The sequence below is a fragment of the Methylicorpusculum sp. genome (assembly GCF_030651835.1).
GTDB lineage: Bacteria > Pseudomonadota > Gammaproteobacteria > Methylococcales > Methylomonadaceae > Methylicorpusculum.
Genome location: NZ_JAUSBX010000158.1, coordinates 1 through 57,671 on the forward strand (window position 1 = coordinate 1; position 57,671 = coordinate 57,671).

47 protein-coding genes and 3 pseudogenes (1 of these 50 running past the window's edge) are annotated in these 57,671 nt (G+C 46.9%); 17 read left to right on the top strand and 33 right to left on the bottom strand.

What is annotated here, in order from left to right; translation table 11 throughout:
• Positions 1 to 508 precede the first annotated feature (508 nt).
• Positions 509 to 685: a CsbD family protein gene (locus tag Q7V32_RS20440; protein WP_304898810.1), complete on the top strand. Its 177-nt coding sequence runs from the start codon at positions 509 to 511 to the stop codon at positions 683 to 685.
• 190 nt (positions 686 to 875) lie between these two features.
• On the opposite strand, the gene Q7V32_RS20445 is transcribed toward Q7V32_RS20440, so the two are convergent.
• From Q7V32_RS20445 to Q7V32_RS20465, 5 genes are all read right to left on the bottom strand, one after another.
• A complete protein-coding gene (locus Q7V32_RS20445; protein WP_304898811.1) occupies positions 876 to 2,357 on the bottom strand; it encodes a phosphatidylserine/phosphatidylglycerophosphate/cardiolipin synthase family protein in 1,482 nt (493 codons plus the stop codon).
• Between the two features lie 725 nt (positions 2,358 to 3,082).
• Complete coding sequence (locus tag Q7V32_RS20450; protein ID WP_304898812.1) at positions 3,083 to 3,520, bottom strand: phage holin family protein; 438 nt, start codon at positions 3,518 to 3,520, stop codon at positions 3,083 to 3,085.
• 13 nt (positions 3,521 to 3,533) lie between these two features.
• On the bottom strand, positions 3,534 to 3,764 hold the full coding sequence (locus tag Q7V32_RS20455) for a YqjD family protein (RefSeq protein WP_304898813.1): 231 nt from the start codon (positions 3,762 to 3,764) through the stop codon (positions 3,534 to 3,536).
• 74 nt (positions 3,765 to 3,838) lie between these two features.
• Entirely contained in the window at positions 3,839 to 4,069 is a 231-nt protein-coding gene (locus tag Q7V32_RS20460) for a YqjD family protein (RefSeq protein WP_304898814.1), read from the bottom strand.
• Positions 4,070 to 4,212: 143 nt separating this feature from the next.
• Positions 4,213 to 4,743, bottom strand: coding sequence for a hemerythrin domain-containing protein (locus tag Q7V32_RS20465; protein WP_304898815.1), 531 nt, complete (start codon positions 4,741 to 4,743; stop codon positions 4,213 to 4,215).
• A gap of 899 nt (positions 4,744 to 5,642) precedes the next feature.
• On the opposite strand from Q7V32_RS20465, the gene Q7V32_RS20470 reads away from it, so the two are divergent.
• The 6 genes from Q7V32_RS20470 to Q7V32_RS20495 all read left to right on the top strand — a co-directional run bounded on the left by Q7V32_RS20470 (position 5,643) and on the right by Q7V32_RS20495 (position 8,227).
• The gene (locus Q7V32_RS20470; protein ID WP_304898816.1) at positions 5,643 to 5,903 is read left to right on the top strand and encodes a DUF883 C-terminal domain-containing protein; all 261 of its coding nucleotides are present in this window, start codon (positions 5,643 to 5,645) and stop codon (positions 5,901 to 5,903) included.
• A 165-nt stretch (positions 5,904 to 6,068) separates the two neighbouring features.
• Positions 6,069 to 6,482 carry a BON domain-containing protein gene (locus Q7V32_RS20475; RefSeq protein WP_304898817.1) on the top strand — a complete coding sequence of 138 codons (414 nt, stop codon included), beginning with the start codon at positions 6,069 to 6,071 and terminating at the stop codon, positions 6,480 to 6,482.
• Between the two features lie 17 nt (positions 6,483 to 6,499).
• Positions 6,500 to 7,015, top strand: coding sequence for a hypothetical protein (locus Q7V32_RS20480; protein ID WP_304898818.1), 516 nt, complete (start codon positions 6,500 to 6,502; stop codon positions 7,013 to 7,015).
• A 54-nt stretch (positions 7,016 to 7,069) separates the two neighbouring features.
• The gene (locus tag Q7V32_RS20485; RefSeq protein ID WP_304898819.1) at positions 7,070 to 7,513 is read left to right on the top strand and encodes a DUF2383 domain-containing protein; all 444 of its coding nucleotides are present in this window, start codon (positions 7,070 to 7,072) and stop codon (positions 7,511 to 7,513) included.
• 33 nt (positions 7,514 to 7,546) lie between these two features.
• Positions 7,547 to 7,675: a hypothetical protein gene (locus tag Q7V32_RS20490; RefSeq protein ID WP_304898820.1), complete on the top strand. Its 129-nt coding sequence runs from the start codon at positions 7,547 to 7,549 to the stop codon at positions 7,673 to 7,675.
• Positions 7,676 to 7,822: 147 nt separating this feature from the next.
• Positions 7,823 to 8,227, top strand: coding sequence for a hypothetical protein (locus tag Q7V32_RS20495; RefSeq protein WP_304898821.1), 405 nt, complete (start codon positions 7,823 to 7,825; stop codon positions 8,225 to 8,227).
• Positions 8,228 to 9,438: 1,211 nt separating this feature from the next.
• Here the strand turns inward: Q7V32_RS20495 and Q7V32_RS20500 are convergent.
• The 8 genes and pseudogenes from Q7V32_RS20500 to Q7V32_RS20535 form a co-directional block, all read right to left on the bottom strand.
• The gene (locus tag Q7V32_RS20500) at positions 9,439 to 11,301 is read right to left on the bottom strand and encodes an AsmA family protein (RefSeq protein WP_304898822.1); all 1,863 of its coding nucleotides are present in this window, start codon (positions 11,299 to 11,301) and stop codon (positions 9,439 to 9,441) included.
• Positions 11,302 to 11,845: 544 nt separating this feature from the next.
• On the bottom strand, positions 11,846 to 12,652 hold the full coding sequence (locus Q7V32_RS20505; protein ID WP_304898823.1) for a Crp/Fnr family transcriptional regulator: 807 nt from the start codon (positions 12,650 to 12,652) through the stop codon (positions 11,846 to 11,848).
• A 277-nt stretch (positions 12,653 to 12,929) separates the two neighbouring features.
• Positions 12,930 to 13,136 (bottom strand): annotated as a pseudogene (locus tag Q7V32_RS20510) (ISAs1 family transposase); the annotation flags it as partial.
• Positions 13,137 to 13,583: 447 nt separating this feature from the next.
• Positions 13,584 to 15,962 (bottom strand): EAL domain-containing protein, encoded by a 2,379-nt coding sequence (locus tag Q7V32_RS20515; RefSeq protein ID WP_370691489.1) that lies wholly within the window; start codon positions 15,960 to 15,962, stop codon positions 13,584 to 13,586.
• 44 nt (positions 15,963 to 16,006) lie between these two features.
• Positions 16,007 to 16,450: a PAS domain-containing protein gene (locus tag Q7V32_RS20520; protein WP_304898825.1), complete on the bottom strand. Its 444-nt coding sequence runs from the start codon at positions 16,448 to 16,450 to the stop codon at positions 16,007 to 16,009.
• A 254-nt stretch (positions 16,451 to 16,704) separates the two neighbouring features.
• Positions 16,705 to 18,042 carry a GGDEF domain-containing protein gene (locus Q7V32_RS20525; RefSeq protein ID WP_304898826.1) on the bottom strand — a complete coding sequence of 446 codons (1,338 nt, stop codon included), beginning with the start codon at positions 18,040 to 18,042 and terminating at the stop codon, positions 16,705 to 16,707.
• A 175-nt stretch (positions 18,043 to 18,217) separates the two neighbouring features.
• Entirely contained in the window at positions 18,218 to 18,421 is a 204-nt protein-coding gene (locus Q7V32_RS20530; protein ID WP_304898827.1) for a hypothetical protein, read from the bottom strand.
• A gap of 777 nt (positions 18,422 to 19,198) precedes the next feature.
• Positions 19,199 to 19,470: pseudogene (locus Q7V32_RS20535) on the bottom strand (PIN domain nuclease); the annotation flags it as partial.
• 307 nt (positions 19,471 to 19,777) lie between these two features.
• Here Q7V32_RS20535 and Q7V32_RS20540 point away from each other — a divergent pair.
• From Q7V32_RS20540 to Q7V32_RS20565, 6 genes and pseudogenes are all read left to right on the top strand, one after another.
• A pseudogene (locus Q7V32_RS20540) lies at positions 19,778 to 20,021 on the top strand (transposase domain-containing protein); the annotation flags it as partial.
• Positions 20,022 to 20,080: 59 nt separating this feature from the next.
• Positions 20,081 to 20,254 (top strand): hypothetical protein, encoded by a 174-nt coding sequence (locus tag Q7V32_RS20545; protein WP_304898858.1) that lies wholly within the window; start codon positions 20,081 to 20,083, stop codon positions 20,252 to 20,254.
• Positions 20,255 to 20,831: 577 nt separating this feature from the next.
• Positions 20,832 to 21,950, top strand: coding sequence for a hypothetical protein (locus tag Q7V32_RS20550; RefSeq protein WP_304898829.1), 1,119 nt, complete (start codon positions 20,832 to 20,834; stop codon positions 21,948 to 21,950).
• A gap of 11 nt (positions 21,951 to 21,961) precedes the next feature.
• Positions 21,962 to 23,815 (top strand): cytochrome c, encoded by a 1,854-nt coding sequence (locus tag Q7V32_RS20555; protein ID WP_304898830.1) that lies wholly within the window; start codon positions 21,962 to 21,964, stop codon positions 23,813 to 23,815.
• A gap of 85 nt (positions 23,816 to 23,900) precedes the next feature.
• Positions 23,901 to 25,724, top strand: coding sequence for a cytochrome C (locus tag Q7V32_RS20560; RefSeq protein WP_304898831.1), 1,824 nt, complete (start codon positions 23,901 to 23,903; stop codon positions 25,722 to 25,724).
• Between the two features lie 309 nt (positions 25,725 to 26,033).
• Positions 26,034 to 27,425 carry a glycoside hydrolase family 30 beta sandwich domain-containing protein gene (locus tag Q7V32_RS20565; RefSeq protein WP_304898832.1) on the top strand — a complete coding sequence of 464 codons (1,392 nt, stop codon included), beginning with the start codon at positions 26,034 to 26,036 and terminating at the stop codon, positions 27,423 to 27,425.
• 3 nt (positions 27,426 to 27,428) lie between these two features.
• Here Q7V32_RS20565 and Q7V32_RS20570 read toward each other — a convergent pair whose 3' ends face one another.
• Positions 27,429 to 30,602: a hypothetical protein gene (locus Q7V32_RS20570; protein WP_304898833.1), complete on the bottom strand. Its 3,174-nt coding sequence runs from the start codon at positions 30,600 to 30,602 to the stop codon at positions 27,429 to 27,431.
• Positions 30,603 to 30,927: 325 nt separating this feature from the next.
• Positions 30,928 to 32,028, bottom strand: a complete 1,101-nt coding sequence (locus Q7V32_RS20575; protein WP_304898834.1) for a L,D-transpeptidase family protein — start codon at positions 32,026 to 32,028, stop codon at positions 30,928 to 30,930.
• A gap of 633 nt (positions 32,029 to 32,661) precedes the next feature.
• On the opposite strand from Q7V32_RS20575, the gene Q7V32_RS20580 reads away from it, so the two are divergent.
• The 3 genes from Q7V32_RS20580 (at position 32,662) to ppdK (ending at position 37,877) form a co-directional block, all read left to right on the top strand.
• Positions 32,662 to 33,603 (top strand): alpha/beta hydrolase, encoded by a 942-nt coding sequence (locus tag Q7V32_RS20580; RefSeq protein WP_304898835.1) that lies wholly within the window; start codon positions 32,662 to 32,664, stop codon positions 33,601 to 33,603.
• Positions 33,604 to 33,828: 225 nt separating this feature from the next.
• Positions 33,829 to 34,761 (top strand): histone deacetylase family protein, encoded by a 933-nt coding sequence (locus Q7V32_RS20585; protein WP_304898836.1) that lies wholly within the window; start codon positions 33,829 to 33,831, stop codon positions 34,759 to 34,761.
• Between the two features lie 368 nt (positions 34,762 to 35,129).
• Positions 35,130 to 37,877, top strand: a complete 2,748-nt coding sequence (gene ppdK, locus Q7V32_RS20590) for a pyruvate, phosphate dikinase (RefSeq protein WP_304898837.1) — start codon at positions 35,130 to 35,132, stop codon at positions 37,875 to 37,877.
• A 163-nt stretch (positions 37,878 to 38,040) separates the two neighbouring features.
• On the opposite strand, the gene ureG is transcribed toward ppdK, so the two are convergent.
• From ureG to Q7V32_RS20665, 15 genes are all read right to left on the bottom strand, one after another.
• Positions 38,041 to 38,652, bottom strand: a complete 612-nt coding sequence (gene ureG, locus Q7V32_RS20595; RefSeq protein ID WP_304898838.1) for an urease accessory protein UreG — start codon at positions 38,650 to 38,652, stop codon at positions 38,041 to 38,043.
• A gap of 87 nt (positions 38,653 to 38,739) precedes the next feature.
• Entirely contained in the window at positions 38,740 to 39,420 is a 681-nt protein-coding gene (locus Q7V32_RS20600) for an urease accessory protein UreF (protein ID WP_304898839.1), read from the bottom strand.
• Positions 39,404 to 39,835 carry an urease accessory protein UreE gene (ureE, locus tag Q7V32_RS20605; RefSeq protein WP_304898840.1) on the bottom strand — a complete coding sequence of 144 codons (432 nt, stop codon included), beginning with the start codon at positions 39,833 to 39,835 and terminating at the stop codon, positions 39,404 to 39,406. Before ureE ends, Q7V32_RS20600 begins: the two co-directional genes overlap by 17 nt.
• A 664-nt stretch (positions 39,836 to 40,499) precedes the next feature.
• Positions 40,500 to 41,489: a HEPN-associated N-terminal domain-containing protein gene (locus tag Q7V32_RS20610; RefSeq protein ID WP_304898841.1), complete on the bottom strand. Its 990-nt coding sequence runs from the start codon at positions 41,487 to 41,489 to the stop codon at positions 40,500 to 40,502.
• A gap of 737 nt (positions 41,490 to 42,226) precedes the next feature.
• Entirely contained in the window at positions 42,227 to 43,930 is a 1,704-nt protein-coding gene (gene ureC, locus Q7V32_RS20615; RefSeq protein ID WP_304898842.1) for an urease subunit alpha, read from the bottom strand.
• On the bottom strand, positions 43,923 to 44,243 hold the full coding sequence (locus Q7V32_RS20620; RefSeq protein WP_304898843.1) for an urease subunit beta: 321 nt from the start codon (positions 44,241 to 44,243) through the stop codon (positions 43,923 to 43,925). The genes ureC and Q7V32_RS20620 overlap by 8 nt, the downstream gene beginning before the upstream one ends.
• 12 nt (positions 44,244 to 44,255) lie before the next feature.
• A complete protein-coding gene (gene ureA / locus Q7V32_RS20625; RefSeq protein ID WP_159652768.1) occupies positions 44,256 to 44,558 on the bottom strand; it encodes an urease subunit gamma in 303 nt (100 codons plus the stop codon).
• A gap of 107 nt (positions 44,559 to 44,665) precedes the next feature.
• Positions 44,666 to 45,529 carry an urease accessory protein UreD gene (locus Q7V32_RS20630; RefSeq protein WP_304898844.1) on the bottom strand — a complete coding sequence of 288 codons (864 nt, stop codon included), beginning with the start codon at positions 45,527 to 45,529 and terminating at the stop codon, positions 44,666 to 44,668.
• Positions 45,522 to 46,109 carry a HupE/UreJ family protein gene (locus Q7V32_RS20635; RefSeq protein WP_304898845.1) on the bottom strand — a complete coding sequence of 196 codons (588 nt, stop codon included), beginning with the start codon at positions 46,107 to 46,109 and terminating at the stop codon, positions 45,522 to 45,524. The genes Q7V32_RS20630 and Q7V32_RS20635 overlap by 8 nt, the downstream gene beginning before the upstream one ends.
• A 534-nt stretch (positions 46,110 to 46,643) precedes the next feature.
• Positions 46,644 to 47,426 (bottom strand): ABC transporter ATP-binding protein, encoded by a 783-nt coding sequence (locus Q7V32_RS20640; RefSeq protein WP_304898846.1) that lies wholly within the window; start codon positions 47,424 to 47,426, stop codon positions 46,644 to 46,646.
• Entirely contained in the window at positions 47,426 to 48,247 is an 822-nt protein-coding gene (gene urtD / locus Q7V32_RS20645) for an urea ABC transporter ATP-binding protein UrtD (protein ID WP_304898847.1), read from the bottom strand. Before urtD ends, Q7V32_RS20640 begins: the two co-directional genes overlap by 1 nt.
• Positions 48,244 to 49,332, bottom strand: coding sequence for an urea ABC transporter permease subunit UrtC (urtC, locus tag Q7V32_RS20650; protein WP_304898848.1), 1,089 nt, complete (start codon positions 49,330 to 49,332; stop codon positions 48,244 to 48,246). The genes urtD and urtC overlap by 4 nt, the downstream gene beginning before the upstream one ends.
• Complete coding sequence (urtB, locus tag Q7V32_RS20655) at positions 49,329 to 50,984, bottom strand: urea ABC transporter permease subunit UrtB (RefSeq protein ID WP_304898849.1); 1,656 nt, start codon at positions 50,982 to 50,984, stop codon at positions 49,329 to 49,331. Before urtB ends, urtC begins: the two co-directional genes overlap by 4 nt.
• 162 nt (positions 50,985 to 51,146) lie before the next feature.
• Positions 51,147 to 52,406 carry an urea ABC transporter substrate-binding protein gene (urtA, locus tag Q7V32_RS20660; protein ID WP_304898857.1) on the bottom strand — a complete coding sequence of 420 codons (1,260 nt, stop codon included), beginning with the start codon at positions 52,404 to 52,406 and terminating at the stop codon, positions 51,147 to 51,149.
• Positions 52,407 to 52,503: 97 nt separating this feature from the next.
• Entirely contained in the window at positions 52,504 to 53,739 is a 1,236-nt protein-coding gene (locus Q7V32_RS20665; RefSeq protein ID WP_304898850.1) for a hypothetical protein, read from the bottom strand.
• 317 nt (positions 53,740 to 54,056) lie between these two features.
• Here Q7V32_RS20665 and rlmN point away from each other — a divergent pair, with 317 nt between their 5' ends.
• Entirely contained in the window at positions 54,057 to 55,127 is a 1,071-nt protein-coding gene (gene rlmN / locus Q7V32_RS20670) for a 23S rRNA (adenine(2503)-C(2))-methyltransferase RlmN (protein ID WP_304898851.1), read from the top strand.
• 204 nt (positions 55,128 to 55,331) lie between these two features.
• On the opposite strand, the gene nifS is transcribed toward rlmN, so the two are convergent.
• The 3 genes in view from nifS to Q7V32_RS20685 are tightly spaced (at most 19 nt apart) and all read right to left on the bottom strand, a layout consistent with a single transcriptional unit that may run on beyond the window.
• Positions 55,332 to 56,540, bottom strand: coding sequence for a cysteine desulfurase NifS (gene nifS / locus Q7V32_RS20675; RefSeq protein ID WP_304898852.1), 1,209 nt, complete (start codon positions 56,538 to 56,540; stop codon positions 55,332 to 55,334).
• Positions 56,533 to 57,441, bottom strand: coding sequence for a Fe-S cluster assembly protein NifU (gene nifU, locus Q7V32_RS20680; RefSeq protein WP_304898853.1), 909 nt, complete (start codon positions 57,439 to 57,441; stop codon positions 56,533 to 56,535). Before nifU ends, nifS begins: the two co-directional genes overlap by 8 nt.
• A 19-nt stretch (positions 57,442 to 57,460) precedes the next feature.
• Positions 57,461 to 57,671 carry the 3' portion of an iron-sulfur cluster assembly accessory protein gene (locus Q7V32_RS20685; protein WP_304898854.1) on the bottom strand. It continues 146 nt past the right edge of the window, so the window shows 211 of its 357 coding nt (coding positions 147-357); its start codon lies beyond the right edge, outside the window — the gene reads right to left on this strand; its stop codon occupies positions 57,461 to 57,463.

Consider the following 57,671-nt stretch of genomic DNA (forward strand, 5'->3'; position numbering starts at 1 on the left):
GGTTCGGCTAAGGGTATCAATGCTTTTGATTGGCCATCACCCAATGGGTGAGTCATGATCTCTTGCATAAGCGCCTCATTCTCAATTGATATCAATTACTTGAGATAGTTTAGCAAGTTTTAACTGCTCTTTTTAGGTTTATCTCTCCTTCCCCAAAGAAGTGGTTTGAAAAAGTCTGCACAGATAAGGATCTACCTGATAATAAAGCTGTTTCAGCTCTAACTCTTTAACTGTATTCGAGCGCGTCATTCCGGGGATTGCCGGAATCCAAGTCACCTGGATAGCTCGAAGCTTACCATCCATGGCACTGGATGCCCGTTTCCAGACGAGCATGACGGGCTTATGGATTTAGCGGAAACATCTTGCTAATCAGGAGAATCTATGTTTGTTGCCACACCGAACGCTTTCAGTTTAAGGTGTAGAACGGGTATTAAGCGCTGGGGTACATTACTCCAGGCTTTGGTCACGACTATATGGTCATGGCTAAATTAATTATCAGGTGACACTCATGAACAAAGATCAAGCAAAAGGCCGAGTCGAAGAAGCCAAAGGTAAAGTCAAGGAAACCATCGGCAAGATGCTGGATGACAAGGGTATGGAAGTAGAGGGAAATGTCCAAAAGAACGTCGGCAAGGGCCGCGCGGGATGGGGTGATCTTAAGGACGATCTGAAGAAAAACAAATAAACGCGTACTGCTGAACCGCAGCAATTTGCATTTTGATGATAAAAAAGGGTAGGCTTAACCCTAACCAAGGTTAAGCACGAGGAATACATGGCCCAACCGAGTGCCAATTAATCCCTCGCATCTCACGATAACAAACCCTCCTACTAAAAAGTCCTCGGCGACAGCTCTGGATATTTTCCCTTGATCACCCTTATAACTGTGAACTAAAGAGTCCTGCGAGGCCGTCCATTACCTTGTCGCTCCACAGCCGATCCTCCCATTCCTCCAGTGTTATCCTGCGCGAATTGTGCAAATCGTGTTCGAATATGCGCACCTGGATGCGCGCAAAGTCGGCGTCGTAGATATTTAGGTTGGCTTCATCATTAACGCTGAACGAGCGGCTGTCGAAGTTGGTCGATCCTACCGATGTCCAAAGTTCGTCCACGACCATCACCTTGCAATGGAACATCGTCGGCTGGTACTCGTAGATCTCGATACCTGCGCGCAATAGCGGACCCCACTCGAAACGCGAAGCACGCCGGAGTAGTTTCCGGTCAATGTAAGGGCCGGGGACGAGCATCTGTATGCGAACCCCGCGCTTTCTTGCCGCGATAAACGTATTGACCGCAACGTTATCAGGAACAAAATACGACATCGAGAGCTGCACCGAGGTTTTTGCCGCGGCGATCGACAACAGATACATCAGCTGGGCGCTTTCGGCGCCGCCGCCAGGAGAACTCGTGAAGACCTGCGCGATGTGCGTGCCGGCCGGTTCGATCGGAGGAAAATAGGCGGCACCGTGCAATACGTGCCCGCTGACTTCGATCCAGTTGTCGAGGAACGCAGCTTGCATTTGCGCGACCACAGGGCCTTCAATACGAAAATGCGTATCCCGCCAATGCTGTGGATCCTGCGCATTTCCGGTCCACGGTATGGCGATTCCAACGCCACCGTTGAAACCGATTTTACCGTCAACCACCAGGAGTTTACGATGAGTTCTGTGGTTCATCCTGGCAAGCGTATACCAGCGCAGCGGATTATAGCGGAGCACTTCTATCCCAGCCTCCTCCATCTGCGTGACATAGGTTTCGTCGATATCGCCGCTGCCGAGCCAATCGAGCATGACATGCACGCGAACGCCGGCCCGTGCCCGCTCACTTAGTGCTTCGGCAAACTCCTGGCCGATGGTGCCGGACCAATAAATGAAAGTCTCGAAAGTAATCGTTTTCTGCGCGCCGCGGATGGCTTTCAGCATCGCAGGAAAGATTTCGTTACCGTTTACTAGCGCTTGGACACGATTGCCCTCAATAATCGATGGCCCTAAAAGACTTCCCATTGACCTCAGGAACTGGGAGTCGGCCACCGAGTAGAGCGTTTCAATGTGACGGTCTATCGGTTTGTTGCCGAGACTTAAATTTGCGACCAACAGCACACCGAGTGCTGTTATCAGGATCGTGGCAATAATGCTAACCATGGTTATGCTCATCGCCGTAAAATCACGTAAAGTTTGCCCTCTGGCCGTCGGTATGCGGATCGACGCATCACTGATGGCCTGAAAGCGAAGCTGCGGGTAACCTGACAGGCTTGCGGGCCGGATCACCTGTTGCGCCTGGACACGCTCGGCTGATGACTCTTCTCGGCTCTCGCGCTTGAGTTCCTTCTGCGTTTCTTTGACCGCAAAGGAGGTATCCAAGAATGTCGCACTCAAAAAAACACTGTTCAGTAGGATTTAATTTTTTCATACTCTGCTCCGATTCCTTGACACGATATCGGTAAGATTACCAATTTTCTCGGTACGTTGCGGTGCTCATAAAGCCAAGCAAACTCTAAGCGAAAGATCAGACGCGGTCGGTACGTTAACGCGCATACTATTCATGCCGGTCTGGAAACGGGCATCCAATAATATGGAGGGGTAAGCTTCGAGCTATCTATGTGACCGGGATTCGCTTACGCAGTCAAACGGCTCTGGCAATCCCTTCGGGAATGACGCCCTCGAATACAGTTAAAGAGTTAGAACTGAAACATCTTTATAATCAGGTCACCGGTTGATGGGCAGATATCATTTTAACCTCGTTCCCGGTTCCTGAATGGCGATCGTAAGGTTGGGCGGGATGGTGTGGAGTGCTTAATGTCAGCCAATACTGGCTCAATTTTGTTAACCATTGACAACCATTGATGGACTGAGTTGGCTTGTAAAAATTCTAGGTTATAACGCAAGAATCCATGGGGAAAATACTCAAATCCTTATCGGCTTAGTGTGCTTAATTTGTTAATTTCTATATAGATTTTTCGAACCAGCGTAGCGGTGTTTAACACCTACCCTTTGTTGACGATGCAATTGCGTTCGCTCCGCGGCCCTGATTTAAGCCCTCAGAGAAGGGGGATTGTTGCGCTTTAGAAGGGAGGCATTGATCATGCCTATCCCATATCCCGTTGCCCAGAGGGCGTGGTCTGAAAACTGTGGAGGGTCGCGGGAAAGTGAAGATAGCGACGTTTACGGCGTATCACGCTACCCAGTATAAGAACCAGCAGCAAATTGGAAGTGACGGCAAGCAGGAGGGCGCTACTCGTTGCCAATACTTCATGCTTGACGAATTCAAGCACGGCCGCGGCCATGAGACCTAGCCAAGCACCCATCAGAAACACACCCACCATCACTCCCGCCACAACCCTATCCACGAAGCTCTTGCGTGCCCACTGCAACTCCAACGCAGCAAGCCGAAAACGATCGTGGATTAGACCGCCCAGCTCACGCAATAGCGATAGAGATTCTTCCTGCCTATCGGAACTTGTCCCCGGATCGCAGCGCGTTTCGCAGTGAGCCGGCGGGCCCTGCTTTAAAGCATCGGGTTTCATCCGGTTTGACGGTCTAACGGCCGCTTAGCACGCGGCTCAGCAGAAAGCCGGCCGCCACGGCGATACCTACCGACGTGATGGGGTTGTCGCGCACATAGACGCGGCAGTCCTCCAGCAATTGCTGCTCGGCATCTATCAGTTGCTCGCCTTTTTTACCCAGCGCTTCTGCGGCCTGATTCGTTGCGTGGGCGACCTTATCAATAGTCTCATCCGCAGAATTAGCTGCTTTGTCTATTATTTCCATGATGGATTCCTCTCTCATTAATTTAAGCCGCAGATCATTCGCGGCGTTGGGGTTCATACTGTTTGACATTCGGTCTAAGTTCGGCTCAACACGCGGCTCAACAGAAAGCCGGCCGCTACCGCGATACTTACCGACGTCATGGGGTTCTCACGGATATAGCCGCGGCACTCTTTCATCCATTGCTGCTCGGTTTTTTTCAACTGTTCGCCTTTTTCGCCCAACGATTGTTTAGCCTGGCTGGCCGCATCGGTGACCTTATCGACCATCTCATGGGCGGAATTTGTCGCTTTGTCGGTGATTTCCATCGTAATTTCCTCTTCTCTTTAAGTGATATTTTATTCTTGACTGACTTTGGAGCTCGTGTGCCCGTGCCACCGCGCGGGTAGGACCGGCACTGAGCTTCACTCAGCCGCAGGGCGGCCTGATCAGATTGCCTGGTGGGTAACACTCAACGCGATAGGGCTTTTCTGGCCTTCACCGGTTTTTCCGCTTCGCCTCTCTCCGCCTGCAACTCGTGCATGCGTTGGCTCAATGCTGCGCCTAGCGCGGCAATATCGACCTTGGCTTTTTTAGCCTTGGGAAACATTTTTTGTTCTTCTTCATTAACATGATGATCAATCATTTCACCGAGCACGATAACCGTGGCTACGTAGTGGTCGTGTTCGGGTGCCATGGCCTCGAGTTGCGCAATGAGGTTCTTGGCCCCGGCATGCTCCACGTCAGCTTCGTTCATCAAATCGTCGTCCTTAATGGCGTCGCGAACTGCCGGATAAAAGAGTTCTTCCTCGGCTTGAGCATGAATGTTCAGCGCCATGCATATCTGCTGAACTACTGCGGCTTTTGCCTTATCGCTGCCCTCGTCCTTGGCGAGTTTGGCAAACTCCGCAAAGAGTTTTTTTACCTTCTTGTGGTCTTCAGTGAGTAACGTGATAGCGTCGTCTTCGTGCTGCATGGCAGGTTTATGTGCGGTCTTGGTCATAACTTTATCCTCAAAAATTTTAAAGGTCAGACTTGGGGATTCCAAGTCACGCGGCTCTTTACGGATGCGGAATGCAGTGGGCCGTCAACTTCGCAGGACCCGCTTAGAAGCGATTTCCTTGGGCGATGGTTCGTCTCACTTAGAGCCACAATAAATTCGTCAGTCCGCTTAGTCAGTTCGCAACCAAACATAGAGGAGGATTTTTTTCCGGCTCTGAAACCCTGCGAATCGGTGACAGCAGCAGACTCCGTAGTTATGAAATGATCATCAAGCTCGGTTGCCATCGGAGCCTACATCACCCCATTCCGGCCAAGACGTAGGGCGAATGTAGATAAGAAGGGTGGCATTTTACGTCGAGCTATACCATCGAGCGCCAAGCGCTAACTTCTCGTTGGGCTTGGCAATGAGTCTTTAAGTTACTTGGTCATGAACGCAGGTAGTGGGAGATTTTCCGAAGGAAGATTGAACTAAAGAAGAAATTTGGAAGATCAAAATAATTTTCACAAAACCAGCGTCGGGCTGGCTAAAAATAGTTTTTCTCCAGTGTTTGACAACGTACAGAATCAAGGACGCATTTTCATTAGACTTTTATTCAACGTGCAGAAGCGTGTTATTTGACAGCCTCTTTGAAGGTTATCAACGCCACCAATTAACCAATTGTCACAAGTTATTTTAGCGGAGATGCGATATGGGTAAATATTTTATAGGCTGGCTCGTGGGCGTGCCTGTGATTGTTTTGGTCATTATTTATTTGCTGTTCAATCACTAACAGTCCGTCCACCTGAAGCCATTTAAAAGATGGTAAATGTCAGTTTGTCCTCTTGGGTGAGCAGGATTTTGAAAGCAACAGACTTTAAAACTTAACTCATCCCTTTTCATTTTTTTTCAAGGAATTCCTTATGAAAGCAACAGAGAAGACCACAACAGTCGATGAGACCGTTGACCGACTTAGATCAGGCGTTCACTCAGCCGTTGACAAAGTAGCCAATGCAACCACTCAGGCGGCAGAAGTGCTAAGTCAAAAAGGTGAGCAATTGAAAAATGTGGAGCAGCAATTTTTAGAAAATTGCCGGGGTTACATTGATAAAAACCCAGCAGCTTCATTAGGTATAGCCGTCGGAGCCGGTTTTCTGTTAAGCCGTCTGATAAGCAGTCGCTAGACCATCGCCGGGTTGTCTACGATAACCTGTTTTACCGAGCATCAGCGGATTATTGATGCCGTTTGTAGTTAGGTAAAGTGGGTGTTCATTCGGTGAATCAAAAGGATAAAGCCGAGGCCATTCACTTATTTCGAAAGAGAAACACTCAAAAGCGAGGAAATTACAATGTCTACACGATTACCGTTAGTACTCTTCACTTTAACCGGCAGCCTACTCCTGATGAGCGGTTCCGTTCAAGCCGAACAGGGTGCCGTCCTCTATTTGGCGAACGGCTCCAGTTCGGAACTGGAAAACACCGAGCGTAATGTTCGCGACAGAGATGATGCGACTTTAACCCCGGTAGATCAAAAGGAAACCGAAGGCGATATCACTATCACCGCGGCCATCCGGCAAGCCGTGGTTAGAAATGAGTCGCTATCCGTCAATGCGCAAAATACAAAAATCATCACCCGTAATGGCGTGGTGACTTTGCGTGGGCCTGTTGAAAGTGAAGCCGAAAAAATCAAACTGCATGCTATCGCCAAGCAAACACCCGGCGTCGTGCAGGTAGATAATCAACTTGAAATTAAAGCGCCGTAAAGGCTCAGGAGAACGACATGAGTAAAGCAGTATTTTGTATCGCCCAAAACACCGGTCAGGCAGAGAGCATCGTTAATGACCTGAATGCCGCGGGTTTTTCCCACAGTGATATATCAGTTTTGTTTTCGGACAAATCCTCTACCCAGGATTTTGCCCATGAAAAGAACACCAAAGCGCCCGAAGGGGCTGCTCTGGGAGGGACAGTGGGCTTTGGCACCGGCGGTGTACTCGGCTTGTTAGCCGGGATTGGCGCTTTGGCAATTCCCGGTGTAGGCCCCTTTATCGCCGCAGGACCCATTATGGGCGCCCTGAGCGGAGCCGCAGTAGGCGCTGCCACCGGCAGTTTGGCGGGTGGCTTAATCGGGCTGGGAATCCCCGAGTATGAAGCGAAACGCTACGAAGGAAAAGTCGCGGGCGGCAATGCCTTGATTTCGGTCCATACGACCAGCAGCGAAGCGGTGGATAAAGCGAAAAAAATCTTCGAGCTGGCTCATGCCGAGGATATTTCTTCGACAGGGGAAGCGTCAGTTTAAGCATCGATGATGCACTGGCACGTCATCAAAAACTAATCACCAAGGATTTATATCATGCACAACATTGAAACACTCAACAAATTTCTGAAAGATGAATTATCGGCAACAGAAACCTATCAACAGGCACAGGAAACACTTCGAGAAGATGCAGGACTTGGCGAAGCGGAGGTTCTAAAGCCCATTTATGAGGATCATAAAGAGGCAGTTGCCAGTTTACAAGCACTCATCAGTCGACTGGGAGGAACCCCCTGTGAGGATTCAGGAGCTTGGGGAACGTGGGCAAAAATAGTCCAGGGCAGCGCTAATCTGCTGGGAAAAGAAACGGCCCTAAAGGCTTTGGTGAGTGGAGAAAAAAGCGGCGCAGAAGCTTATGAGGAAGCGTTGGAGGAGAGTGAGCTGTCTTCAGATATTCACACTTTGATTGAAACGAAGCTGCTGCCTGCTCAACAAGCGCATATTAGAACTTTGGATCGGCTTTTGGGCGCGGAAACGGATTAGGTTTTCAGTTTTAATCATTGCACGCAGTTTTTAATGAAGCCAGCGTGTACTCAAATTGATTCGCGCTGGATTTATTTCGGCTATGTTCGCGTTATTAGTTGGAATGACATCAACGCCATTATTCCGGCATGGATTGCCGGAATCCAGGTCACAAATATGTGAAAGTACAACGCAATCCATGGCTTCTGGACCCCAGCAATCTGTAAGGGCTACACCAATCATTAACGCAAACATTGCCTTTATTACGTTACTGGCTTTTAAACAATATTTTTTGATGTCTTTAATGGGAGTCACCTATGTCTATATTTAATGCTGAAGATTCAACAAGATCTAGCCTGGATCGCGTTCGCAGATCCACATGCTTCCCATGTGAATGAAGAGATAGATCTTCAAACAGACATAAATATTCAACACTATAAAGGCAAGAGCAAGGCAGAAATACTTGAGCGTATTCAAATGCTGGATAAGGAATGGGATATTGAGCGTGTGCTTGAAGTTAATGCCTCTACTTTAGGCCTAACCGGACTGATTCTTGGCTTAACCAAAAACAGAAAATGGCTATTTCTGCCAGGCATTGTTCTGCCGCTTCTGTTGCAGCATGGCTTACAAGGATGGTGCCCTCCCTTGCCCCTTTTACGTCGGTTTGGTATCCGTACCCGTGGAGAAATCGACCGGGAAAAATACGCGCTTAAAGTCCGACTTGAGAAGAACTGAATTGAATGTAAGTTTGAATTAAAGCCACCTATGTTCTGTCGAGCAATCTTCTTTACCCTGACACACTGAACCTGATCTCATGCGTCTATTTCGCGTTGTGGCAGCTAACGTATTAATTGCGCTCCGAACGACAGCTTTAAATATTTGCTAAAAATACGGATTATGTTGTACTGCATTGAAGTTAAAACCAATTGATTAATTGTTTTTCGAAGATAAGTGATGACCAGAAAGAAAGACAAACTTCAAAACTTACCATGAGCAGGACCGATAAAACTGGCACCTGTTCTGAAGGGCTTCGAACGTCCCAGAGGGCAACTACGACAGAAGAAATCTTTTTGTTCTGGCTATCTAAGTTCTCGTTGTCATGAATGAAAGGTTCTGCCAGGCCATTTAAACGGCAAACCAGTGTCATCTCGTCATCATGAGGTTATAAAGCCCAAGGAAAAGATCGGTTCGGAAGTCGACAAGTGCGATTAATCTTTTCGTGTTAAAGAGGGACACGGTGAGGCGGTTATTGAAGGCGTTATCCTCCTTACTCGTGAGGATGCAGAGGCCGACAGTGTGAGGACTTCGATGTCAAAACGACTGAATGACTAATTGACTTCTCACCAAGCTAATTTTCGCAGGAATAGGTAGGTTTTTTTGCAGTTATCCAAAAGATATATTGGTTTTTTTGTTAACTCTGTCACGGCACAAAAACCCAATGCTAAAATCAAAAGCCAAGCCGTGCCTTTTAAAACCAAATTGGCGCAAGCCAGTGGACTGCTGATCTGGATCGCCAGGCACTTTGCGGTCTTGACGGTCGCTGTGCAACAGCCTAGAAAATTAAATGTTAAGGTAAACACAACAGATCGAAGTGTTCAAAGCCGTTCGGCTGGAAACTCTGAAATGCCCGTTTCAGGAGGTTTGGGTGTTCCGCTCCGCCCCCTAGGTAGCGCTGCTTACGACCGATCTTACCCTTGTCCGTGCCTCAGATCATCCGTCGTTATGGCACTTGATGGGAAAATTGAAGCCGGATTCAAGAAGCAAACGTAAGCATTTTTGAAGAACCATGCCCTGTGCGATAAGTCCGAACTCAGGTATTTATGCGGTGCAATCGGGTAACAAGCCATTATTTATCAGTCCGCCTGACTCACAATAGCGATTGACCATAATCCTGCGGACGGGATTTCAGTGTTGTTTGGTTAATTGGCCATCATTAGCACCCAAAGTTAATCCTTTGCCTGTTTTATCATTTTCTGACAATCAATATTTTGAACCTCCCCTATATCAAATGGGGGGAGTAGCATGAGAGTAGACAAAGGATTAAGTGAAAATTTTGGTTTTAAGATAGTACCGGAAAAATTCAAGATTGAACGAAGTGTGAGCGGACTAAAATCACGAGGGTAAGGGGTAATAGCAAGATCAAAGGTTTCGTTTTTAAATGACAAATAGCCATTTCCATGAATCACACTATCCTTGGTGTTGAGCAATAAAGTTTTTGAGCGGGCAATCCCGTCTTTAATGTCGGCATCGACAACAGCGCAGAGGATAGGAATTTGGGTATCTCCCACGATAAAGTAGCCAAGCGCGTGGAAAATATCTAACCCTATCAAATCGACTATCAAGGCACTTATCTTGCCATCGACTTGCACTAAATAGGCTTCTCCATTGGAGCTTGAAAGTATATCTTTAAGCGAATTGCCAGACCCTTTTAATTTCAACTTACCGTTAATTTTGCCCAACGTTTTCTGAATATCATCAACTTTTTTGATAATCCTGCTTAAAGAAAGGTCAATCACATGAATTTGAATGTCAACCTCTGCCGGGTTTGTAGACCCATAGGCTGACATCCAAAGGTTTATCCTGCCCTCGTCAATTCCGAACGTGACCGGTTCGAATTTCAATACACCGTTGTTAAGCGATAATTGACCGTCAAAGTTGGTTATGGGAATTTCCTTGTTAATAATATTTGTGGCGCGAAGTCGGGCCTTTCCATTGGCTGCACGAAGTTGTTTTAGGTCGAAATGATGATCGGCTATCAACGAATCATTTTGCGTAGCGCTTTGATCTTGATGGTTAGGTACGCCGCCAATAAAGCCGCTTAAATCTGCAAGATCAAGCGTTTTGGCGAACAAATCCATAGTGAAATTCAAGGGCTCAAGAGTTGGGTTGACTAGAACTGTTCCTTGTAAATCAGTTTGACCAATCTCACCTTCTAAATGATCAAAACGCCAAGTGCTATCATGATGGCTTAAATTACCCGTTATTTTATAGGCTGAGCTGGGCGGTAAAGGGAGGCCGGTTAGAGGAAATAATTCAGCAAGATCAGGCCCTTTGATTGACAGGTTAAGCGTTGGATCGGCCACTTGCAGCGGCTGAATCACTGTGCCGCGAATGGCTATTTCAGTTTGGCCAAAAGTCATATTCAGCTTGACAGGGTAAGGATTCTTTTCTGAACGCAATTCTGAGTATGAACCTGCAGAAGCATGCAGATTTAGAGTTTTGTGTTGATAACTTCCCTTACTCTCAATGATAATCGGCTGTTGCCAGCCACCAGAGCCTTTTAAGGAATCTATATCCCCTTCGAAATTCATATCACGGATTTCATCATAATAATGAAATATTCCAGAAATAATATGCAGATTTTCGAAAATAATGGGTACTTCAAGCACGTTTGAATCAGCTTTCCGGTCAGAAAAACGCCAGTTTGTATCACCTTTCTTATTTTTTAATAAGAATAACTCCGGCTTGCTAATGCTTAAATCATTTATGAAGATCTCGCCATGAAATAGTTTCGATAGTGAAATTTGCAATAACAACTGATCAATTGTTGCAACGTTTTCCGGCCTCGGCCAAGCCCTGTTTTTGATCGAAATATGATTAAGCGTCAGTTTAGGTTGCCAGCCGATTTCCAGGAGAGTTGTGCCTTTTATATCAAGTTTTAGCCTTTCAGTATTAACGATAGCCTCAATAAACCAGACCCTGAAGTTATTGGAATAGGCAAAACTTAGTAGAATACTTCCGAAGGCTAAGAACCCTATCAGGAGGATAACTAAAAATAAACGGGTTAGGGTTTTCAGTTTGAAGTTCATTCTTTGATTATTTTGCTGGGCGCGCTTAAACAGTTTTTATGACTGCACGGGTTCTGTTGCAAGTTTTCATAAACTGAAAAGTTGCACTTATCGGTCGACACAGGGGGTATGTTTTTACAAACACTACCAAAGCCTTATAGGATTTTGCGAGAACCCAAAGCCCAAAAGAGATTGCGTTAATTATCCGCTTCCCAATTTTAGTCATTAAAAACAGGTCTATTTTTGGGGAATTAAAATGAGGTTCAAATCCGCGTCTTCTATAGTGATTCAAAGTAATCTATGTAACAATTCTGTCGTTTGTTTAAACTTACCTTGAGTTGGTGTTTGCAAGGTCATCTGATCGAAAATTTGCTTATTATCAGTTGCCGTTTTTGAGTAATTTCAACTGGCGGTGTTGGTCTTGGTGGGTGTATTTGTACTCCAGGGAAACTTAAATTCTAAAGAAGATACTTATCCAAGTTTTCAATAGCTTACTAACAATAGTAAAGTCAATATTTTCAGTTATAAGCCACGAATACCAATACATTGATTATCCCCGTTACTTTTATTTTCGGTTGCTTGTGAGCAAGCGTTCATACTCATCTTTAACCACCGCATAACACTCACACACTCGCATTTCAAGTTCGCGGCGTTTCAACACTGTAATCCGGCCACGAGCACCTACAATCAACTTATCAGATTCTAACTGACCAAGAACTTGGGTCACGCTTGCCCGGCGTATACCCAATAATTGCCCAATTCTAGCTTGCGTTATTAATACTTTGTTGTCATTTAATCTATCCAAAGTCATCAACAACCATCGGCAAATTTGCTGATCCAGATTATGATGCTGGTTGCAAACTGCAACTAGAGATGTCTGAGCAAGTAACCCCTGCGTATAAAGCAGGGCTAGATGTTGCAGTTTACCCCCTAACGAGAATTCTTGTTTCATCACTTTCCGGCTGAGTCGATAAGCATGACCTACACTTTGAACTTCTGTGCTAGTAGGCAAGCTCTCCCCGCCCATAAAAATGGATATGCCAACTATACCCTCGTTACCAACAAGAGCTGTTGCGCTTGTGGAACCGTCCTCCAGAGAGTAGACCATCGAAACAATGCCAGAGATAGGGAAATGCACAAATTTTACATGGTCACCTGACTCGGACATCGTTAATCCCAATGGTAACTCAACGAGCTTAAGATCGGATGCCACACGGTTATAATCAGTGGCAGGAAGGGCTGCTAATATGAAGTTTTGCTTAGGGTCTGGGGGCGAATCATTTATTTTTATCGTTTGTGACATATTTTGAATATCCAAGTATGAAAAATTGTTAAATTGGATTAACACAGACCATGACAGTATATTATTCATACTATTTGGGCTAGAGAAACTTTTCTTTGACTATCGTTGCCCTCAGCAAATGAGGATTTACCCATAAATTGAGTCTGATCGCCAACGTCATTTTTTAGCTATTTCTCCTAGTGAAATAGGGGTGGTCGTCAATGACGGGTTTGGGTCGATTTGCCACTTTTACTTTCAGCCAAAATTGAATTTCATCGCGGTCTGCTAACGAGAATAATCGCCCCACTAATTTTGGACTTATCCTGCCAATTGGCTTCAACACCCTGTCAAACTATTTGGTATCCTCGACGGCCTCATGCAGAGCACCTTGATTGCCTTTCAGACCCAAGACATAATCACCGCCTGGATCGACGATCTGTTTGGCAATGTCGCGCTGACAACCCATGGCGTCAATGCTCACGATGCAGCCTTTCAGTTCCAGCAATGCCAACAGTTTGGGAATGGCGGTGATTTCATTCGACTTCGCTTCCGTGACTTCCTGGCCTAATACCAATATAAGGGTCAGCCCGCCTTTCGAGCCATCAAATAATGCTTTGGCCATGTGCAACTGCTACAAAAGAACTTTGCGAGCTGCAAGCGTCTGACCAGACTTGCAGCATTCCATGAACTATCCTGGCACAGAGGGTTATTAGATCAGGTCAATTTGCCAGTTCAGGAAAGCAGAACAAAGGTATATCGATTTACCCTTGAAATTCATACCGAACAGCCCGGAATCAGCAGGCAAGGCTTAGTTGGGAATAGACCATATTCACTATACGCAAACGGTCTGACCGATATAGTATGTTATGCGGTGCAACTTGTAGGCGTTGGTTGAGATTTAGCTTAATCCACCGAACTACCTATCTCTTCGGCAAGAAGTCCGATTCAGAGAAGTTCGAATGCGGATTCAATAACATTCACCTATCAATGCAAAGGCGACTTAACAGTACTTCAAAATGTCTTAACGTTGGCTGAGCAAGCTTTCAAATTGCTCAATTGAAACAGGTTTGCCGAATAGAAATCCTTGAAAATGGTTGCAGCCATGAATAGCTAAAAAATCGCGCTGTTCCATCGTTTCCACGCCTTCGGCAATCACATTGAGTCCCATGCTTTGCGCCAAGGCTACGATAGTGCGAGCGATAGCCGCGTCATTGGGATCGGTCAATAAATCGCGAACAAAACCCTGATCAATTTTTAGTTGCTCCAGCGGCAATCTCTTTAGGTAAGACAAGGATGAGTAACCTGTGCCGAAATCATCTAACGAAAAGCTCACACCTCTGTCTCTTAACACATTCATCTTGCTAATGACATCTTCAACGTTGTCCACTAAAAGGCTTTCAGTCATCTCCAGTTTAAGTTTGCCGGGGTCAGCGCCTGTACGTTCAAGCAATTCCAGCACTTGTTTAGCAAAATCTTCCTGGCGAAATTGATGAACGCTCACATTAACGGCAAGCCTTAAGTGTTGGGTATTCGGCGCTTTAGTCCAACTCACCAATTGTAGGCATGCTGTTTCCAATACCCATTGACCAATGGCTAGTATTAACCCCGTCTCTTCGGCCAAAGGGATGAATTCCGCGGGAGAGACCATGCCTCGTTCAGGATGCGACCAGCGAATGAGTGCTTCCGCACCCACGATATGATCGTCCCTGTCGACTTGCACTTGGTAAAAAAGCGAGAATTGCTGGTGATGAATGGCTTGGCGCAAATCGTTCTCTAACGCGGTTCTTCGATTCAGACTGTCTTGCATGTTTTGATCGAAGAAACGCAGGGTATTGCGCCCTGCCGCCTTTGCCTGATACATGGCTATGTCGGCTTGTTTCATTAGACCCTCTACTGGAACACCGTGGCCTTTGAACAAGGCAAATCCGATACTGGGTGTACTTAAATAGTCGTGACCATCCAAAGGGTAAGGTATGCAAAGCGTCGTCAGGATTTTTTCACCGATGAATTTGCTTTGCACAACAGCCTCATCAGGCAAAGCGCTCAAGTTCTCCAATATGATGACAAACTCATCGCCGCCTATACGGGCAACCGTATCGCCTTCACGCCCACTGGCCAAAAGGCGTTCAGCGACCTGTTGCAAAAGCAGGTCGCCAATGTGGTGCCCCAAGGTATCATTAAGTGTCTTGAAATTATCCAGATCGATAAACAGCAATGCACCATGTAAATTACTCCGAGCACTGGTTGCGAATGCTTGCCTTACTCGATCATGTAAAAGTGTCCGATTGGGTAGTTGTGTCAGTTGATCGTAATAGGCCAGTTGTTTGATTTTGTCTTCACTGTATTTGCGCTCAGAAATATCATTGAAAATCGCAATATAATTGGTGACTTCGGCCCACTCATTTTTTACCGCCGTAATTGTCAAAAATTCAGGATAGGTTTCGCCATTCTTACGCCGATTCCAGATTTCCCCTTGCCAACTACCCGATTGAGCGATTCTGCTCCACATTTCCTGATAAAACGCAGCATTGTGAAGTCCCGATTTTAGTATTCGCGGTGTCTGACCCTTTGCGTCTTCCGGCGGATAACCTGTGGTTTGCGTGAAGGCCTGATTAACCTGCAAAATAACGGTATCCGCGTCGGTGATCACCATGCCCTCATGCGCTTCAAATGCCGTGGCGGCTATTCTCAACTGATGCTCTGATTGTTTACGCTCAGTGATATCTAAGTGCTCCGAGATCCACACCAGTCCGAATTCGGGATGTTCAAATGTGGTAACACAGGCGTAACACCAGAAAAGGCTGCCGTCTTTTTTGACATTATGCACCTCGCCACTCCAGATTCCTGTCCTCTCAAGCGCTGAGATTATTGAATCGTGTATTGGTGGGTGACTATCGATACCTGGAGCATTAACCACGCTGACATGCTTTCCGAGAAGTTCACCTGGCACATAACCAAACATGTCCTCAAACCGGGGGTTGGCAAAAACAATAGTTTGGTCAGTAGTTCCAATCAAATATATTCCTTCCGCCAGATTGTTTAAAATTTGGCTATGGAAGCGCAGCATGTTTTCGTCCTGTTTGCGCGCAGTGATGTCCTCGAATATTGTTACAAATTGCCCAGGCCCAGCTGTGTAAACATGAATCAGAAAATGTTTCTGTAAAGGCAAGAAATAGTGTTCAAATGAAGTTCCAATTTTCGTACGCTCAACCTGAGCATAGACATCAATAAAAGGTGGCTCCCCTGTTCCGTATATCTCCGAAGCTAATCGGTTAACGATGCGCTGCTCGGCAAGTCCAGTATGCTTTTCGTAGGCGGGATTGATTTCGAGGATCAGATAATCTTTAGGTTTTCCGGATATGTCATAGATAAGTTGATGTAACGCAACCCCCTCCAACATGTTAGAAAACAAGGAGGCAAACCGAAGCTCGCTTTCCTCTTGTTTCAGCTGGGCGCTTTTAGTTCTGATATATCCTCAAATATCGAATAAACACCTGTTATAGCATTATCCGCTTCGTCTTTGATCGGTATAGAATTAATATTGATCCAGTTGATGTTTTGCCGTGTGGGATTAAAAACTCCCATCACGGTTTGAAGCACGGGGTTTCCCGTCCTGAGTGTCACCATGGAAGGATGATCTGATCCGGGAAACGGGGAACCATCTTCATGGATAGATTGCCAGTGAGGATCGATGGAGGTAACGCCACGCATTTGATCGAGAGACAATCCAAGAATCTTCTCGGCCGCAGGGTTGGCTGAAATGATTTGGCCTCGTAAATTTTGATAAACAATGCCCAATGGCAGCGCATCGAATAACGAACCACTCTGGGGATAGCGGGGATGTAAATCGCTGCCTGAAGAGGAGTATGCTCCTTTAGTGTTATTCATCTACTAGTAAAATCAACAATATGCCTTGAAGTTGAATAATATCTTGATTAAATAATGGGGTCCGCACATCAAAGAGTGGTTGTCATCGAATGAAACTCTCCCGAGCATAATAATGATTTTAATTGCGGGGGGTTGGCTTTTGGCCGAAACTGCAAAATTGTTTCAGCGATTCGTCCACTGGGCGTAATGATCCAATTGCTCAGTTACGCGGTGGTTTTTCCGAAAATAAGGGTTGCTTTCCTACAAAACCCTGTTCAGTACGTCTGGTCCGGGGAAAAAAAGTTGACCTGATTGCGCCCCTTGTTTTTCGAGGCATACATTGCCGCATCCGCATGATTAACCAACTCTTTGGCAAAGGGTGTATCCTGCGGAGAAAGCGAAACGCCAATACTGGCAGAGATCTGAATGGTATGGTTGCCAAGATTGAAAGGTTCGGCCAGCCGTTGCCGAATTTTTTCTGCGACGATTTCGACATGCCTCGGATTTTGTAAGTTCTTCAAGATAACAATAAATTCATCGCCCCCTAAGCGTGCAGCAGTATCACTTTCCCGAACACAGTCATGAATGCGTTCTGCTGTCTGCTTTAACAAGTTGTCGCCAGCTTCATGGCCCAATCGATCATTGATTTCCTTGAAATAATCCAAATCAATGAACAGCAGTGCAATCGAGGTACCAAAACGGTGGGAATGTTTTATATATTCTTCCAGTCTATTGGTAAAAAGGCTACGATTGGGCAACCCGGTTAAGTCATCGTAGTTCGCCTTAGTCCAGTTATTATGTTCTGACGCTCTGCGTTCGGTGACGTCGTGACCTATACAGACCACTGACTCTACCTCACCGTCTTTGTTGAACACCGGTGTAAAGACATAGTCATGCCAGACTAGTTTTCCGGAGAAGGCTGTATAGTGCGCTTCTCGGCTAACGGATCCTTTGAAACGGATGACCTGTTCAACTTGTTCCTGTAGATCTGCCGCAATCGGAACGTGTAGATCGTAGCAATTTTTTCCTATCATTTCCTCGATCGTCAGGCCGAATAAATCCGTCAGTTGTTTATTCGCATACACAAACCTGCCCTCAAGGTTAAAGCTAAAAATCAGATCGGGGCCGGACGCCAGAATCGTCTCGAACATGCGGGAGTCGTATTCTTTTTCTGTCGAGTAACCAACCACTGATTCGGTAATAGCCTGATCAATGGCTTCGTTGAAGCGGATTAGATCGCCCAAGTCGGTTTCTGCATTAATCTGCTTAAAATCCTGCTTTATCCACAGTCTGGTCACACTGGCACGCAGGGCTCGGAATTCTGAGACTGTAGAATTCAGGCTGAAACCTGCCGCTAAACGTTCCGATCCATGCGTGGTTGCTGCGGTTACGGAACCATTCGAGATTTGTTGCCCCTTTGCCTTTTGCTTTTGATCCTTCTCGGACTGGGGACGAGCCAGATCAGCGGCAATCGTGAGCAGCATCTGCCTGAGGTGATCTCGCAACTGACGAGTATTCATGCCGTCCGCGTCCGACAGGTAGTTTGCGGCGAAATCTTCCCATTCCTGTAGAATCCCTTCAAGATTTCCAAGGATAAATTTATCAAGGCGCATAATAGTCTCGTTATCTATAAGTTTTATTCAACGCGACGCTCCAAAATCGTTCGTTTGAAATGCTAGTATGCAGAAAACTACTACAAAGGTAGCGACCGAATTCGAATACGAATGCTCAGTGAGTTTGACCGGAACACGCAGTCACTGACTACGTCTGGATATGTGATTGGATGAGTTAGCTATAAGTGCTTTTATTAGACTTATATTTCAATTTCTCAACTTTGAATACAGTCCCGCCCGCGCCGCGCAGGCTTGAACTCAAACCGAAGGCGCCGTGTAGCGATTGAACCGAGTAACCGCGCAGACGCCCGGTCAAAGCGACAATAGAGGGTTGCCGCTTATTAATGGCTTTAAAAAGTGTTTCCACGTCAGAAAGCATAACGATCTAAATGATTTTGCTCTGTGCGCTAGAGCGCTTAGTGAAAAAGACGCTCGATTTTGGCAGCCCCTTTATATGCGGATGACTTGATGGAAGAACAAAAGACCTTCTTAAAAAGCAACAGGAACTTGGCCTAAAACAAGACAAGATTGAGAAAAGTAGGTGAATCCGATTTAGCCAAAAAGGAGTATCGATAGAACGCGCAGATAATCCATCTATATTAGTGGTAGCTCATGTAATGCAGTTAACTTTTTTATATTTGTGCAATCGTCAGCTGACCTTGACAGGAACTTTCGAGTCTACCAATAAATTTGGAGGCGAGTGTCGAGCATCCTTCGAGAAGATCTTTTCCATTCATAATGAACATGCAGCCCCATTAATTTTCCATTTCCAACATCAAGTTTTCAAAGTAATTCGCCGAATAAGAATAGCATCAATCATTCCTCTCAGCGAACTTAGCCAAGCGGACGATGCTCAGAACTGTTGATGCTTGTATTACAAACCTATCGCGAAACAATCGAGGAATAGCTTTACAACAAAGTTGGCTTACTGCCGGAGGGTTGCCATTTGGCCGATAGGGTGAGGTCACCAATGACTGCTTAGTAGCCCTCCAATTCGCAGAAACTGTATTTGGCTGAATGGCCGGTTTGGAGAAGCGCGACAGGCAGGAATGGGTCGGACTTTCACATTAATTGAAGTGAAAGAATTAAATTATCGAACGGCTGGTATGGAGAAGAGGCAAAATTCCAATGTTTTCATATCGAGACGATAATCTGTTTATAGCACCTCAGCGCAAAATTCTGCTGGATTAACGATGCGTGTTCTACCAATACTGCCGCGTTGCAACAAACCTGAACGCTGATCCCCTGTAACTAGATAATCGGCATCACCAGCAATTGCTATAGCAAGTAAAAAGTCGTCAGGATCCTCTACTTCAATTTCGATATTGAGTCGCTCTAGGACGATGGCACGTTGAAGGTTATTAACCATCGTGCCGACTCTAGTCGGTTAAATTTTGGGTATCTGCTTGCTCGGCGTATCTCCTCTAGGAGGCTGTCCGCGAATTGAATGAGTATGATATCAGTTCAGATCCTGCTCGTGAATGACACGAAGGATCTGTCTGCATTATTGTCATATAATTCAACCATATCAATCCGATAGGATATAGTTGTCAAAAAATAACAGCCGTTTACGCAGCAATGACGATTCCCGTTAAATCCTCCCGGTTGAGTTTCATCAATACCAACTATTTCCGAGCTATGAGTTCGACCTGCTAGCAGAGGAGCATGAATGCTTTCTCTACGGCAAACTGTAGGAACAGTTGGATACCTCGAGTGTTGAACAGACCTGTTGGCACCGATTGATAACAATCCGGTAGAAAATAGTATTCGGCCTATTGCTTTGGGCAAGAAGAACTGGATGTTCGCCGGCTCCGAACACACCGACCGGACAACGAGCCGGGGTGATCCAATCCTTGCTTGGTACCGCTAAATTGAACGGCCTCAATTCTGCGGACTGGTTAAACAATACCCTGGAAAAGTTACCTACCTGGCCCAACAGCCGTATCGACGAATTACTGCCATTCCGCCGCCCGAAGTAAATCATTATTCGGCTTGTGAAAAGCGGGGACGGTTAGACGCATACACAACAAGCCGGGCGATGCTCAATCATCCGTGTCACCGGCAAGGTCAGGTTGCGGCTATGGCCTGGGCTACCCATCCTGCGTCCGGCTTTTTGGGGCGGGTTGCTATCACCGCCCGCCGCAGGACGGACTCGACTGCCATGGCTCCCGGGATGACGGTGGTCGCTAACTCGTTTTCGGGGATTGCTTGAGACGTTCACGGGCTTCTTGGAGATCCGCGAACAACTGCTTACTCAATGGGCGCAGATCACCCTCTGGCAATTTATCCAGATAGTCCGTGTCCATTTGACTAAGATCTCGATCGCTCAATGTCATATCCTATAGTTTTTCATGTTTTGGCATGTGGGGCTACTTTTTAGTGGTGGGGGCTAAACGATTAAAAAGAACATTGGAATTCAACCGCCAATCTGAAATTCTCTTGCTATCCGAATTTTTCTGAGTACCATAACAATCGAGCTTAAGTTGTTATTTTTTATTGTTTTATTTTACAGGGTAAGAAATGATTCCGGGTATGACTAATCAATAATATTTACACTGTTAAACCTCTTCGCAATTTTTGATGTAGCGATGTTCAAAATCTATTGAGTCCAGTGCTTTTTCATCTACACGCACTCAACATCAGGGCTCCTTATTTTACAGACAGGTTTTTTAACAAGGCAATTAAGGCTCGCGTTAGACCGCAGGCATGTGAAGGTTAGGATAATAATTAATAAAAAAATATCTGTTTCACTTGCTATGTTCGTTTCATAAAAATGAGGAGACCAAGTCATGACAACACCTGCATCAAGATGTCCTTTTGAGCACATTCAAAACCCCGATTTAGAGGCTGAGCAAATTGCAGAAACCACTGAAATCACCGTCAAATTACTGGACAAGCGTTATCCACCGCCTAAACAAATACTGCGCGGTGTCCATCCAAAATCACACGGTTGTGTCAAAGCCACCTTCACCATCAATTTTGATATTCCGCCCGAACTTCAAGTGGGTCTGTTTGCTGAACCTGGCAAACAATTCGATGCGGTAATTCGTTTTTCCAATGCGTCTGCGCTTGTAGAGCCTGATACTACAGAAACCGAAATTGATCCCAGGACTAATGAAATGGTAGAGGTAGATAAACAGGGTAGCCGAGGTATGGCAATCAAGGTGCTGAATGTGGGCGGCAAAGTATTAACTGATGATAACGGCGCACATAATCAGGACTTTCTGATGATCAATCAGCAGATGTTTGCCTTTGCCAATACCGAAGATTATTTGCGTCTGGATAGGGTACTTCTTCAGGATAACGATGTAGCCGATAGGTTTTTTCTTCCTCTATTAATTCCGGATTCCAGTGTCAGTGATGAGCAAAAACAAAGGATCGCCAAGACCCTTAATATCATCAAAGACGATATCCAAAAAACCGATGTAGGAAATCCTTTGGGTATTCAATATTTTAGCGCGGCACCTTTTCTGTTTGGCACGAACAAGGTCATGAAGTTCTCTGCAAAACCGTGTGCTGAAGTCCCTCCTACCCAGTCACCTCCAAGACCCCGACCGGATAATTATTTACGTGATGCACTAACCGGCACAATGAATGAAAAGGACCCGCTTCATTTTGATTTTATGTTGCAGGTACGCAGCGAAAGCTGTGATTTTGGGCCGGATAATGAGTTTATCGAGAATGCCTCTTCGAAGTGGGAAGACGAATTTATCAGCGTTGCCAAAATTACCATTCCAAGGCCGCAACCGGAAGTCGATTCCGAGGAAAATAAAGTCCACTGCGAGAAACTGGCATTTACTCCCTGGCATTCGTTGGTTGAGCATCAACCTATAGGCAGTATTAATCGTCTGCGTAAGGATGTTTATGAGGCCTCGGCAAAACACCGAGAAGCCAGTGTCAGTAAATAAGGGGAGCCAACATGAAAAATTCAGATAAAAATAGAGGCGTATTTATATTTCCTGCCATTGCAATGCTGCTGTTGAATGGCTGCGACACAGGCACAACCGAAAAGCCGGAAATAACTGAGCCGGTCAAAAGCCAGACTGCTGCCGATGTAACCTTGGAACAGGGTTGGGACAAAGATGAGACGCTAGACTTTTATAACACTTCCCAAGGCTCGCATTTACTGCCTTATTCCTGGTTTTTAGCGTTGGAACAGGCCGATAACAGCGATTTATTTCGAGACGATAAAAACATCACCTATTTAGGTTACATTCCTCAAGCTTCGATGCCGGGCCGCAATCCTGACGGATTGCCTATCGGCTTTGTTAAAGATGATATTCAGGAACCTTTTTTATCGTCAGCTTTAAGTGCCAGCCGTTTGTCATCCGACACCCAAGGCAATCAGATGGGTTATAACGTCTGGCTGGGTCTTAATTGCGCCGCCTGCCATACGTCTGAAATCAATTACGGCGATAAAACCCTCCGAATTAATGGCGGTCCTGCACAGTCTGATTTTCCTGCCTTTATGCATAATATGTATCAGGCAATAGCAGCAACAGTCGATGATGACGCCAAGCTCACTCGTTTTGCTAAAAAAATACTGCCTGAGGGGGGATATAATGACATTGAGAAACAGGCCTTAAAAACACAGCTAGTTGCTTATAACGTCTGGCTCAAAGAGTATATCGACATCAATTATGGAGGTTTGACAACGCCGTATGGTTATGGCCGACTGGATGCGTTCGGCGCCATTCTAAACCGCGTCACATCCAGCCTGCTGGATATACCCGGCAACGGAACACCGGCTAATGCCCCGGTTAGCTATCCGTTTTTATGGAATACATCTCAGCTTGATTGGGTGCAGTGGAATGGTTCAGCAGGCAATCATATTGCTCGAAATGTCGGAGAAGTCGCTGGCGTATTTGCACATACCATACTTAAAACAGATAATGAAGACGAACGATTTTATTCCTCTGCCAAAATCGTCAATCTGGATCATCTCGAACAGTTGATGAGTAAGCTGGATTCCCCCAGATGGGGGGATCCGCTGCCTGCGATCGATCAAGACAAAGCGGCCAAGGGTAAGTCTTTATTTGCCACAAACTGTGTCAGTTGCCACGGCATCAGGGATGACAACGGTCAATTCCCGATGACTCAACCGAACAAAGTAGGCAAACAATTCATTCAGACACACATGACAGGATTGGCCGAAATTGGAACGGATCCCTTAATGGCGATGAATTTTGTTAATCCTGCTCTGAATGTTGATCCAGGCCAAATGCGTCCCTTTTTAGATAAGGAAGACTGTCAGGACAAGAAAGCCTGCAGCGATCCTAAAGTGCCCAGAGGCGCGGTATTGACTGCAGCAGTCAAGAATATCATCGGTAAACAGTTAGCTGCGATCCAACCGCCATTGGACCAGCAGCAAATCTTGGCATTGTCCGGATATCATCTTCCTGACGAAACGCCTCCTAATCTAATTGCTTACAAAGCAAGGCCTTTAAACGGGGTATGGGCGACAGCTCCGTATATGCACAATGGTTCAATGGCCAATTTATACCAGACCTTGCTGCCTGAGAGTGAGCGTGAAACGTCTTTTTATGTTGGCAGCAAAAAATTCGACCCCATAAAAGTCGGCTTTGAGTCCAGTCAGGAGGGCAATCATTTCTTATTCAAAACCCTTGATGACAACGGTGCACCCATTCCCGGCAACAGTAATAAAGGCCACGTCGGGAACAGCTTTACCAAAACCCTTGGCGAAGATGGCCAATGGCGAGATTTTACAGATGATGAGCGCTATCAGCTGATTGAGTACATGAAAACCCTGTAAAAACTGGCGGTGCATATTAAAGGGTGGTCTTTGTATCACCCTTTATTTTCATGCTGATAAGGTTAAATAATCAACAGGAAAGATAATGACTAAATTACACGGTGTAGCTTTAATAACGGCAATTTTGCTTAGCGCTTGTGACGACAAGGCACCCAATGATAAACCAAGCGAAAAAGTTGCCAGCGATCCGGTAAAAAAAACCGGTTGGAAAAACATTCAGCAGCAACGTCAGCTGCAGCTAGAGGCGTATTTGAAACAAGAGCAGGCAGCTTACAGCTGGTTTGCCGATTTTCCCATGGGAATTAACGATGGCGTTCCCTATATTATCCTTAAGCTTTTGCCTAAACTTGCCCCCGAATTATGGGGTAGCGATGAGAATTTTCTTGATGTAATCGGTTTATTTAAAGATCAACGTGCTCCGGGTTATCCGATTGCACGCGGGATTGGCTGGAGCGGGCTGGGGCGGGACGATCCGAATGGTGCAGTTGACTACGCATCATTTACCTGCGGAGCCTGTCATATTGGCCAAGTCAGAACGAATGAGGGGATACGTTATCTGGACGGCGGCATAAACGCACAGTTTAATTTGCCGCAATATCGGGTCAGAGCGATGAAGACGGTGGAAAAAATTGCCGGCAACTTTGACGGTGAGCAAAACAAAATAGATCGGGCAACCTCGGCGATTATTGCCACGCTGGATCAGATGCACGCGGAGGATAAAAATTATTTCTATCAAAATTACAAACTTGGCGGCAAAGTGTTTGATGCCGAATATGAATCACAGCAAATCGTCCTATTCAAGCAGAACGCACCTGCAATTATTAAGAAATTTATAGCCCGTACCCAACTTGAATATTCGGCGTTTGCTGCATTACTGAACCAGAATTACCGTGGATTTGAATCACAAATGCTGGACGGATTCGGGGGAATGGCCGATGCCACCGGCATCAGTACCTCTTTTAATTACGTAGTCAGACGGGATGTCGACAAGGATCCCTCGGTCAATCCTGAAACCGATCTTCCTCCGACGCAGAGCATCACTGATTTCATGCCCGTTTGGGAACAAGACAAGCGAAAGGTTCATTGGTCAGCCGATCACACCCAGTTGCTTGATGGCGGCGGCCAATGGAATGGCAACATTCCAATCCCCATGTTCAGAGATCTTGCGGCTGAGTTGACGATGGGTTTTGGTGCCGAAACAGATCTGCGCGTATCGGCCTTCGCTGAAACACTGCTGGAAAATTTACCGGCGCCGGTTTATCCCTTTAACGTCGATATGGATAAAGCCGATAAAGGCCGCGATTTGTATCAACAAAATTGCACTGTCTGTCATAAACCCCATAATGGTGAAGTTTATCAGATAGGGACACATAACGGTCGTGCTCGTGTTGCCACTGAAGCTATTACCGAAGGTGCAAGGGTTGCTTTTACAACTATCTGTTCACCAGAAACAACAATCGAAATGCCGGGCCAGGGCAGCATAAAACCCTGCGCCCAGTTTGAAGGCGTTTCTTTAGCGGGTAAAGCCGAATTTGCCATGATGAATCCGGCCAAACATGATGGTTATAACGCTTTACCTTTGGGGGGCATATGGGCACAAGCGCCTTATCTGCATAATGGTTCTGTACCAACGATATACCATCTGCTGGTTCCCGATGAGCGCCCCGTAGTCTTTATGAAAAGCCGTCTGGATTATGATCAGCAATTTTTGGGATTTTCCTGGATGATCACCGCCAACAAGCAAGATACAAAAGAAGAAGGCTATCAATACGATACTCAGGCCATCCCCGCATTTTCAAATTCCGGACACGATAAAGACATCACAATTGGACAGCAGCGATACAAATTAAATTGGAACTACGACAAAGAAGGGGCAATGGCCATCATTGAGTATATGAAAACACTGTGAACTGTCAATCGAGGCAGCGACTTGAATCACTGACGGAGTCAATGCCTTTTTTGCGCAATTACCGGGGAATTCAAGTTATTTTCGGATCAATGACAATGTTCATGAATCATATCGGAAAACAACACGAGAGTAACTTTAAAAATGATTGAAGAATATTCACAGGAATATCAGATTTTAATAGACTTGAATTCATATAAAAAATGCAACACCTCTTAAAAGGGCTAGATGGTCTAGTTTCCGTCTAAACAGTCAGAGCATTAAATTCACCCTTCCCTTTAAACCTGATTTTCCCTCAACAAGAAGACGTGCATGGCAGAAAAAAACTATCCTTATGAGCCCTCTCTTACTGATGCAGAGAATACGCCTTCTTTAGCCGTTTGGCTGACCTGTGCCGATCAAACCCGCTTGTTTCAAAGACAGACGACGGCCCTGGATTTTGTCAATGTTGATGCCAAAGGCCTCCCGGTGATAAGGGTGGATACCGGCCAAAAGTATCAGGCCATTGAAGGATTCGGGTTTTCCTTGACAGGAGGCAGTGCCATGCTGATCAGTCGCTTGCCGCTTGCTGAAAAGCGCGCATTATTAGAGGAATTGTTTTTGCCTACGCGCGAAGGCATCGGCATTAGCTTTCTGCGTCTGAGTATCGGGGCATCGGATTTAAGTGAAGGCTGCTTTTCTTATGACGACATGCCGGAAGGACAATCCGACTTTGATCTTGCCGATTTCGATTTAGAAGCAGGAGACATTGAAGTCTTCCCTTTGTTGCAAGACATTCTGTCTATCAACCCCGATATCAAAATCATTGCCACGGCCTGGTCTGCACCCACCTGGATGAAGACCAACCGGAGTTACATAGGCGGAAAATTGAGACCGGATTGCTACGCGGTTTACGCCGCTTATCTGGTCAAATACCTGCAAGCCATGCGCGAAAAAGGCATCACCCTCCATGCCATCACCCCGCAGAATGAACCACTGAATCAAAAAAACGAACCCAGCATGATCATGGAAGCCCTGGAACAAGCTGATTTTATCAAGAACCATCTGGGTCCGGCTTTGCAGGAAGCTGATCTGGATGAAGTTGAACTGTTTTGCTGGGATCACAATTGCGATGTAAAAGAGTATCCGTTGGCGGTTTTTGCAGATGACGATGCGCGTCGTTATTTATCCGGATCGGCCTGGCATCTGTATGGCGGGGATATTTCGGTTCTTTCCGAGATGCATCAGGCATACCCCGAAATGAAGCTGTATTTCACCGAGCAATGGGTGGGATCGGACGGCGAGTTTGGTGGTGATTTGCTGTGGCATGTTAAAAATGTCCTGATCGGCTCCCTGAATAACTGGAGCCGTATCGTGCTGGAATGGAATCTGGCCTCTGATCCTTTTTGCGGTCCTCATACGCCAAGTGGTGAAGCCCGCTGTGTCGGCGCGTTGACCCTCGGCAAAGGGATTTCCCGCAACGTCGCCTATTATGTTATTGCTCATGCATCAAAATTTGTTCGCCCCGGTTCGATGAGGATTTATTCCAATAAGCATGCGTCCTTGCCCAATGTCGCTTTTCTCACACCCGCTGGCCATATCGTTCTGATCGCACTCAATAACGGAGCGACCCCCCTCGCCTTCGCCATTCAATGTAATGGGAAAAAGGCCTTCGCCACGCTACCGGCAAGGACGGTGGCAACGTATGTCTGGAAGGCGGCTTAATATTCAGCTGCTAAGTATCACATCCACCCTGCGAAATTGACCCAGACGAAGCGCTTCAGCGGTTTGTCCCTGCAAATCCCGGCCTTCCACCGTCTGTCTACTGCCGTCCCGTCCATATAATTGGTAACGGCAGGGGCTAACGGCATTATCACCAAAGGTGTCAAGCCGCGCAGGGTTGATGTAGACCAGCAAGGTTGTTCCCAAAAATGCGCAGGCCACGCTACCGGCCGGTAAGATTTCTTCAAAACCGAAGGGATTGACGGATTGCTCATTCACTGAAAAAAACGCGTTGGACAGAACGGGCGCAGGCCTGAACAGCAAACTGCCTGTCTCGAAGACAAAGGGTTCTGGGCCAAGAAAAAGATGCGTCCAAAGGTGTAAAAATTCTACCGTAGAACCCGAAAGACGAGCAACGCAGCCCCTGCCGTGTTGGCGTGGGTCAATGGCAAAACCGCTGCTGACCAGAAAGCTGGAGTTTTCAATCGGATTGCGTCCGTATTCGGCAGGGTCACGAAAAGCCACCAGCAGCTTTTCAAAATCCCGGTAAAATTCCTCGATCAACCCGGCACGCACCATTTCCAATACAAATTTGTAATGCATGTGCAGAAATATAGAACCGTTTTCCAGCCAGCCATAGTTAAAAACGCCGATCCGACCCAAGTCCAGCGCATTGTCGCCCAATGGCTCATTGACGCGGTACATACCCAATTTTTTATCAAAAAGTTCCGAGTTTTGCACCGCATCAAATAATGATCGCGCGTCATCCGGTTGGGCAATGCGGAGGGCATGAACAAAGCCTTCCAGAAACAGCGGCAGCACTTTTTGACGAAAGCGCGTTACAAGCACCCGGCCGTCTTCATGTTTCTGATATTCCTCTGCCTCATAGGCGAAATAGGTAATGATGCCTTCCGGTATCCGGGCTTTGTTAATGGCCGCAACCAGAAAGCTGGACACTGTCTCCAAAAATTCGTGCACCGATGATACTGCAATTAAGCTTTCCGGGCCCTCGAAGCCCATGAAGACCTTTTCTCTATAGGCTTCTTTAAAAGTTTCACTTCCCTGCCAGAACAGATCAGGCGACAACGATGGATGCTGAAGAAGCAGGTTCAGCTCAGTCACAAAATCAGCCAGTTCTACCGGAATGACGCAGTCGCCCTCGACACCGGCCAAAACCTTGGCGGTAAAGTCCACCAGACGCTTGAGTTCTATGGTTTCATTGACCGAAGAACCTAAAATGCCGGGTAGGCCGTTCAGGGCATCACACCAACCGGGGCGATCCGCCTCCATTTCTATGCCCACACCGAAAGGATCCAGGGAAGACAGCTTGTTAACGACCAGGGTGAGAATTTTTCCTAATAATGTGGTGTAAACAACCTCACCCAGGCCAGATCGAAACCGGGCTTGAAAACGGCGCCGGTTACGGGAATTGATCAAAGCCATTTTGTCGGGCCGGGCCTGCACCGCGCCGTATTGTCGAACGCCTTGCGGCGTCACCTTGTATTTTTGGGAGCGCGGCAGCACAAAATGAGTGGGGTCAAAAAAGGTGTAGGTTTTCTCGTCGAACAGACTCGACACCCTATCCGGAAAAATTGCTGAATAACTGATGAGCAAATCCACTAAATACGTCCAGTGATCTGACCAATAGCCTCGGTCGAATTCAGCATCCTCAACTTCCTGCGCCTGCGCTAAAATCTCCTTGATAACCGGTTCCGGGTTTTCGGTAGCAGATTCAAGCGTCTGCCACAGCTGCGCGTATTTAAACTCTTTAGAAAGCAGTTCTTCCAGACCGTTAAACCGGGCGAAATAATGTGCAAAGGCCTGAGGGGCCTCCACCGCAAAACGTGAATTCCTTAAAGAACAAGGATTGTAGCCGTCCGGCTGAATCAGGTTGAAGAAATAGCGGATGTTTTTTGCATCCAGAGCGGGATCGAAGAATAAATCCATGCGGCGGTTTTGGAGTACATCGCGAAAATCGCCGTTACCTTCGGAAAAAGGCGTGTCATGTAATAGAAAATCGTTGTAATCGCGCTCCAAATCACCGTGCTTGCGGCCGAACAAATACAGCTGCGCGTCGCCTGGCACATCCTTGGGAAATCCGCCGCGCAAACCATTGTCCAGATAGCACTGTCCCGCATGGGCATCGAACATCGGTTTTGCGGTTGCGGTAAATGCCTTTTGTGTGATGTCTTCGACCAGTCGGCGATTTGTTTGCCGCTTTTCTTCGAAATAACCGACTTTATCGGTCTCTGTTAGAAATTGCTCAAGCACGGTCTTCGATGTTGCCTGACCGTAAAGTCCATAAAATACCTGGCTTTCTCCCGGTTGAAGCTTGAGTGTCAAAACCTGGAAAGCTGAAGGGGTTTGATTGCCCGTCACCTGATGCTCAAAATCCAGGCTTTCTGCAGCAAAAAACCGTTCGGGCCTGGTAAAATCGCCAGCCAATCCGAAAATCCTCTCCGCGTCCACCAGCACTTGAGTGAGTTGACCATTAAAAAAACCGGCGAAAAAGTTGCCGGCTATGACGGACTCCACCTGAGGACTGTCTGTAGGCCAGACTTTCAGTCGGTAAAAAGGCCTATTAGCTTCAACATCCTCTACCCTCATAAAAGCTTCCGAGGTCCGGCTCATGAATTTAACCAGCCATTGATTGAGGCCATAGGGCAAAACTTGCGGCAAGCCATCGACAATTTCAATTTGTCTGACCTGTGCGGACGTATTGACAAGGGTGACTCGCCTGATCAAACCGGCAACAGAAGCCTCGGGTAAGGTGAACATATCGGCACGAATGTGCAGCCCCAAATTGGGATTAATTTCTTCCACACCAACTTCATGAGAGGTGACATAAAGACGTTGGCTAACTCCGGTTCCTGCATTACGCTGGAAAGCTTCGTGGGTCAGGATTTGATCAGAAGCTGTGATCTTGAGGAAGGTGCGAAAACCCCGGGTGGGTGTAAGTTGATAAGCCTTGTCAGCAGGAAAAAACTCCAAAAAAGCCCCATCCTTATTACGCACGCCAAAACAGGCCACGGCCTGACCTCGGTTGGCATAAAAAACCCAGGCCGGACGCCCCATGGTACCAGCGATGCCCGGCAAAAAGCTGGCAAAGGGAGGACAGTCGTTGTACTGATCAATTATGAAGCAATTATCACCGTTATAAGAATAGTTGTGCTGGATCATGGAGTAGCACCAATTGAGTTGGGTGTTGAATCGGCGATATTAAGCGTAGAGCAAAGTCATTAACTGATTCGAAATTTTAGATAATTTTTTTGACCACTGCCTCCAAGGTTCATCCAGACAAATCAACGAAATCCATTATTATACCTTTCGCACTTCAAATTTCGGCAGTGCCTAAGGAGGCAACAGGTTGTTCGGCAAAGGCTTTGCCTACATGGATGGTTTTACGGCGTCCTTTGACGGGCACCCCGGTGCCGAATTTCGATCTACGACAGGTATAACAGACACAAAAAAGCCGCTCATCCGGTAGAAAGAGGAGCGGCTTTTGTCAGAATGAGCCCGAAGTTTTTCGTGCTACCGGAGGCCCTTGATAGTAACCGGAGGATGACGGTTTGGGTAAAGTTGAAACCGTAGGCGTTTTTTGCACAGCCGCTGGGGCAGCCGCTTCTTTCAGTCCTATGTCTTCTTCAAACTCTGGCATTGGCGGTAATCTTTCATAGATGGCTACCGGGTCGCCGTCCTGATCGGTTAGCGCTTTTTTCAAAACGTCCTTATTAAACTCGGGGGGTACTTGCCCGTTGTTCGCATTGGCAATTACCGTCATCGCCGATTCGAAGCGTTGATTATAGGTTGTTTCGCCACCCTCAAGATCGGGATGGACTTCAATAAAGAGCCGATTGTCCAGCCAACCTGCCTTGATTTGTTGTTGCACAATTCTTACCGGCGTACCTACAGGTACCAAGTTATAAAGTTGTTCGATATCCTCCGGATACATACGAACACATCCGTGCGTAATTTGCATGCCAATACCAAAAATTTTATCGATATCGGTACCGTGAATACGGTATTCACCCGGAAGAGCAAGGTGCAAGGCGTAAGCCCCCAAAGGATTGTGCGGACCGGGGGGAACGACTGCAGGCAAAGGATCACCCATTGCAGCATGTTCTCTACGGATCGATTCCGGTGGATGCCAGGAAGGATCTTTTACTTTCTTTGCGACCTTGGTTAAACCCAACGGCGTTTTCCAGTCCTGTCTTCCGACCCCATGAGCGAAGGACATCACTTTTCTCGGCATCCCGGGTTGGGCTGGCGGATAAAAATACATCCTGTATTCTGCAATGTTAAGCACGATGCCTTCATGTGGCGTATCAGGTAAAACTCTCCGGTTGGGCAGACGCACAACTTCATCTTTTTTGACTAACCAGCGATCCAGATCCTGATTAAGTCTGACAATTTCCGTTTGTCCCAATGAAAAACGCCGGGCAATATCCAAAAGCGTTTCATCACTTTCTGCTCGCGTTAACGGAAAGCCGTCCGGATGTTCGACGACGACACTATCACCTGGATTTTCAGGCCATGGAAAGGTTGCTGCATAACTGCTATCGGCAAAACCTAAAACCAACAGGGCTAACAAAAGATGCGATTTCATTGCTATAAACGTCTCAAATACAAAAAACAAATGGGCGGTAAACTTATCGAACCTGACTTTAACGTGCTAAACAAATTAACCTTGAATCGGTCGCTTATCAACTGACTCGTTGTAACGGATTGATGCTAGCCGGTTTTGTCAGTCACATGATCATGGGTGCGAACAATTATATTTTAACCATACGATTCCAGTTAATAACTGAATGATGACTGAACAAAACTATCCACAGGTTAAATGGTCAAACACTTTCAAAAATCGGTCAATAAAAACTATTCAGACTTTGCTTAAGTCAATATTAATCAAAAATTGATTTTAGTTAACATTTTAACAACATAATGTAACTTTAAAACAACGAATATTGTTTAATTACTAAATCTTTTTAATTTTTTGCAATTGCCGCTTAAAATTAGAGTATCACTATAAACTCATCATCAATTTTTCAAACAGATTATCACGATATTGTGACCTCGCTTTATCAAGAACGATACAGCAACTTATTCACCCGACACTATGCAAAACCGGAAAATAGAGACGCCTAGAACAAGCCACTGGATAAAATATTTCGAAGCGATCCTTTTAAAGTTAAGGTTTGCCCTAAATTTGTGCTTGAACCCCCGATGGGTATTAATAAGCTTGGCTCTGAATACTGTGACCGGCTGTGCTCCGCTTAACCCTCCATCTCATCCAAACGTTTTAGCGGCAGAGCTGATCAACGACTGGTTTATAACGCCCGACGGCGCTTCGCTGCCTGTCAGGCAATGGCAACCCAAGACAGCTGATGTTGATGCGATTCTCATCGCCGTTCATGGTTTTAATGATTACAGTCATTTTTTTGAAGATGCCGGCACTTATCTCAGTGAACAGGGCATAGCCAGTTATGCCTATGATCAAAGGGGATTTGGGGAAAGCCCAAGGCGTGGACTCTGGGGTGGCGTGGATGAATATACCGAAGATCTGGCCCTTTTTATCGACCTGATCAAGCAAAAGCATCCTCACCGACCCGTTTATTTACTGGGCGAAAGCATGGGCGGCGCAATTGTCATCGCCACGATCACAAGAACAACAGCCCGCGTGGATGGCATAATCTTATCTGCACCGGCGGTATGGGCACGTTCGACTATGCCCTGGTATCAAACCGCCCTGCTCTCGACTTTATCTCGAACGATGCCCTGGCTGACACTGACAGGAGAAGGCCTGGAAATTAAACCCTCGGATAATATTGAGATGCTGAGAGCCTTGGGCAGGGATCCCTTAGTTATTAAAAAAACTCGCGTCGATGCCTTACACGGCTTGGCCGATTTAATGGACATTGCTTTTTTAAGTGCACGTCATATTGATACTCATACACTGGTTTTGTATGGGCAAAAAGACGAAGTTATCCCTCAGAAACCTACTTTCGAATTTCTTAAAGCATTGCGCACACTGTATCCGACAAACAAGACGGTTAGAATCTATCAAAACGGCTATCACATGTTACTGAGGGATTTACAGGCGCCCGTGGTTTGGCAGGACATCGCCAGCTGGATAAAAATTCCCGGCTCCCTGTCTTCAACAGAAAAAGGGGCTTGCTGCTGACAGGCAATGCAGTTATTTTACAAGCTGATAGCCGGTCAATTGGGTTCTGCCGTGTGTTTTAAAAAAACCGTTCGTGGTGAGTTTATCGAACCGCCCGTCGACAAGCTCAAGACGAGCGGACTAATGTTATTTAATCAACAAAGAATACTACAAAGATTGCGATTAGCGACTGCCAACCCAACCTTCGCATAACCATTAAGTACCTTTAACTTTTTAAGGACTTTTATGACCACATTGTATTACAGTCATCCTGACTTTTTAGCGCACGATTCAGGTCCGGGACATCCCGAATGCGCGGATCGAATCCGGTCTATTGAAAAAGCTTTGGCCGCCCCCTCATTTGATGCATTAATTCGAACAGAACCCCCATTATTAGATGATATCAAAGATAAGATTGCGTTAATTCATAGCCGAAAATTGATAGCCTCGGTATTTGATGCATTGTCCCAACCCGGCCGAAACTACCTTGACCCTGATACCGCTGTATCCCCGTCATCCGCTAACGCCATATTAAGAGCGGTAGGTGCTGTTTGCGACGCAATTGATAAGGTCTGCACCGATAAAGCCGACAATGCCTTCTGCGCGACCCGGCCACCCGGCCACCATGCCGAACCGGATCAAGCCATGGGTTTTTGTTTGTTTAATAACATTGCCATTGCCGCTGAATACGCCCGGACTTTTTATCAGTTGGAACGCATTGCAATAATAGATTTCGACGTTCATCATGGAAACGGCACTCAAGCGGCCTTTTTAAAACAACCTGCCGTTCTTTATGCGTCCAGCCATCAAATGCCGCACTATCCCGGCACCGGACATCCATCAGAAACCGGGGTTGGCAATATTGTCAATGTCCCGCTGGATTCAGGCACAACGGGCGCCGTGTTCAGAGAAAAATACCAGCGCATTATCTTTCCGGCCCTGCACCATTTTAAGCCGCAGCTTTTACTACTATCCGCCGGATTCGATGCCCATAAAGATGATCCCCTGGCCTCGATAGAACTGGTTGAAGATGACTATCGCTGGGTAACCCAGGAATTAATCGACATAGCCAAACACTACGCCGGCGGTAAAATCGTGTCCGCTCTGGAAGGCGGTTACAATTTGAATGCTTTGGCCGCCAGTGTCGCAATCCATGTCAAAACACTGCTGGAAGCTTAAGATTGGCCATGAAATGGCTTAGGAGTAAGCACAAAGTAACCTCCACAAGCAGGTTTGTTTGTGGGGATCGGTGACTCGCCTGACAGGACGCCGTGAAACGTCCGTGAGGCTTGACGGCGTCAATCCCTGACGCTGACACCTGTCAATCGAGCCATCGAGCCCCTTCCAGTCTTTGAAGAAGTTGTTTCATGCTCTTTCCATACTTAAAACCGCAACCTGAAACCAGTAAACAAGGCCTATATATTTTCAACAAACTATCAACAAACTCACAACAAATAATGACCAAAGCAGCACCTTGAAGCAAGAGACTTTAATTATCCATAAGACTATAATGGTTTCATTTTTATCCGCTCTTATTGGGAACTAACATGACTGCACAATACATATATGCCTTTCAAAAAGGCGACGGTAAAAACAAGGTGCTTCTGGGCGGCAAGGGTGCAAATCTATGCGAAATGACGCAAATTGGTCTGAATGTACCCCCCGGCTTTGTAATCACTACAGAAGCCTGCCTGGACTATCTCCAAAATCATCAATTACCTGAAGGGTTAATGGATGAAGTACGTGCCAACATTGCTGAAATTGAAGCGCTAAGCGACAAAAAGTTCGGCGACAGCGAAAATCCATTACTGGTCTCAGTCAGATCCGGATCAGCCATTTCCATGCCGGGCATGATGGATACCATCTTGAACCTGGGATTGAACAAACTTACCTTAAACGGCCTGATCGAACATACCGGCGACACCCGCTTTGCCTATGACGCTTATCGCCGTTTCATTCAGTTATTCGGCAAGGTTGCATTGGGTATCGACGATGAAAAATTCGACCATCATTTTGCCGAAATCAAAAGACAAGCAGGCATCAAGGCCGATGTCGGCCTGGACGCCGAGCATTTACGCCAGATCAGTGAATTATTTTTGCAGGTTGTGCAAGAAGAAACCGGCAGACCTTTTCCTGAAGATGTTTACGAACAGCTGGAACTGTCCATCAAAGCCGTATTCAACTCCTGGATGGGTAAACGTGCTGTCGATTACCGCCGCGAATTCCATATCACCCCTAAAATGGCCAACGGTACCGCTGTCAATGTCGTGACCATGGTATTCGGCAACATGGGTAACGATTGCGCGACCGGTGTCGGATTTACGCGTAACCCCGGCACCGGCGTCAATGAAATGTACGGCGAGTATTTGGTCAATGCCCAAGGCGAAGACGTCGTTGCCGGTATTCGCACACCTAAACCGGTGCAAGAGTTGTCCAATGAAATGCCGGAAATCTACCGCCAGCTGGTGGACCTGCGCAACAAACTGGAATCACATTACAAAGAGGTTCAGGATTACGAATACACCATCGAACGCGGCGTTTTATATTGCCTGCAAACCCGTAACGGCAAGATGAATGCTGCAGCAATGGTCAAAACCTCCGTCGACATGGTAGCAGAGGGTCTGATCAGCAAGGAAAAGGCGTTACTGCGCATCAACCCTGAGTTGCTGGAGCAATTGCTTCACCCTCAACTGGACCCCAACAACAAGATTCCTTCGGTAGCTCAAGGCTTACCCGCATCACCCGGCGCGGCTTGCGGAAAATGCGTATTCGATGCCGACTCGGCGGAAATTTTGGGTCGTTCAGGACAAGCCGTTATCTTGCTCAGAGAAGAAACAAAACCGGAAGACATTCACGGCTTTTTTGCTTCACAAGGCATATTGACCAGCCGCGGAGGAAAAACATCCCACGCTGCAGTGGTCGCCAGAGGCATGGGCAAGGCCTGTGTAGCAGGCGCCGAAGACATCAAAATTGATGTGCGCGCCCGTCTCGCCGTCATTGGTGACATCCATATTCGCGAAGGAGACACCATCACTATTGACGGAAGTTCCGGTCTGATTTACCTGGGACGTATCGACACCATTGAACCCAAATTTTCTGAAGATTTGAAAACCCTGTTATCGTGGGCTGATGAATATGCTGTCATAAAAGTCCATGCTAACGTCGATACGCCGGAACGTGCCCAACTAGCGGCCAGTTACGGCGCAACCGGCATTGGCTTGTGCCGGACGGAACGGATGTTCAATGCCTCCGACCGCCTGCCGTTGGTAATTGACATGATCCTGGCTAACACGAAAGAGGAACGCCAGGAAGCACTGGAGAAACTATTCCCGATTCAAAGAGATGATTTCCGGGAATTGTTCGAAGCCATGTCCCCCTACCCGGTGACTGTTCGCTTGTTAGACCCGCCCATGCATGAATTTTTACCGGGCGAACATCAACTCGAAGAGGAAATCCAGGCGCTTAACACCTATAAAACCATGATCAGGGGCCAGCAAGTTACCCTTGATACACTGGGTGAAGGCAGCTTGTTACCTGCGCCGTTTAATCAACTGAATGAAGAACTCATCAATAAGGCGATTGCCAAAAAAGAATTGATGCTGAAAAAAGTCAGAGAACTGTATGAAGTCAACCCGATGCTGGGTCATCGCGGGGTTCGTCTGGGCATGTCCTATCCGGAAATTTACCAAATGCAGATCCGCTCGATTTTGGAAGCGGCCGCCATCTGCACCAAACAACGCAAGTCGATTATGCCGCAAATTATGGTGCCGCAGGTCATCACCGTCCAGGAATTGATTCAAGTCAAAAAATACGTTGATCAGATTCAACAGGAAGTGGAAAGCCAATACGGTATAGCACTGGATTTCAAATTCGGCACGATGATAGAAACAGTCAGGGCTTGCACCCGTGCAGGACATCTGGCTGAAGTTGCCGAGTTTTTCTCGTTTGGCACCAATGATTTGACCCAGGCTACCTTTTCATTCTCGCGTGAGGACGCTGAAAACAAATTCTTGCCGCTCTACAACGAAACAGGCTTACTGGAAGACAACCCTTTCGAAGTACTCGATGCCAAAGGCGTGGGTCAATTGATGGAAATGACGGCATTAGCAGGCCGTAAAACGCGTCCTGGCATGAAAATCGGCATTTGTGGTGAGCAAGGCGGACATCCGGAATCCATCCGCTTCTGCCATCACATCAAACTGGATTACGTGTCCTGCTCGGCACCTCGCATACCCATTGCCCGATTGGCTGCAGCTCATGCCAAGCTTTTGGAAAATGAATACACCATTGGTTAATCACCAATAGTCCCATCCACTTATTGCAGGGCGAGCAATGTCTCGCCCTGATCCTGAGCACCAAATTGCCGGACGGCAACGGCTTCAGTTCCCCTGATTAAATCTTAATTTATCACCTTATCAGACGAAGATCCCTGCGCTTTAAAGAAGTTACCTTCTCAAATCAGCTCAACATTCCCGCTTTGATAATAAAGGCTTCCACATCTGCCAGGCCATGACCGGTTTTCAGATTGGTAAATACAAAGGGTCGTTCGCCGCGCATTTTTTTCGCATCCCGGTCCATCACTTCCAGCGACGCACCAACATAAGGCGCGAGATCGATTTTGTTGATCACCAATAAATCCGAGCGGGTAATACCCGGCCCGCCTTTACGTGGAATTTTGTCGCCTGCCGACACATCAATGACATAAAGGGTCAGATCGGCCAACTCTGGACTGAATGTCGCACTCAGATTATCGCCACCGCTCTCGACCATCACGAAATCAAGGTTGCCCATGCGTTCGCACAATTCTTCAACAGCAGCCAGATTCATGGAGGCATCTTCGCGGATTGCGGTATGGGGACAACCGCCGGTTTCCACACCCATGATCCGTTCTTCCGGCAAGGCCTGGCTGCGAATTAAAAATTGCTGATCTTCACGCGTGTAAATATCGTTGGTCACGACACCGATCTCAAAGTTATCGCGCATTTTTTTACACAGCGCGTCAACTAACGCCGTTTTACCGGAACCAACCGGACCGCCTATGCCTACTCTTAATACTTGTTTGTCATTCATTTTATGTCTCTCAATAAAACGTTGGATTTAACGGGCGAACGCCCCCGATTCAGCTTAACCAAATCGAGACCGTGCTGTTTAATAATTTCAAGAACGAAATAATCGCGAATATTGCATTTCATGGCGACTGCTGGCCAACGCCAATCCAAATACACTACCGCCAATTTCTTCATCGCTGATGCTGACTACCTGCTGCACCAACACAGGAAGTTGAGCGGATAATTGCATCAGTAATTTTTGACCCGCCACTTGGCCTAGCGGCACCAATTTCACCGCGCAAAGCACTTGATTTTCCAGCCAACCCCACAGATAGCCGGCAATCGCATCGGTTTTGGTGATTTGCCAACGCACTGCCGCCAAGCTGAATAATGTCGCCAGCGTCGCATCGGGCCGCCGCAGCCAGGCTTGTGCTTCGGCTATTTCCAGCTTATCCAGCAAACGGGCCAAAGCTTGACCGGTTTGACGATCTTCACTGCGCAATTCCGCAGTTTCCCGGCAAGCGATCAGCGTCTGACTCCAGTGGTCAACGGCATGTAAGTCATCGTAATGCCAGGCATCGTATAAACGCGCCAAAACAGGCGCATCGACACGGGCCAAAGCCTCGCCAAGCAGACCGTCTAACCAGGCAGCTGCATCATCGGCAGTGACTATCCAGCCGTCGTCAACCGCACTTTCCATACCTTGCGAATAGCTGTACATGCCGATAGGCAAGCCGGGGCTAACCAGCTGCAGCAGCCTGAGCAGCGAAAGATCAGTGCCCGTGACCATGATAAGCCCCGGATTCAGGTTCAAAAGGGAGGGTTACATGTTCAACGGTCAAACCCAAACCGACCAGCATTTGATCGAGTACATGATCGGCCAAAAAACGTAATTCGTTTGGCAGGATTTGCAAGGCAATATGGCGATTACCAAGGTGATAGCAGGCTCTTGCCAACAACAATGGGTCTTCGCATTTAACAACCGACAGTTCTTCGGGTTCCGCATCGACTCGCACTTTAAAGCCTTGCCCGTTGGTCAATATCGCACCATGGCGCAAGGTTTGCCCGCGAGGCAAAAATACGCCAACGTGTCGTCCGCCTTGAGTGACCGCAGGCTGTCTTGATTTTTGGCGCTCGTTGTAAGGAAGGGTCAGGGTATCGTCGGGTTGTTCGTTTGTTGTCGTGGTTTCGGTGAGTTTTAGCATCTTCAATTTTGTAGTTATGTAGGTTGGGTTAGGCGATAGCCGTAACCCAACGGACTCAGACTAAATAATCGCCATCGTTTTTATGGTGTCGCTATCGCGACGGTTGTTTTAATGTCGGTTCTCGGACCGACAGCCGAGGTACTTTCTTTTGCGTCGCCAAAAGAAAGTATCCAAAGAAAAGGCGACCCGGATTCCGCCTTTCTCCTGCGCTTTTACGAAAACCATCCATGGTTTTCGCCCTACGGGCCAGCCTATCGGCTGTTCAAATTTGCTCCCGGCAAATTTGTCGCTTTTGCCGAGGGTTTTCGGAAGGGGCTTCCCAGCCCCTCCGAAAACGAGCGGCATCCCTGCCGCTCCCCTAACGGGCTATCCTCGCCAAAAGCTCCGATGCTCGGGGCGGAATGACGGGAGGTAAACTGTCCTAAATTCAGCAGTAAATCATAAATAATTAGTAACTCTTCCTGCTATTCTAAAAAGGTACGCAATAAGTACTCTACTTGGCTTATTTATTGATTATTAATACTTTGTTGGATTGATCCTTCTTGTTGGTTTTTCAAGTTCAAACAAACTAGTGGCGCTAGGTTTCTCTTTTTCACAAAAACAGTCATTTTCACAAAAAACAAAAAATTACGACTGAATTTTTTCCGATATTTTTTGAGCTTGGTTAAATTAACCCGAGTATTTTTCCATAATTCTCGTCTTTGTGAGCATATCGAAAATGCTCGGTAACAATTTGGGTAGGAACATACTCAATATGTTCATATCCATCTTTACTAATAGGCTTTGTAATATCTGATATAAAACCGTTAATAAAGGTCACCTCTTGGTGGCTGTATCCATGATCTTGAAATAAGCTAGGTGTTATTAAAGGCTTTGAAAAATCGATGAGTGTTATATCGTTTAATAATTTAAATTTGGCAACAGTCGCTGTTTTTCCAATATCATTGTTTGAGTCAAAAGTTTCTTTAATTGCTGTACCAATATCAAAAGCACCATAAAACATTGGAATACCTGCTGGACTCATTCTATTTGAATATTTGGCATACTTTATTTCTGGAGTGCCTAACTCTGTAGCCTTTGTTAGCTTTTTTGATTTGTCATGGATTCTCACTCTATAGAAAAAGGTTCCTTTTTTAATCGTAGTGTAGAGTTCAGTACTTTTGATAACGTTGCTCAACTCTTCTAAAAATTTATGTGGTGAAACTGCATCAGCATAATAATCATCGTTACGTCGGTAGAATACATAGCGTGATTTATGTTTAACAACATCAACAAACTGATTCCAGTCAAAACATAAAGCCTCAGATAATTCAGGCATGTAATACAGTTTTTCACACCATGACCTATCACTTAACGATTCACAGACAGCATCAAATAAATCATTATTATCAGTTAAATCAATACCGTAATCGGCCAATAGTTCTTCAATTCCGAAACTCTTGCCATCATCTTTGTCTACGAGATCATCAAGAGGGTCTCCATATTCATTGCTAATATGTTCAAGAAAGAACTCAATAAAACCTTCAAAAGCTACTATTCGTGTCCGCACAGGAGTGCAAGTTTTCGTGCAATAACTACATTCAGATTCTTCACCTTTTTCTAAAATAAATTCTTTTATATCTTTATCGTTTACACAATGATTACAAACAAACATATTTTGTATTCGATCAAATCAAAAATTATTAAACCCGTAGGATGTGCTGAACGTAGTGAAGCGCATCGATCGCGAACGATGCGCCTCCTTGCGTCGGCAGCATCCTACAACACATTCACAAATCTAACTTGCAAAATCACTAACAGGTTTTCAGCCTGCGACGGGTTTACTCCCGTGATGCCGCCCCGAGCATCGGAGCTTTTGGCGAGAATAGCCCGTAGGGGAGCGGCAGGGATGCCGCTCGTTTTCGGAGGGGCTTGGATGCCCCTTCCGAAAACCCTCGACAAAAGCAAGAAGCGCAGGATTAAGGCGGAATCCGGGTCGCCTTTTCTTTGGGTACTTTCTTTTGGCGACGCAAAAGAAAGTACCTCGGTTGTCGGTCCGAGAACCGACATTAAAACAGACGTCGCGATAGCGACACCATAAAAATAGCTATGTCTGCGTTAAACATTGACAGCACATCATAGCCGTCATTACAGCAGTAATTGCCGAAATCCGGGTCACAAGACTATGAAAGGTCAACGTCATCCATGGACTCTGGACCCCGGTAATCCGTGCCGGGGCGACGCCAACTATCAAAGCGAGCAGTGCTTTAAAAAACCATGACCGTTACGCAAACGACAAACCTTCGCTCCACTCCCCATCTACCCAAACGATGGGCCTCCTGGCGTCGGCACCATCCTACTCATTTAATCTCTACCAATCCCAGCAACGGGTTTACTCCCGTTATTCCGCAATCAAAACAAAAAATACCGTTGCGCCATTGGCAATATATCAACAGGTTCGCAGGTCAACAGCATTCCGTCAGCCCGGACGGAATAGGTTTGAGGATCGACTTCCATCACCGGTTGATAATGATTGTGAATTAAATCTTTTTTACCGATAGTCCGGGTACCCGATACGATGCCGATGATTTTTTTCAGCCTTAAAGCAGTGGCCACATCCGCATCAACGGCCGCTTCCGGCAAGAAGATCATCGATGTGGCTGCCGCAGCATCCCCCAAAGATCCGAACATGGGGCGGTAATGAACCGGTTGCGGTGTCGGGATTGAGGCATTGGGGTCGCCCATGGGCGCCGCCGCAATGAAACCACCTTTTAAAATCAAACTGGGTTTGACACCGAAAAATGCCGGTTGCCAAAGCACCAGATCAGCCAATTTGCCCACTTCTATGGAGCCGACTTCATGCGCAATGCCATGGCTGATCGCCGGATTGATCGTATATTTGGCGATATAACGTTTGATGCGAAAATTATCATTTTTCCCGTTATCTTCGGCCAGACTGCCGCGCTGGGCTTTCATTTTATGCGCAGTCTGCCAGGTACGAATAACCACCTCGCCGACTCGACCCATGGCTTGAGAATCGGATGAAATCATCGAAAACGCGCCCAAATCATGCAGTATATCTTCGGCCGCTATCGTTTCGCGGCGAATGCGCGACTCGGCGAAAGCGACATCTTCAGGAATGCCCGGATCAAGATGGTGACAGACCATCAGCATATCCAAATGCTCATCCACGGTATTAATGGTATAAGGCCGGGTCGGATTGGTCGATGAAGGCAATACATTGCCCTGACCACAAGCTCTGATGATATCCGGCGCATGACCGCCGCCGGCCCCTTCGGTATGATAAGTATGGATAGTCCGGCCTTTGAACGCGGCGAACGTATCCTCGACAAAACCGGATTCGTTTAAGGTGTCGGTATGAATGGCCACCTGAACATCGAAGCGTTCCGCCACTGATAAGCAGCAATCGATAGCCGCAGGGGTGGTCCCCCAATCCTCATGCAGCTTCAAACCCATCACGCCGGCTCGGATCTGTTCTTCCAGCGCGCCGGGCAAGCTGGCATTGCCTTTGCCGAGCAAGCCGAAATTCATCGGCAAACCGTCCAGCGACTGCAGCATGCGGTGAATGTTCCAGGGCCCCGGTGTACAGGTTGTCGCGTTGGTGCCGGTCGCGGGTCCCGTACCACCGCCCAGCATGGTGGTCACACCGGACATCAGCGCTTCTTCGACCTGTTGCGGACATATAAAATGGATATGCGCATCGATACCGCCCGCCGTTAGTATCTGACCCTCTCCAGCGATAATCTCGGTACCGGGTCCGATTATGATATCGACACCATCCTGCACATCGGGATTGCCCGCTTTGCCTATCCCCGCGATACGGCCGTTTTTGACCCCGACATCCGCTTTTATGATGCCCCAATAATCAACAATCAAGGCATTGGTAATCACCAAATCCATCGCTATTGATGAATCAACCTGGCTTTGCCCCATACCGTCACGAATGACTTTGCCGCCGCCGAATTTAACTTCATCCCCATAAATCGTGCGGTCGTCTTCAACTTCCAAAAACAGCCCGGTATCGGCCAGACGAACCTTATCGCCGGTAGTCGGCCCGAACATATCGGCATAGGCCTGACGGCTTATTTTACTCATGACTGTCCTCCAATGCGCCCATGACTTCCTGACGAAATCCGTAGATTCTGCGCAAACCGCCAAAGGCGACGAGCTGAACTTCCCGCTCTTGACCCGGCTCAAAACGGACGGCAGTACCGGCCGGAATATCCAGTCGAAACCCCAGTGCTTTGGCTCTATCAAAAGTCAATGCCGGATTGGTTTCAGAAAAATGATAATGCGAACCGACCTGTATTGGCCGGTCTCCAGTATTGGAGATGATTAATCGGATGGTTTTACGTCCGGCGTTCAGTTCGATATCGCCGTCAGCTGTGATGATTTCACCGGGAATCATGGCGTAACCTATTTATTCAATGGGATTATGGACGGTAACCAATTTGGTTCCGTCCGGAAATGTGGCTTCAACCTGAACATCGGGCAGCATCTCGCAAACCCCTTCCATGACATCATCACGGTTCAGCAGCGTTCTGCCGAATTCCATCAGTTCCGCGACAGTCCGGCCATCTCGCGCACCTTCCATAATGGCGGCGGAAATAAAAGCGACCGTTTCCGGGTAATTGAGTTTCAAGCCCCGCGCCTTTCGGCGTTCGGCTAATAAGGCTGCAGTAAAAATGAGCAGCTTGTCTTTTTCGCGTGGTGTTAATTGCATAGTGATACCTGTCGCTATGGCATGGTTTAATGGTGATTATTTAGGGTAGATGACGACTGATGCTTGCCGACCGAACCTCTTGAACCGGATAAATTTTAAATCCTGACTCAGGTCGCCCAAATGCGTGGAGAGCACACCGATTTTCCGGTAACGTCCGGACGAATCAAAGCCCAAACCCGGTTAAAAAACAATCGTAACAAATCCGCGCGGGCATCCAGGGCTCTGCAAATCAGCATATCATCAATACGGGTAACGCCCCTGTCCGGAGCATCACCGATTAATTCTTGGACATCTGCCAATGCTTGCGCTGAGACAGGACCGGCAACCATAATGCCGCACGCAGACTGGCCATTGAGACCCCATCGGGCAGCAAATGCCTTTGCATCCAGACGTGATCGTTCCAGAAAAAAAGGCTGGTGATCACGAAAAATACGCCACTGCAAATCGGCTTCACCGCTGGTAAAGGCCTCTCTGGCAGCGGGCCGGCCCAATACATTGATTTCCCAGGCAATCACTTTCGCTCCAGGTTCCAGATTGATAGCAATCCCGGAAGACAGCCGCGCGCCTTCATAGATAATGGTTTCCTGCGGCAACCATTCCAGGCAGGCGCCTTTGGCCACTGACAAATTAAATGCCTGCCGGGCAAAATCACCCTCACTGCGGTAAAACTTACCTGCAGCCGGTGTCGTAATGAGGGCATGGCTATCGGCCCGAACATCAACATCAATAGTCAGCCTGTCTCCAGCAACGACACCACCCGGAGGATGCAGTACGTAAACATGGCAAGCATCGCCTTCCGGATAAAAAGGCCGCTGAACCGTTAACGGTCCTTTGTATTTGCGGCCGGTCAACACCGTCCTGTCATTCGTCCGTTCAAAAACAAGTTCTAACTCGGCCTGCCAGCCAGATCCGGATAAGTGCTTGTTTGATGAAGTTACAGGTCCGCCTGATGCGCAGCCAGAATCAAACACCCGCCACCAATAACGTAATGCCGACCGCTGTGTACATCAGACCCAAACCTACTCTGGCAAATTTCAACAAACCGGGGCTTATCAGACCAGTCAGTAATCCCAAGCCGTGTAAAACCGCCGTTGCGATTAAAAAACCCGCCGCATAACCCATCTTGTCGGCTTCAGCACTTATCTCGGCGGCATGAACATAGCCGTGACTCAAAGCGAAAAGTCCGGTTAAAGCAGCCGCCCAAACCAGTTTTATCTGCCAATTGCGCCAAACGATCAAACCACAAGCCAATACCGACAGCGCAATCCAGATTTCAGGATTGATCAAAGGCATACCTGAAAAAGCAAGAAATGCACCTGATGCCATTACCGACAGGAATACCAGCGGCAACACCCACACTGAACGGCCTTGTTGGGAAGCTGCCCACAAGCCAATCGCAAACATCACCAAAAGGTGATCTGCACCGGAAAAAGGATGCCCGAATCCCTGCTCAAAATCATGAACCACACCGAGGCCGGTATGCGCAGATACGGATAAAGGTAAAAGAATCAGCACAGCGAGCGCTGTAGCTTTAGTCAATTTCAATTTCATAGATTCACCTCGTGGATCAAAAACAGGTTAAACAGTGGATGCCGTAGCTGAAAGTTCGGCTGATCAAAACATCCGGCAGGGGTTAGTTTACATCAAGACGCAATTTGATCATCGCTTGAAAGTGATAAAGTTTTAGCTGATTAGCAGCAATGCCCGGCTTCAGCTTTCCTGATTATAAAAATGTTTCAGCGCTAACTATTTGCCCCAAGTCGACTGCGTCATTTCGGCAGGGATTACCGAAATCCAGACCCCATGGATAGCTCGAAGCTCACCCTCCATGGCACTGGATGCCCGTTTCCAGACGGGCATGACGTGCTCATGGATAATGCCATCTAACCTACGCTGAATAATCACACAAACTTAACTAAGGATATCGCTACCAATAACTTCCCCCTTTGAAAAAGGGGGATATCGAGGGGGATTGATTAAAAACGCTCCCCCAGCCTCTCTTTTTCAAAGAGGAGGGATAATCGCACAGTTCGACACAAGCCTAATTCCGGGAAGTTATTTATGACGGAATCCTAAACAAATCCCTCAAACCGTCAAATACCGCTTGACCATGGTTTCATTGAGCTCCCCCATTGCCCCGGTTGCCACTGAACGGCCTCGTTCCATGATGCAAAAACGATCGGCTACTTTTCGGGCAAACGGCAGTTTTTGTTCGACCAGCAATACAGTCACCCCCAATTCCTTGTTGATTTTTGCGATGGCCTGATGCACTTCATCCTTGGGCTTGACATCTGCCACAGTCAAAGGCGAGGCAATTCCTTTAGCCTTGTTTAAACGCATAATCACATCGCCTATTTCACTGACAATATTCGGTTGTATACCCTCGGTCGGTTCATCCAGAATCAGCAAGCGAGGATTAAGCACCAAAGCCCGTCCAATCGCCAATTGCTGCTGTTGACCGCCTGATAAATCGCCACCGCGCCGGTTCAACATTTGTTTCAATACCGGAAATATCTCGAAGATATGGTCTGGTATCGACTTGATCCCCATTTTACGCGCGGCACGGAGTCCGGTCTTCAAATTTTCTTCAACCGTCAACAGCGGAAAAATCTCCCGGCCCTGAGGCACAAAACCGATTCCCATTGCGGCCCGGTGTTCGGCTTTTGCCGACACCAGCGGCTGGCCTTCAAATAGAATCTGACCGGCTTTGACCGGCGTCAATCCCATGATGCATTTAAGCAGTGTGGTTTTACCGACACCATTACGCCCCATCAAACAGACGCAGGCGCCTTGCGGTACATCCAGATTTAAATCCCATAATGTATGGCTTTCGCCATAGTATTGATCTAACGAAGTAATAGTCAGCATCATTCCCCCAAATAAACCTGAATCACGCGCGGATCATTCTGCACTTCATCCATCGTGCCTTCCGTCAACACGGAGCCTTCATGCAATACCGTCACTTTATTGGCAATTGATCGGACAAATTCCATATCATGCTCCACGACCACAATCGAGCGCTCCCCTTTCAGTGACGATAACAGCTCAGCCGTCCTGTCGATTTCCTGATGCGTCATACCGGCCACCGGTTCATCGACCAGCATGACTTTAGGTTCCTGCATCAACAACATGCCGATTTCCAGCCATTGTTTCTGTCCATGCGAAAGCGCCCCGGCCCGTTGCCGGTTAAGTTCCGACAAGCCTATCGTTTTAAGTACATGGTCAATTTTATCCAGCTCTTCCGAATTGAGGCGATAAAGCAGCGTTGACCACACTTTTTTATTGGCTTTCAGCGCCAATTCGAGATTTTCGAACACACTCAGCTGTTCAAAGACACTGGGTTTTTGAAATTTACGGCAGATGCCCGCTTCAGCAATAGATGCTTCATCCATTTTCAACAAATCGATCGTTTGCCCAAAAAAGACGGCACCGGTGTCCGGGCGGGTCTTGCCGGTAATCACATCCATCAAGGTGGTCTTCCCTGCTCCGTTCGGTCCGATCAGACAGCGCAACTCGCCATCATCAATATACAATGACAGTTTATTCAGCGCTCTGAAGCCGTCGAAACTGACACTGACATCTTCCAGATACAGAATGGGACCGTGCGTAGTATCGATTTCGCCTTCATAGAAAGGACGCCCGACTTTGACTGACTCGTCATTAGCGGGCTCAAGAGTAATATCAATCATGCCTCAGCCTCCCGCCGTTTCCGCAATAACCCGGCAATGCCATCGGGCAACAATACGGTTACCAGAATAAATGCCGCCCCCAAACTGAACAGCCAGATTTCCGGCATCAAGCCGGTCAACACGGTTTTGCTGAAATTCACCAGTACTGCACCGATAATGGCGCCGTATAATGAACCACGGCCACCCATAGCAACCCAGACAACAATTTCCAACGAATTTAACGGTGAAAACTCACTGGGGTTGATGATCCCGACCTGAGGCACATACAAAGCGCCGGCAATTCCGGCCAGCATGGCAGAAAACACGAATAGCCACAGTTTGAACATTTCAACTCGATAGCCCAAAAAGCGAACCCTGGACTCCTGATCACGAATCGCTGTCACGACCCGACCCAACTTGGTATTGACCAGCCAGCGACTGAACAGAAACGCTGCGATCAGAATCGATCCGGACAGAAACAGCAAGGTGAGCCTAACCGCTTCCGATTGAATATTAAAACCCAGAATGTCTTTGAAATCGGTCAGTCCATTGTTGCCGCCAAAGCCCATTTCATTGCGGAAAAAAGCCAGCATCAGTGCGTAAGTCAACGCTTGGGTAATAATGGAAAGATAAACCCCGGTTACCCGTGAGCGAAAAGCCAGCCAACCGAAAACAAAAGCCAGCAAACCCGGCACCAGCATGACCATCAGCATGGCAAACCAGAAGTGATCAAAACCGAACCAGTACCAGGGTAATTCCTTCCAATTCAAAAACACCATAAAATCAGGCAACAGCGGGTCAGCATAAACACCCCGGGTACCGATTTGACGCATCAAATACATACCCATGGCATAACCGCCCAACGCGAAAAATGCACCTTGCCCCAAAACTAAAATACCGCAATAACCCCAGACCAGATCCAGCGATAAGCCCACCAGTGCAAAAGTCAGGTATTTGCCCAGCAATGAGACGGTATAGGCTGAAAAATGCAGCGGTGAATCGACCGGAAAAATCAAATTGAATAAGGGTACGATTAAAGTCACCCCGGCAATCAGAGCAAGGACCACCGCACCGGTTTTGTCATGACTGAATAACAGCGATTTCATTTGGCCTCCACTGCGCGTCCTTTCTGCGGAAATAAACCGCTGGGACGTTTTTGTATGAACAGAATGATAAAGACCAGCACCAGAATTTTGGCCAATACGGCTCCTGCGTAAGGCTCAAGAATTTTGTTGGCAATTCCCAGTGAGAAACCGGCAACCAGCGTGCCCCATAGATTACCGACCCCACCGAACACCACGACCATAAAAGAGTCGACGATATAGGCCTGTCCCAAATTGGGCCCGACATTGGTAATCTGACTCAACGCAACACCGGCAACACCGGCAATTCCGGAACCCAAACCAAACGTCATTGCATCGACCTTATCGGTAGGAATTCCCATCACCTTGGCCATACCTCGATTCTGCGCAACCGCACGCACTTCCAGACCCAATCGGGTGCGTTTCAGAATCTGCAGCAACAGAACGAAAACCATCAAACAAAACACCAAAATATAAAAGCGGTTCCAGGTCAGTGACAGAAAATCGTTAATTTGTAATGAACCGCTCATCCATTCGGGCGTCGTAACACTGCGATTCAAAGGCGAAAATATCGAGCGCACCGTTTGCTGTAAGAATAAGCTGACGCCAAACGTGGCAAGCAGCGTTTCTAAAGGACGGCCGTATAAAAACCGGATAATCCCGCGCTCAATTGCAATGCCTACCAAACCTGATATCAAAAAAGCGGCGGGAATGGCCATTACAATCGATAAACCCAAATGATCGGGCATCATTTGCTGAATGACGTAGGTGGTATAAGCACCCAGCATCATCAATTCGCCGTGAGCCATATTGATGACGCCCATAACCCCAAAAGTAATCGCCAATCCGATGGCAGCCAGCACAAGCACCGCGCCGAGACTCAAACCAAAAAACAGCGTTTCCAGGATGCTGTAAAACTGAATCCGGGCATTGATTTCAGACAAGATCAGTTTGGCTTGTTTTCTGACATCCGCATCCGTTTCCAGGTATTGACCGGCACTGTCTTTTTCCATTAGGACATTCAGGCGATTGACGACTTCCTGATTGTTAAAATCCTTAAGCGTGACTAAAGCCGTCAAACGAATGGCTTTGTCTTCGCTCTTTAAATCCTTCAACGCAAAAATCATTTGCATCGCTTCAAGAACCGCTTCATCGCGTTCTGTTGTTTCCAGCTGCCTGAGCAAAGCCAAGGTATTGTCGTCGGTTGCCTTGATCAAACCATTGACCGCAGCCAACCTGACGGTAGCATCTTCAGACTTCAATTCAAGCTGTCCAATCAATTTACGGAGTTTGACTCGAATCGTGTTGGTCAGATTTATCTTGTTCACATCGGAACGGGGTTTATTGCCCAGATCTTCCCCAGTGATCGCATCAATAAGCTGATAGCCCTCACTGTTTTCAGCGGCAATGACCAGTTGTTCGTTACTGGCAACCTGATACAACTTACCGTTGAGCAGAGCCTGCAAAACAGTCAAGGTTCTAGGATGATTCACCTCACCCAGCTGCTCCAAGGCCTGTTCTCTATCTGGCATAGCCCCTTGTTTCAAGCGATTTAAACTGTCCAGCAAGGTAACCTGAGGGTTCATTTCCTGGCTATAAGCCTGACCTGCCCATAGCCAAACAAGCAGCGCCACAGCAAAGCACCTGTTAAATCGTTTCAGTGAATTCGCTTTCATAATTTCTCCAAAATTGCTTACCGGCAGGCGTGAGAGATGGTTCATCAATAGTGCGGCATTTCCGCCATCCCTGGCGGTCAAAGTGAAAGTTGGGTTTTGGCTTTAGCCATAACCCAACATTTTGTAGACATGACTGGTTAAGATTAACCTTTCAAGAATCGATCAATAATTCTGTCCTGAGCATTTCTTGGTTTCAGTATTGAAATTTCCGCAACTGATAGGCGCAGTCCAGTCGGCAATAATCGGTTTGCTTTCCGGCAGGAAATCCGACCAAGCGTCACCGTCAACAAGTTTGTTGGTTTGCCATACAGTCAGGAATTGCCCGTCTTCCTGAATTTCGCCGATCAATACCGGTTTGCTGATGTGGTGATTCGGCAGCATTTTGGACATACCGCCGGTAAGATTTGGATATTCAATACCGATAATGGCTTTTTGAACGGCTTCAGGATCAGTGGTACCGGCTTTCTCTACTGCCTTAACCCACATGTTGAAACCGATGTAATGCGCTTCCATTGGGTCATTAGTCACCCGTTTAGGATTCTTGATATAGTCCTTCCATTGTTGGATAAAGGCCGCGTTTTTGGTGGTATCAACACTCATAAAGTAGTTCCATGCAGCCAGATGCCCAACCAACGGCTTGGTATCAATCCCTGATAATTCTTCTTCACCTACCGAAAATGCAACCACCGGAATATCTTCAGCAGAAATGCCCTGGTTTCCCAATTCTTTGTAAAAAGGAATGTTGGCGTCGCCATTGATGGTTGAAACGACAGCCGTCTTTTTACCGGCCGAACCGAATTTCTTGATATCGGCAACGATGCTTTGCCAATCCGAATGACCAAACGGCGTGTAGTTGATCATGATGTCTTTTTCATCAACGCCTTTGGCTTTCAGGTAGGCTTCCAGAATTTTGTTCGTGGTGCGTGGATAAACATAATCGGTTCCGGCGAGCACCCAACGCTCGGCTTTGAGATCATTCATCAAATAATCAACAGCTGGAATCGCTTGCTGGTTAGGCGCAGCACCGGTATAAAACACGTTTTTCGATGACTCTTCACCTTCGTACTGAACCGGATAGAACAACACACCGTTTAACTCTTCGATAACCGGCAATACCGATTTACGAGAAACCGATGTCCAGCAGCCGAAAATGGCGGCGACCTTATCCTTAGTCAATAACTCCCTGGCTTTTTCAGCAAACAAAGGCCAGTTAGAAGCAGGATCGACGACGACCGGCTCCAATTTTTTTCCCAGCAAACCGCCTTTTTTGTTTTGTTCATCAATCAACATCAGCATGGTGTCTTTCAGCGTGGTCTCGCTGATGGCCATTGTGCCGGATAAGGAATGTAACACACCGACCTTGATGGTTTCTTCAGCAACCGCGGCCCCGGCACCTGTCAGTAAAGTGACCACAATGCCCATTTGCGTCAATGTGCGTAAAGATATATCAATTATCTTCATAGAAAGCTCCGATTAGGAATAGAGAAAAATAAGAAATGCAGCTGAGTCAGCAACTCGCCTAGATTTGGTATTGGAAACCTAAAAGAAAGGTATTGACTTGATCGCCGGTTGCTGTATCTGTGTAATTAAGTCCTTTCGTCGTTAGGTCGCCATATTGCCAGCTCAAACCGATACGAGCGTTATGTCCATCGATAACATAGTTCACCCCTGCCTCGTACATATCTCGATCTGGGCTGTTGATCGGATCGACATTGACATAACGAACGAAGGGTTGGAATTGACCGATGCCGATCTTTTGCGGAAAGAGATACATGCCGCTCATATCGTAGGCATTACCTTCGAACATTGCGAAACCACCACCGGCTTTACGACTAGCCATACTGAATCCTTTGATTCCGTAGTTCTTGTATTCGCCGTTCAGCGTAATGACACCGCCATTGCCTAATACTTTTTCAAGCAATAAATCGATGGACGTACCCCTAAAATTACCGGCATCGCCCTCAATACCCGCACCGTCTTCTTGATATTGATTGGAAACCGCCAATGTCAGAATGTCACCGCCTTTACCGTAATAGGTGCCCGAGGTGTAGTAACCAGGGTTTTTTTCAACTTCCCAGAAATTGAAAGCCAAGCGTTGTGCATACAGTAAATTGTCATCCTTGTTCGCACCGCCCCTTAATCCTTGAAAAATACCTAAAGCATACTGGATGCGACCGTCCCAGGCCGAACCCCAAAATGTAGCACCATCATCCCGTCCAAAGGATCCGGCCGAGGTCCCGTCATTCTGTATCTTTACATTGAAATCGGCCGGCTCGAACGGAGTGCCGCTGATACGGTCGCCGGTGACATAGATGCTGTGTACGGCACTATAAAAAGGACCATTCATTTCGCGTCGTTCGGCAGGAACTAACATCCGTCCGACCCACAAATTCGCCATCGGATGTACCTCGAATTTACCTATTGCGTCCAATAAGCGAAGCTCGCCCCCTGAGTTACAGGTCTGACATTCCGAGTTGATTTCGAGTTTGATGTACTCATGTATCTGTGCGTTGACATACAAACGCATATTGTCAACGAAGAAATCGTTCGACCACTTCCCATCCGCAACCGACTCAACCGAGGTAAAACTGGTCCTTAAACCGGCACCCAGACTTAGCCATTTGGTATCATCGATTTTAAAAGTCGCACCCGCGAGGGATACGGACGAATATCCTGCAACAGCAGCAGTCAGTAGAACAGACGGCCAAAAACTGCGAAATTGTTTGTGTGCTTTATGCTCGTATAAACCACTCATGGTAAGCCCCCAAAATAATAAGCTCGGTTGTTGAATCCACATCGAAACGATGCAAACAAAGCCATAAACGCTCGGCTGATGAGGATTATTTGAGGACAGGGGAATTTACACAATGCGTCAAATAACTCATCAGTTAAATGACGTATTGGCTTAAAATGCGTTTGATTTTAAAGTCGAAGGATTTGCATCTGCTCACTCCTGCCCATTTTATTGGGTGCAGGTGCTTGATTTAAAAGGACGCATGAATACATACCTGTTGCAGAAGCCTTTTGAGCTCATTAGTATTGGTAAACATTGGTATTACCAGGAGAAATTTTTTGAAACAATCTTTTTATGACCTAAATTATTCTGATTTAGAGGCGGTTATAAATCAGAATAATTTAAACCGCTCGGCAGCGGCTGTTCTTTTTAATTGGCATTATAAGAAAAAAGAAAATGCGCAATGCTCTGATAAAATCGCCAAATGCTCATTGGCCTTTTTTGAAACTAATTTCGACTTTTCCCTACCCGAAATCGATACGGTTCATGAATCAAAAAATGATCGGACAGTAAAATTTCTTTTTAAGCTTAAAGACAATCATAAAGTCGAAACCGTCCTTATTCCGTTTCATAATAAATATTCTATTTGTCTTTCATCGCAGGTTGGCTGTGCAATGAATTGTTCTTTTTGTTTTACCGGCGAACAAGGGCTTAAAAGAAATTTGACTACCAGTGAAATTGTTGGCCAGTTTCTTGAGGCTTGGCGTTGGTTAGCAACCAACAGGCCTGGAGAAGAACGGATTTTAAATATTGTTTTTATGGGACAAGGTGAACCTCTACATAACTTTGATGCGGTTAAAAAAGCGTGTGAAATTTTTTTATCACAACACGGAACTTCAATTGGGGTTCAAAAAATTACTATTTCAACGGCCGGCTATATTCCCGGACTTAAACGATGGAGTCATGAAATTCCTGGCGTTAATCTTGCCCTATCCCTTCATTCGCCCTTTGAACAAAAGAGAAATGAACTTATACCCATTAATAAAAAATATCCACTAGATGAGGTATTGACCTATATCGACAAGATACCTTTAAATAAAAAGCAATTTATTACGTATGAATATATTCTGATAAAAGATTTTAATGATTCGCCCGATGATGCTAAAGAATTGGGAACGATACTGGCGGGTAAAAGTGCTTATATAAACTTAATTCCTTTTAACGCATTCCCAGGATCACATTATAAGTGTCCGGATGTGGATAAAATCGAAAAGTTTAAAGAAGTTTTAGATACCTTCAAAATACCGACTTTAATAAGAAGTGCAAAAGGCGATGATGTATTAGCAGCATGTGGACAACTCAACTCTACAACTAAACAGCCACCTGTTATAGCAGGTGGGTTTGAATAAGAGACTGAACCGGGTAAGCGTCGACTGAAAGACGCGTCGTTGGACGGCAAAAGAACAAATAGATTAAACCAAAAGCCTTTGAAAAGGTTAAAGCTAAAGTTGACCGATCGAAGCGGTTGGCGATAGCCAACTCAACATTTCAAGCCATGGCGTCAAGTGTTGGGTTGCGAAAAACATGCAACCCAACTTACGCTGAATGCTTAATCAAGCATAAACCGGTTGAAAGGCCTGCTCGGGATTGGCGACGGGACCGTTGCCGTCCCAATAAGGCGACAGTTTTCTTAACGTGGCCGCAATACCCGGCATGACTTTCAATACTTCGTCGACTTCGCTCATCGTGTTGTAACGGGAAAACGAGAATCTGATCGTTCCATGGGCAGCTGTATAGGGAATCTGCATGGCCCGCATTACATGCGACGGCTCCAAAGACCCAGAGGTACAGGCTGAACCGCTGGATGCAGCAATACCGGCTTTATTCAGCAGCATCAATATCGATTCACCTTCTATATATTCAAACGCAATATCGGTGGTATTTGGCAAACGATTTTCCAAATCACCGGTAATAAAGCAATGCGGAATCTGCTCGACAATGCCCTGCTCCAGGCGATCGCGCATCGCTTTAACCTGGATGTTTTCATATTCCATAAATTCCAGCGCCAGTTCGCAGGCTTTTCCCAAACCGACGATAGACGCCGAGTTTTCGGTGCCGGCCCGGCGTCCGCGTTCCTGATGCCCGCCGCGAAGCATTGGACGGTAACGCGTCCCTCTGCGTAAATACAGCACGCCAATGCCTTTGGGTGCATGCAATTTATGTCCGGAGATCGACAGCATGTCAATCTTGGTATCTTTTAACATCATCGGTATTTTGCCGACTGCCTGCACGGCATCGGTATGAAACATCACACCGGCCTCATTCGCCATTTCAGCCATTTCGACCACCGGAAAAATTGTTCCGGTTTCGTTGTTCGCCCACATTACCGACACAATCGCGACCTGATCGGACAGTAATTTTTTGTACGCTTCAAGATTAAGTCGTCCGCATTTGTCCACCGGTAAACGATGAATCGTATAACCTTCTTTCTCCAGATGTTCACACAGGTTCAAAATCGCCGGATGTTCAACCATCGTAGTGATGATTTCTTTTTTATTCGGCTGGGCTTTGATCGCCGACAGAATCGCCGTAGAGTCGGATTCGGTTCCGCAAGAGGTGAAGATGATTTCAGAATCGTGTTCAGCACCGATCAGTTGTTGGACCTGACTGCGGGCATGCTTTATTCCTCTGGCAACGCCATCGGCAAATTTATGGATCGATGAAGGATTGCCGAATTGTTCGGTAAAATACGGAATCATGACATCAACCACCGCACTGTCCACTTTGGTCGTGGCATTGTTATCCAGATAGATATCAGGCATGACTGGCCTCCTGTATCGTCACCAGTTTAGGCATTTGCGAGGCAGGCACTACCTTGATAAATTCACCCAGCACTTCCATCAACCGCTGCTGTATACCGGCAATGGTCATGGCGGCCATCTGGCAACCGTTGCAGGCTCCGGTCATATTGACGTAAGCCGTGTTTTCGACCACCTCCACCAACTCCACATCGCCACCGTCTGCCATCAATTGCGGTCTTAATGAATCCAGTACCGCTTCAATTTTTTTGATCCGCTGCAAGTTGGTCAATGGTTTTTTCTCGGCGACAACCGGCGTCTCGATGGGCGCCGCATCCGGATTGAAACTTTCACCGCGTTCTTTCAAAACCCGCTCGAGAATATTTTCTATATCTTCATGACACGCTGCACAACCGCCGCCCGCCTTGGTAAAATTGGTAACATCCTCGACCGTGCGAAGTTTATTGGCCCAGACCATTTCTTCAATCATGACGGCATCGATCGCAAAACATTTACAGATTAACGCGCCCTCTTCATGGTCGTCTTTCCATTCTTCTCCGCGATAATTGGCAACAGCGGCCTGCAATGCTTCGCGGCCCATTACCGAACAATGCATTTTTTCAGGCGGTAAACCATCCAGTTCCTGGGCGATATCCTGATTGCTGACTTTAAGCGCATCATCCAGGGTCATGCCTTTAATAATTTCAGTCAATACCGATGAAGAAGCAATCGCTGAACCGCAACCGAAGGTTTGAAATCCCGCTTCCTCAATCACTTCAGTATCTTCATTGACTTTTAATGTCAATCTCAATGCATCGCCGCAACTGATAGAGCCCACTTCCCCGATAGCATTCGCCCCGGCAACCGCACCGGCATTTTTTGGATTAAAAAAATGATCTTTAACTTTTTCTGAATAATCCCACATGGCTATTTCCTCGGTATCTTTAAGAACAGGTTTTTGTGGGTGCGCCGTTATCGGTGGTCGTAAACGACGAACCACACGCACAGCTTTTCACCGCATTGGGATTGGTAAATTTAAAACCGGAGCCATCAAGACTGTCGATAAAGTCGATAGACATGCCGTCCAGCATGGGCAAGCTGACTGGATCGATCAACACTTTAACTTCCCCGCAATCGATTTCGGTATCGCCTTCA

Coding starts and splice junctions, on each gene's coding strand:
- Q7V32_RS20440 (WP_304898810.1), top strand. CDS start 509: ATGAACAAAGATCAAGCAAAAGGCCGAGTCGAAGAAGCCAAAGGTAAA.
- Q7V32_RS20450 (WP_304898812.1), bottom strand. CDS start 3,520: ATGAAACCCGATGCTTTAAAGCAGGGCCCGCCGGCTCACTGCGAAACG.
- Q7V32_RS20455 (WP_304898813.1), bottom strand. CDS start 3,764: ATGGAAATAATAGACAAAGCAGCTAATTCTGCGGATGAGACTATTGAT.
- Q7V32_RS20460 (WP_304898814.1), bottom strand. CDS start 4,069: ATGGAAATCACCGACAAAGCGACAAATTCCGCCCATGAGATGGTCGAT.
- Q7V32_RS20465 (WP_304898815.1), bottom strand. CDS start 4,743: ATGACCAAGACCGCACATAAACCTGCCATGCAGCACGAAGACGACGCT.
- Q7V32_RS20470 (WP_304898816.1), top strand. CDS start 5,643: ATGAAAGCAACAGAGAAGACCACAACAGTCGATGAGACCGTTGACCGA.
- Q7V32_RS20475 (WP_304898817.1), top strand. CDS start 6,069: ATGTCTACACGATTACCGTTAGTACTCTTCACTTTAACCGGCAGCCTA.
- Q7V32_RS20480 (WP_304898818.1), top strand. CDS start 6,500: ATGAGTAAAGCAGTATTTTGTATCGCCCAAAACACCGGTCAGGCAGAG.
- Q7V32_RS20485 (WP_304898819.1), top strand. CDS start 7,070: ATGCACAACATTGAAACACTCAACAAATTTCTGAAAGATGAATTATCG.
- Q7V32_RS20490 (WP_304898820.1), top strand. CDS start 7,547: ATGAAGCCAGCGTGTACTCAAATTGATTCGCGCTGGATTTATTTCGGC.
- Q7V32_RS20495 (WP_304898821.1), top strand. CDS start 7,823: ATGCTGAAGATTCAACAAGATCTAGCCTGGATCGCGTTCGCAGATCCA.
- Q7V32_RS20500 (WP_304898822.1), bottom strand. CDS start 11,301: ATGAACTTCAAACTGAAAACCCTAACCCGTTTATTTTTAGTTATCCTC.
- Q7V32_RS20505 (WP_304898823.1), bottom strand. CDS start 12,652: ATGAATAATATACTGTCATGGTCTGTGTTAATCCAATTTAACAATTTT.
- Q7V32_RS20515 (WP_370691489.1), bottom strand. CDS start 15,962: ATGTTGGAGGGGGTTGCGTTACATCAACTTATCTATGACATATCCGGA.
- Q7V32_RS20520 (WP_304898825.1), bottom strand. CDS start 16,450: ATGAATAACACTAAAGGAGCATACTCCTCTTCAGGCAGCGATTTACAT.
- Q7V32_RS20525 (WP_304898826.1), bottom strand. CDS start 18,042: ATGCGCCTTGATAAATTTATCCTTGGAAATCTTGAAGGGATTCTACAG.
- Q7V32_RS20530 (WP_304898827.1), bottom strand. CDS start 18,421: ATGCTTTCTGACGTGGAAACACTTTTTAAAGCCATTAATAAGCGGCAA.
- Q7V32_RS20545 (WP_304898858.1), top strand. CDS start 20,081: ATGCTCAATCATCCGTGTCACCGGCAAGGTCAGGTTGCGGCTATGGCC.
- Q7V32_RS20550 (WP_304898829.1), top strand. CDS start 20,832: ATGACAACACCTGCATCAAGATGTCCTTTTGAGCACATTCAAAACCCC.
- Q7V32_RS20555 (WP_304898830.1), top strand. CDS start 21,962: ATGAAAAATTCAGATAAAAATAGAGGCGTATTTATATTTCCTGCCATT.
- Q7V32_RS20560 (WP_304898831.1), top strand. CDS start 23,901: ATGACTAAATTACACGGTGTAGCTTTAATAACGGCAATTTTGCTTAGC.
- Q7V32_RS20565 (WP_304898832.1), top strand. CDS start 26,034: ATGGCAGAAAAAAACTATCCTTATGAGCCCTCTCTTACTGATGCAGAG.
- Q7V32_RS20570 (WP_304898833.1), bottom strand. CDS start 30,602: ATGATCCAGCACAACTATTCTTATAACGGTGATAATTGCTTCATAATT.
- Q7V32_RS20575 (WP_304898834.1), bottom strand. CDS start 32,028: ATGAAATCGCATCTTTTGTTAGCCCTGTTGGTTTTAGGTTTTGCCGAT.
- Q7V32_RS20585 (WP_304898836.1), top strand. CDS start 33,829: ATGACCACATTGTATTACAGTCATCCTGACTTTTTAGCGCACGATTCA.
- ppdK (WP_304898837.1), top strand. CDS start 35,130: ATGACTGCACAATACATATATGCCTTTCAAAAAGGCGACGGTAAAAAC.
- ureG (WP_304898838.1), bottom strand. CDS start 38,652: ATGAATGACAAACAAGTATTAAGAGTAGGCATAGGCGGTCCGGTTGGT.
- Q7V32_RS20600 (WP_304898839.1), bottom strand. CDS start 39,420: ATGGTCACGGGCACTGATCTTTCGCTGCTCAGGCTGCTGCAGCTGGTT.
- ureE (WP_304898840.1), bottom strand. CDS start 39,835: ATGCTAAAACTCACCGAAACCACGACAACAAACGAACAACCCGACGAT.
- Q7V32_RS20610 (WP_304898841.1), bottom strand. CDS start 41,489: ATGTTTGTTTGTAATCATTGTGTAAACGATAAAGATATAAAAGAATTT.
- ureC (WP_304898842.1), bottom strand. CDS start 43,930: ATGAGTAAAATAAGCCGTCAGGCCTATGCCGATATGTTCGGGCCGACT.
- Q7V32_RS20620 (WP_304898843.1), bottom strand. CDS start 44,243: ATGATTCCCGGTGAAATCATCACAGCTGACGGCGATATCGAACTGAAC.
- ureA (WP_159652768.1), bottom strand. CDS start 44,558: ATGCAATTAACACCACGCGAAAAAGACAAGCTGCTCATTTTTACTGCA.
- Q7V32_RS20635 (WP_304898845.1), bottom strand. CDS start 46,109: ATGAAATTGAAATTGACTAAAGCTACAGCGCTCGCTGTGCTGATTCTT.
- Q7V32_RS20640 (WP_304898846.1), bottom strand. CDS start 47,426: ATGCTGACTATTACTTCGTTAGATCAATACTATGGCGAAAGCCATACA.
- urtD (WP_304898847.1), bottom strand. CDS start 48,247: ATGATTGATATTACTCTTGAGCCCGCTAATGACGAGTCAGTCAAAGTC.
- urtC (WP_304898848.1), bottom strand. CDS start 49,332: ATGAAATCGCTGTTATTCAGTCATGACAAAACCGGTGCGGTGGTCCTT.
- urtB (WP_304898849.1), bottom strand. CDS start 50,984: ATGAAAGCGAATTCACTGAAACGATTTAACAGGTGCTTTGCTGTGGCG.
- urtA (WP_304898857.1), bottom strand. CDS start 52,406: ATGGGCATTGTGGTCACTTTACTGACAGGTGCCGGGGCCGCGGTTGCT.
- Q7V32_RS20665 (WP_304898850.1), bottom strand. CDS start 53,739: ATGAGTGGTTTATACGAGCATAAAGCACACAAACAATTTCGCAGTTTT.
- nifS (WP_304898852.1), bottom strand. CDS start 56,540: ATGCCTGATATCTATCTGGATAACAATGCCACGACCAAAGTGGACAGT.
- nifU (WP_304898853.1), bottom strand. CDS start 57,441: ATGTGGGATTATTCAGAAAAAGTTAAAGATCATTTTTTTAATCCAAAA.